Raw genomic sequence first — 54120 nt, 5'->3', positions numbered from 1 at the left:
GAAGTCGCGGGCCATCACTTCAAGACCGAAGGCAAGGTGCTGATCGAGCCGGGCTGGCTCCAGGTCTACGGCCGCGAGACGGGCGGCGACGACGCCAACCTCGTGCCGGTGCAAAAGGACGAGAAGGTCAAGACCGACAAGATCGCGGCGCATCAACTCGTGACCAAGCCGCCTGCGCGCTACAACGAAGCCACGCTGCTCTCGGCCATGGAAGGCGCGGGCAAGCTGGTGGACGACGAGGAGCTGCGCGAGGCCATGGCCGCCAAGGGCCTCGGCACGCCGGCCACGCGCGCGGCGATCATCGAAGGTCTGCTCGGCGAAAAGTATCTCGTGCGCGAAGGCCGCGAGCTGATTCCCACGGCCAAGGCGTTCCAGCTCATGACGCTGTTGCGGGGCCTCGGCGTGGAAGAACTCACCGCGCCGGAGCTTACCGGCGAGTGGGAGTACAAGCTTTCGCAGATGGAGCGCGGCAAGCTGCCGCGCGACGCGTTCATGCAGGAAATCGCCCGCATGACGCAGACCATCGTGAAGCGCGCGAAGGAATACGATTCGGACACCATCCCCGGCGACTACGCGACGCTGACCACGCCGTGTCCGAATTGCGGCGGCCAGGTGAAGGAAAACTACCGCCGCTTCGCGTGCACGAAGTGCGAGTTCTCGATCTCGAAGATTCCGGGTGGTCGCCAGTTCGAAATTCCCGAAGTCGAAGAACTGCTTCAGAACAAGACGATCGGCCCGCTCTCGGGCTTCCGCAGCAAGATGGGCCGGCCGTTCTCGGCCATCCTCAAGCTCTCGTTCGACGACGAAATCAAGAACTACAAGCTCGAGTTCGATTTCGGCCAGGACCAGGGCGCCGAAGATGGCGAAGCGCCCGACTTCTCGCAGCAAGAGGCCGTGGGCGCGTGTCCGAAGTGCAAGGGCCGCGTGTTCGAGCACGGCATGAGCTATGTGTGCGAGCACTCGGTTGCGAATCCGAAGACCTGCGACTTCCGCTCGGGCAAGGTGATCCTCCAGCAGGAGATCACGCGTGACCAAATGGCGAAGCTGCTGGCCGAAGGCCGCACCGATCTGCTGACCAACTTCAAGTCGTCGCGTACGGGTCGCAACTTCAAGGCATTCCTCGTCAAGCAGCCGGACGGCAAGATCGGCTTCGAGTTCGAGAAGAAGGAGCCGAGCGCGAAGACGGCGGCCAAGACGGCAGGGAAAAAGGCGGCGGCGACGGCCGAAGCCTCGGGCGAAGCGGCGAACGACGCGGCCGAATCGGAAGAAACCGCGAAGCCCGCCCGCAAGACCGCGGCGGCGAAGGCCGCACCGGCGCGCAAAACCGCTGCCCGCAAGACGGCGGCACGCAAGACGGGCTCATAAGGCAGTCCTGTGCCAGCCGTCATCGGCTGGGCTGACGCAGGCAAGCAAAAAGGCGCAGCTTCTCACGAAGCTGCGCCTTTTTTATTGGCTAATTATTGGCTAATTCGGGCGTGTATCTCGACTTATAGCGGCGAGATCGCCGAAGTTCGCGTCCGCGCCGCCGAAGCGCGTGCGGCTTTGGGCGCACGCTCGGCGTCCATGCCGTTGCGCTCGCCGTCATGCAGGCTCGCAGAAGCCTGCGCGCCGTCGTAGCCCTCGTTCGCCGCACCGTTGCGACCCGGCGCGGCCGCCGGCAGCGCGAGGCCGTCCTTGACCCACTGCTCGCCGAGCTGGCTGTTGGGCGTCTGGCTGAAGTGCTCGACGAGGTGATCGATGAACGTACGCACCTTGGCCGGCAAGTGGCGGCGGCTCGGGTACGCGACGTTGATCTCCACCTGCGGCAGACGATAGTCGCCAAGCAGGCGCACGAGGCGCCCGCGCGTCATGTCGCGCCCGATCAGATAGCTCGGCAGGATCGCGATGCCCATGCCGAGCAGCGCGAACTGGCGCAGCATCTCGGTGTTGTTCGCCACGATCACATTGGTCGGACGCACGCGAACTTCACCGTCCGGCCCCGTGAAGACGCGCTCGTCGCCCCAGTACTCGGAGGGCAGCGAGAGGCTCGGGTGCTCCATCAACTGCTCGGGGCGCGTGGGCGTGCCGTGCTTTTCGAGGTACGCCGGCGTCGCGCACACGGTCATGCAACCGGTGGTGAGGCGGCGCGTGACGATGCTCGCGCTGCGCATCTGGCGCGCGGTCACGACGCCCAGATCGAAGCCCTCTTCCACGAGATCGACCTGGCGGTCGACCAGCGTGACATCGGGGATCACCTGGGGATAGCGCTGCGTGTACGTTTGCAGCACCGGAGCAAGATTGTGGAGGCCGAACACCACCGGCGCGACGATGCGCAGCGTGCCTACCGGTTCGTGGTTGCGCGCGACGACCATCTGCTCGACATCTTCGAGCTCATCGAGAATCTGGCGGGCGCGCTCGAGATAGACCTGACCCGATTCGGTCAGGGAGAGACTGCGGGTCGTGCGATTGAGCAAACGCGTACCGAGCCGACCTTCGAGGTCGGCGACATGCCGCGTCGCAACCGCATTCGAGATATCCATCGCGGAAGCGGCCCGGGCGAAACTGCCGAGGTCGGCGACTTTGACGAAAACTCGCATCGACTGCAAATGATCCATGAGACAACTCCTGCCTGTTACTACCCGCTGAAAATCAGCGGTGGAAACCGCGAATTCTCCTACGACAGCAGAAATCGTGCAGAAGTTGCCTCCGAAGCCCCTAATTTCTTTACGAATTCTTCGACTGCGCCCCAAAATGCACTAACGGATGGTCAATTGTTTCCTCGATCGAAACAATTTTGCGCATTGCAGCGAAATTTCCCGACAAACGTCGAACAGACGGCGCTCCGCACCGCATCAATTCATTCGACCCCGGAAATAAAAATGGCCGCCAGAAGGCGGCCATCCAGTTAGCAAGCGCTCACATCATGCAATCACAGACGCGCTTCCAGCCTCTCGCGCGCGTCCTTGAGCACCTGCGGCAAACCGTGCGCGAGCTTGTCGAACAGTTCGGCGTGCAGCGCGAGTTCGGCGCGCCAATCGTCGGCGTCCACGGAAATCACCTGCTCGAACTGCGCCTGCGTGAAGTTCAGGCCGCTCCAGTCGAGGTCGCCGTAGCGCGGCGACACGCCGAACGCATGCTCCTCGCCCGTGGCCTGGCCCTCGATGCGGCGCACCATCCATTCGAGCACGCGCATGTTCTCGCCGAAGCCCGGCCACACGAACTTGCCATCCGGCCCCTTGCGGAACCAGTTCACACAGAAAATGCGCGGCAGCGTCGCGCCGAGTTTTGCGAGGCGCTCGCCCGTTGCCAGCCAGTGGCCGAAATAGGCGGCCATGTTGTAGCCGCAGAACGGCAGCATGGCGAACGGGTCGCGGCGCACCACGCCCTGCTGCCCCGCCGCCGCGGCCGTGGTTTCCGAGCCCATGGTGGCGGCCATGTAGACGCCTTCGGTCCAGTCGCGCGCCTCGGTCACGAGCGGCACCGTGGTCGAGCGGCGGCCGCCGAAAATGAAGGCGTCGATGGCCACGCCCTTCGGGTTCTCCCATTCGGGATCGATCGACGGGCATTGCGAAGCCGGGGCCGTGAAACGCGCGTTCGGATGCGCGGCCTTGCGGCCCGTCTCCTTGCCGATGGCGGGCGTCCAGTCGTCGCCCATCCAGTCGATCAGGTGCGCGGGCGCCTCGTCGGTCATGCCTTCCCACCAGACGTCGCCGTCATCGGTGAGCGCGACGTTCGTGAAGATCACGTTCTCCTTGAGCGTCGCCATGGCGTTGAAGTTGGTCTTTTCACCCGTGCCCGGCGCCACGCCGAAATAGCCCGCCTCGGGGTTGATCGCGTAGAGGCGGCCGTCCGCGCCTGGCTTGATCCACGCAATATCGTCGCCGATCGTGGTGATTTCCCAGCCGTTCATCGCCTTGGGCGGAATCAGCATGGCGAAGTTGGTCTTGCCGCACGCCGACGGGAACGCCGCCGCGACGTGGTACTTGCGGCCTTCGGGCGAGCGCACGCCGAGAATCAGCATGTGCTCGGCGAGCCAGCCTTCGTCGCGCCCCATGGTCGAAGCGATGCGCAGCGCGAAGCACTTCTTGCCGAGCAGCGCATTGCCGCCGTAGCCCGAGCCATAGCTCCAGATCTCGCGCGTTTCCGGGAAGTGGACGATGTACTTCGTCTTGTTGCAGGGCCACGGCACGTCTTTCTCGCCCGCCGCCAGCGGCGCGCCGACGGTGTGCACGCAGGGCACGAAGGGACCGTCCTCGCCCAGCACGTCGTACACGGCGCGGCCCATGCGCGTCATGATGCGCATGTTCACGACCACGTACGGGCTGTCCGACAGCTCCACGCCGATATGCGCGATGGGCGAGCCGAGCGGCCCCATCGAGAACGGCACGACGTACATCGTGCGGCCGCGCATCGAGCCGGCAAAGAGACCGTCCAGCGTCGCGCGCATTTCGGCGGGCGCGATCCAGTTGTTGGTCGGGCCGACGTCTTCCTTGCGCGGCGAGCAAATGAAGGTGCGGTCTTCCACGCGTGCGACGTCCGAAGGGTCGGAGCACGCGAGATACGAATTGGGGCGTTTTTGCGGATTGAGGCGGCGCATCGTGCCGGCTTCGACCATTTGCGCACACAGTCGGTCGTATTCTTCCTGGGAGCCGTCGCACCAGACAATGCGATCGGGCTGCGTGTGCGCTGCGATCTTTTGCACCCAGGCGATCAGTTTCCGGTTCCGGACCCAGGCGGGCACCTGAGCGGCGGCCTGGGCTTGGTAGTCGGGATGGTTCATCGAGCTGTCTCCGATTTTAGGGCTGTAAAAAGGGAAGCGGCCCTTTTAGACGCTGCACGCGAGAGGCGCAACTCCTGCGAACCAAAAGTTGATGGCAGATCAACCTGAAAATCGGTCCGCGCAGTTGGCAGGTCGTCAAGGCCCTTTGAGCTGGGGTTCGAAACCGTCTGTAAAGCGGCTTGCATCGCAACCCGACAAGCTGTTAAAAGTTGCAAATTCGCGGCCGACGGCCGCGTCGTATAACCTGCGTGCGTAACCGTGCTCATGCGCAAATGCAATGCCTGCTGCTGCACACGGCGCGCCACGTGAAGGCTCCCCTTATTCATACCAGTCTTCCCGGCGCTGCATAGTGGGATAACCACCAGATGAACATCGAAGTCGCGCTACACAGGGCGCGACGCAATACACGCAAAACAACCCGCTGCCATGAAAATTGCCATCCTTGACGACTACCAGGACGCCGTCCGCAAGCTCGACTGCTTTCAACTGCTCGCCGACCACGAGGTCAAGGTTTTCAACAACACCGTGCGAGGCTTGGGCCAACTCGCCAGCCGCCTCGCCGAAGTCGACGCGCTCGTGCTGATCCGCGAACGCACGCGCATCAACTCGCAACTGCTCGACAAGCTCCCGCATCTGCGCATGATCAGCCAGACCGGCAAGGCCGGTCCGCATATCGACATTCCCGCCTGCACGGAGCGCGGCATTGCCGTGCTCGAAGGCACGGGCTCGCCAGTCGCGCCGGCCGAACTCACGTGGGCGCTCATCATGGCCGCCCAGCGCCGCATTCCGCAGTACGTCGCCAACCTCAAGCAGGGCGCGTGGCAGCAGTCGGGTCTCAAGACTTCGGCAATGCCGCCCAACTTCGGTCTGGGTCAGGTGATGCGCGGGCAGACGCTCGGCATCTGGGGCTATGGGAAGATCGGCCGCCTCGTGGCCGGCTACGGCAAGGCGTTCGGCATGCGCGTGCTGGTGTGGGGCCGCGAGCATTCGCTCGAAGCGGCGCGCGCCGACGGCTACGAAGCCGCCGCAAGCCGCGAGGCGCTGTTCGAGGAAAGCGATGTGCTTTCGCTGCATCTGCGCCTGCACGACGACACGCGCGGGATCGTGAAGCAGGAAGACCTGCTGCGCATGAAGCCCACGTCGCTGCTCGTGAACACGAGCCGCGCGGAACTGCTGGAAGAGAACGCGCTGCTCGGCGCGCTCGCGCACAACCGGCCGGGCATGGTGGCGATCGATGTCTACGAGAGCGAGCCGATCCTGCAAGGCTACAGCCTGCTGCGCATGGAAAACGTGATCTGCACGCCGCACATCGGCTATGTGGAGCGCGAGAGCTACGAGCTTTATTTCGGCGCGGCGTTCCGCAACATCCTCGCCTTCGATGCGGGCGACCACGCGAGCGTCGCGAACCCCGAAGCCCTCCAGGGCGGCCGCCGCCGCTAAGCGCCGGAGGCACAGGGCGCTCGCCGCCCTTTCCTGTTTCTCATGCCCAATCCGGCCGCGCGCTCAAGCGTGCGCGGCCGCTTCCATGACCTCGGGCAAACGCGCGAGAAAACGCTCGCCGTCCACGCGGCCGAGGTTGTAGGCGTGCTGCATCTGCTGCGGGCTCGTGTAGTCCCAGCTCGAGATCGGCACCTTGGCCGAAGGCTGCACGTAGAGACGCTGCTGCACGCCCCCGGCCGCCTGATGGCGCACCACGAACATCTGCGGGCGCGGATAGAGCCGCGTCACCATCACCAGCACGCGGCCGGGCGTCTCGTCGAGCGCGCCGACCGGCACGTTGTCCACCATCCCGCCGTCGAGTACGGGGCGGCCGTCGCGGCGCAGCACGGGCGTGAACGGCGGCGTGCATGACGATTGCAGGATCAGGTCGGCCAGATCCTCCACGCTCGCGCATTCCTGCGCCGTCACGAACTCAGGATGAAACCCGAGCTTGCGCCCGAGCGTGGGGTGCAGCGTCTTGCGGATGTGCTTTTCGATGTTGTACGCGATGAGACCCGCCGCCACGGCGCTGCGCGCGCCGAGCCAACGCGGCACATGCGACACGCCGATGCGGATCTCAGGCGCGTCCTGGAGGCGCGTGAACGGCTCGCCGTAGATGTCGAGCAGCGCCTGCCGGTAGATGCGGTAGTGCGGAAACACCGACTCGCCGCGCAGCAGGTTGCCCCAGTAGGCGTTGCGCTTGTTGTGGCGCAGCGCCTGCTCGTAGTAGCGCATGACCCAGTCGGCGTCGCGCGTGTAGAGCATGCACGCCGTGGCCGCGCCCGCCGAGATGCCGGTAATGACGCGCGGGCGAATGCGCAGCTCGGGCTGGACGATGTCCCAGAACCCCGCCTGCCACCAGCAGCGATTGCCGCCGCCCGCGAAAACCACCTGATCGAACATGCCTTGTGCGTCCTTCGATGCGACCGGAAACGGCCGGAAGCGCCAAGCTTAATCGAGCAGCGCGTAAGTCGAGGTCGCGTGAACCGCCATCCGGCCGTCTTCGTCGTAGAGTTCTATTTCACCGAACACCAGATTGCGGCCCATGCGCAGCACGCGCGCCGTGACAAGCACGTCGCCCTTGCGCACCGCGCGCATGAAGTTGGTGTTGAGCGCAACGGTCGTCATGGGCTTGAAGCCGCCGAGCGCCGCGGAAATCGCGACGATCATGGCCGTGTCGGCCGCCGCCATGAAGACCTGGCCGCAGATCACGCCGCCCGAATGGCGCAACTCGCCGGAAAACGGCAGGCGCAAGGTGGCGCTGTCGTCCGTCACCTCGACCGGTTTCATCGCGAGTGCACGCACCCACGGGGCCAGCACGCGCTCGAGCAGCGCGTCGATTGCCTTGTCGTCCATCGTTTGCCTTTGAGAGTCCGTGCTGTGCGACGATTCCGGCCGACTTCGGCGGGAGGGCGGCGCGCAGTAACTGGCTTGAAACCTGACTTGAGACCTGGTGTGACGCCAGGAGTGGCGACATGATACCGGGACAGTAAGGCCCCGCGGTGAATACGCGAACGCCCGTGCAGAACGGCTTCGCGGGCGCTGTCCAACCTCTTTCAGGAAATTTGCAGAAAGGGCTTGCCAAGTCCCAAAAAGTCCTGCATAATCTTTCTTCTGTTGGGGGCGTTAGCTCAGTTGGTAGAGCAGCGGACTCTTAATCCGTAGGTCGAGTGTTCGAGTCACTCACGCCCCACCACCCAATGCAGACAAAAGGCCCGGTTCTCCGGGCCTTTTGTTTTTCCGCCAAAGCCTTGCTGGATAAGGCTTTGCGCCCGACGCCTCTCGTCTTTCCTCCGCTGTTTTTCGCTTGCTGCGTGATGCCACCTGGCGTCGGCTCCTTGCCGTCGTCCCGGTTTTGGCTCCCTCTTGGCTCCCTGCTGCTCCCCGCATTTCCCCGTGATTCCCCGCGTGGCTCCCTTGGCTCCCCGGTGCGGTACCATTCCATCGGACCAAGCAACCGGATGCACCCGTGGCAAAAAAGAACGAACTCACCCCGTTGGACCTGCTCATTCTCGAACGGCTCGACGACCGCGAGAAGTTGCCCGACTCGGCGTGGATCACACCGCAGCAGGTCGGGCTTCTGATGGGCGGGCGCTCCGTCGAACAACTGGAAGACGATCGCAAGGCTGGCACCGGCCCGAAGTGGGCGAAGCCGTTCGGCGAGCGCGGCGCGGTCCGCTACCGGATGGGCGCGGTGCGCGATTTCATGTTCGGCACGCCCGAGTTCAACAACACGCTCGAAATGCGGATCGCGCTTGGCGCCCCGGCCTTCGCGTCGTTCGGCACGTTCATGGCCGGTGCCGGGCTCGACGACACGTGGCCGTTCCTTGTCCACAAGGGCGTGCCGGTGGATTTCTTCGAGTCGTTGACGTTGGGCGACGCGCTCTCGGACGACGACCGCGCCGTGGTGCTGTCGCTCGACGAGTACCTGTCGCAACGCAAAGCGGCGGCGGTTGAGCGCAAGGTGAACGAAGACCGAACGGCCTTGGACGCCGCAGCGGACGAGGCCGCGCCCGACCTCCCGTCCTTCGTGCGCAAGCGGAGCACGCCATGAAAACGACGGAGGAGCGGCTTGAAGAACTCGCCGGCCCCGGCGTGGTGGTGCTCACAATCCCGCAACTTGTCAAGGCGATCGGCCTGAACGGATCGGGGGCCGTGCAGTCGATCCGCAACCGTGTCGCGGCCGGGACGTTTCCGATCCCGAGCCGGAAGAACGGCAAGGCGCGGATTTTCTCGATCCGGCTGGTGGCGGAATGGCTCGACGGGAACGACGAGCCGGACTCCGATGACGCACCTGCGGTTCGGCGGTACAAGGATGGAGCGTTGGTGTCGGTGAACGGTAGCCCCGTGCGCCAAAAGCGGATGGCGTACGTCGCCGCGGCGTACGCTCGGCTGCTCACCGACGCGCTCGACGACTGGCTGCGCGATCACCAGGCGAGCGTCGCCGCGGCGCTGGGCGACGCGATCGACGAAGCGGTGCCCGACCTGCCGTCGTACGGGCGCAAGCGCAGCACGCCGTAACCACATTCAACACCTTCGAAACGGGAAAACATGACCAAGGGATTGAGCAACGCCGACGTGCTCGCCGAACTGCTGAAGAGCGGGGCGGACGATCTGATGTTGACGACCGATCAGGTGGCGAAACTACTGGGCCGCTCGGTCGCGCAACTGTCCAGCGATCGCCGGGACGGGCGAGGCCCGACGTGGTTGCAGCCGTCCGGGCCGAACGGCGTGGTGCATTACAAACTCGGCGACCTGCGCGCGTTCCTGAACGACGCCGGTTCGTAACGGGCGGTAGCACGCGCCCAGCGCCGCTCGGCGCCCGGTTTGATGTGTTTGATACAAACCATCCATCCCGCACCGATGCGGGTGAGTAGGGCATGAGAAACGGGGCCGCAAGGCCCCGTTGTCGTTTACATGCGGATGCCTCGGCCGCGACGCTGCTGCTGGGCCTCGCGTTGCGCGGCGAGTTCGAGGGCTTTCTTTTCCTGCGCCTGCGCCTCGCGCTGCTGCTTCGCCCGGGCCGCGGCCTCGGCCTGCTTGGCCTGCTCGTCGGCCTTGCGCTGCGCGTCGATCGCCTGCTGGCGTGCGCGCTCGTCGGCTTCCCGCTTCTCGATCATGCCCCGGATCGCGTCCCGGCCGGCCGCTGCGCGCTCGGCCGTGGCCGCCTTGTTCGCCACCGCCTGCTCCTTCGCCCGGGCGCCGGCCTCGACGTACTCGGTGAGGCGCTGGGCCGCCTTGGGCGTGGCGAACACCTCGGCCTGCCCCGCCGGTTTCAGGGCGTTTTCGACTCGGGCCGGCGCGTCGCGCTCGCCCACGAGCGCGAACACGTGCGGGCGCGGGTGCTCGGCCGCGTCTTTCTGCGTCGTCGCGTAAGCGTGGCGGAAGCGCTTCAGGTTGTCCTCGTCGAGCAAGACCGCCTGGCCGTTCTGCCGATCGCGCTCGTTCGGGCTCTCGACGGTGGCGGTGGCGCGCAGCACGCCGTCGGCCCCGCGGGCCACGGCGTTCAGGTGCAGCGTGGCCGCCATCGGTTCCTCCAGCCGCACGGGCAACGCGAGCGACAGGGTCTTGTTGCTGCGCAACACCAGGCGGTCGCCCGCGGCCACGGGCATCTCCACGCTCGCGGTGCTGGCGCGCACACGCACCGCGTGGTCCTCGCCGGTGATCTGCCCAGCCTCGCGCTTGGCCGAGCGGATCGCGTCCGTGATGTTCGACACGTCGCGCGGCGTGCTGCCCACGGCCAGGCGGTCTTGCTCGGGCGCCTCGCTGGCGACGAACGCTTGGGCCAACGCTTTCACGGCGTCGTCGGGTTTTTCGGTGATCTGCAAGGTGGTACTCCGGTTGATCGAACGCGTGGCGTCGTCCGCGCGTGCGGTGAGTTCGTAGCGCTGCTCCAGATGGTCGGCGTAGGCGCGGGCGGTGGCCCGGAACGACTGCGCGGTGCCGTGGACGTGCAAGGTGTCGGCTTTCGCGTTCAGGTCGCGCAACGCCTGCGGGTCGATGAGGTTTCGCGCCGGCTGCCCGCCCGGTTCGGACTCCGGTTCTGCGCTGCTCGCCATGATCTGCACGAACGGCGTCGGGCCGTCCTGCGTTTTCGCGTCGCGTGCGGCTTTCCAGGCGGGCACCGCGTGCGCGTGCTCGATCTGGTCGCCGTTGGTGAGCGTGAAGTCTTGCCCGTTCCAGCGCGCCGTGGCCTTCGGGTTGGCCGGGTCGGTGCCGTCGATCGCGGTGATGGTGAGCCGCGCCGACGGGTCGGTGATGCCGTGGTAAAGCGCCGCACCGCGGCTGCCGAACGTCACCACGTCGCCCGCCGCAAGGTTCAGGTCGGCGGTGGTCGTCGGCGTTTCGGCCGCGTCGCGCTGCCGTTGCACCTCGACGGTGTACGCGTCGCGTTGTTGCTGCTCGTGCGCGGCGAAGTCGTGGGGCACGGCTTCCCAACCGTTGCGCATGACAACCTTGGTTTCGCCGGTCTTGCGGTCGGTGATTTCGACCGGCTGCTCGCCGGTGCGCCGCAGTTCGATGGTGTCGCCCGGCTTGACGCCGCCGCGCTCGATGGCCGGCGCGACATCGACGCCGAACACCTGGTGTTCGTGGCCGTCGCGCGTGCGGACGGTGGCGTACGGCGAACGGCTCGTCGGGTCGGCCGGGTCCACCAGGCCGGTGCCGGTTGCGACGAGCACGCCGCGGAAATACCGGTCGCCGTCCTCGTTTTTCGCCACGCGCGCATCGGGCTCGGGCCGGAACGACGGCGGGTTGAAATCCCCGCCACGGGCCACGGTCAAGGTCACGTCGTTGCCGGTGATCACGCCGTTGGCGCGCAGTTCGGCGCGGATCGCTTCGTTGAGCGCGGGCACGTCGCGAGGATTCACCGCGGCGGTGACGGGCGGCTGCTCCGGGTGCTCGCGCACGCGCTCGGCGTGCCGGGCCGCCATCGCGGCCACCACGTCGGCCCGCCGATCGTGCGCCGTAGCCTCGGCGGTGAGCCCCATGCCGGTGAGTTGTTCGCGAGCGGTTTCGGCGAGCGCCTGGCGTTTCTCGGCGGCCTCGGTCGTGGCCTTTTCGTGCTGGGCCTGCTCGTGCGCGTCGCGGTGCTGCGCCGGCAGGTCGTCGGTCGCGTTGCCTTTCACCGTCAAGGTTTCGAGCGCTTCCGGGAAATGCTTGAACTCGTTTGCGGTCCCGTAAAACCTCACCATTTTTTTCTCGCGCGTGAACTGTACGAGGATCGAGTCGTTCGCGTCGATGGTGTTGGTCATGACGAACACATGGTCCTCGCCTTTGCCTTGGCCGCCGTGGTTGGTGATCGCCCACGCCTGGTCGAACGCGTTCAGGTCGGCGGTGCTCCACGACACGCGCCGGCCGTTTTGCTGCCGCCCGTTCTTGTCCACCTTGATGTCGTCGAGCAGGGTGGCGTGGACCGTGTGGTGGCCGTTGCCTTGGTCCACGATGCGGTCGATGATGGCGTTCGTACCGTTGCTCACGCCCAGCGGGGCAAGCCGGAGCGTGCGTTGGGCTTCGGGCAGACGGGCTTGCAGGTCGGCGAGCGTCAACGTCTTGCCGGTCTTGAAGTCGGTGACGACCTCGCCCCGCTTCGCCTTCCCGATGTTGGCCTCCAGGATTTTCAGCGATTTCTTGGCCGCGGCCAGGTCGTCGTGCTTCTCGAGGAACTGGATGCGTTCGCCCACCGCGAAGTTTTTCGGTACCGCATCGCCCAACGCGTCGGCCTTCGGTACGACCATCAGCGTTACGTCGTCGCCGGTGATCAAGCGTTGTTCGCGGGCCTGCGCCCGGATGGCCGCGTTGAGCCCGCGCACGTCCTCGTTGCTCGTCGCAATGACCATGTGGTCCTTGATGAGTTGTGCCTGGCTCTTGGGCTTGTCGTCCTCGATCGCCTTTTGCTCGACCGCGACGATGCTCTGCCCCCAGTCCTTGGCGATCTGCTTCTGGATCGTCTCGCGTTCCCGGCCGGCGTCGCGGTCCGCCTGCGACACCTCGACCTCCACGATGTGGTCGTGCGCTTTCATGCGCTTGAAGGTTTCCAGGCCGTTGTCGGCCGCGTAGAGTTCTGCGACGGTCTTCCGGTGCTCTTCCGATGCCTGGCGCTGTACGTCCGTCATCTCGACCATGCCCACGGCGGCGATCGAGAGGCGGTAGGAGTCGCCCGCGCTCGGCGACTTCAACTGGCGCGGGTCGCCCGTGGCGATGATCTTGCCGCCTGCGGCGGCGACGTAACGCTCGATCCGCACCCGGTCGAGCGTTCCGACCATGCCGGCCTCGTCGATCAGGACCAGTGATTTGGCGTCGAGTTTCACCGCGCCGGTCTCGAGTTTGGCGAGCAACGATGCGAGCGCCCGTGCGTCCATGCCCTCGACCTCGGACGCCAGTTTGCCGCTCGCGTTCCAGCCGCTGGTCGTGCCGACCACCTCGTAGCCCGCCTCGCGGTACGCATCGACGAACGCTTGCGCGGTGAAGGTCTTACCCGTGCCGGCCCAGCCGACGAGGTTCGCGATGCCGCCGGTCTGCATGGTGGCGTACTCGACGTTGCGCCGCTGCTCCTCGGTCAAACGTGCGATACCGGCCTTGCGGCGGGCCACGCCCAGCGCCTTCTCGGCGAGCGCCACGTCGCCGGGCGTCGCAGCCTTCGCCAGGTCGGCCTCGGCCGTGGCGACGGCGGCCAGACCGGCCTTCAACTCCTCGGGCGTCTTACCGGCCTGGAACTCGGCGGTCTTGCGCCGCTCGTAGGCGTCGAGCGCCTTCTGTACCACTTCGGGCGCGAGGTTGTGCGCGGTGTTGGCGCGCAACTGCAAGTCGATGTCGCGCAGGCTGCGCTCCTCGTTGATCATCCACTGGCTGGTGTACATCACCTGGCCGCGGGTGTTCGCCGGCTTCTGCACGAAGCCGTTGCGCTGCATGAACCCGTCCACCATGCCGTCGAGTTTACGCAGGTCGCCCGCGAACGCCGGGCCGGCCTCGGCCGCGATCAGCCCTACGATGTCGCGCCGGCTCACGTTCGCCTCGGTCTTGTGCAGTTTCATCAGCAAGGCGTGGTCCTCGCGGATCGTCAAGGCTTGCTGCGGGCGTTGCTTCAACTGGTCGTTCGTGGGCAGCAGGCCGCCCTCGTGCAGGGGCGCGAGCGATTGGCGCCACATGGTTTCGAGTTCAGCGAACGTGGGCTCGTCCTTGTCCTTGCGCGTGGCGAGCGCAGCCTGCTGGTTCGACACGCCGGCTTTTTTGGCGTACTCCAGCAGTTCGGTGCGACGGCTGGACTCGGCTTCTTCGGCCTCCCGGGTGATCCCGTCGATCTTGTAGTACACGTTGCCGGTCTCGCGGCCGTTTTGCTTGTGGACCTCGATCTCTTGCCGTACCGCGAACCCGCGCTGCTGCAGTTCGTGCGCCAGCGTGCCCTTGTACACCTGGTCCATGACGTAGCGGTGCTGCGCCAGATCTCGGGTGTTCATGGCGCGGGTCTTGCCGTCCTCACCACGTACGACGTTGAACACCAGCATGTGCTCGTGAACTTGCGGGTCGAGGTTGCGACTCGTGAAGTGCGTGAATCCGGCGGCGAAAAGTTCGGTGCACTTCTGCCGCTCCAGACCGCCCGCGCCGACGCGAACCTCCAGGTTCTCCTTCAAGTATTCCAGGCCCTTATCGACCGCCGCCCGGTGCGCCGCGAGCAGGTCGGCGCGCTCGGCGTCGCCGGCCTGCGCCCACGCGAGCGAAAACGTCTTGTCCGGGCTGAACGTGAGTTCGTAGCCGATCACGTGGTCCTTGCCCGCATTCGCCACCAGCGGCGTGCCGTCCGGCGCGCGGCCGGCCGCGAGTTTGTCCAGCACCGTAAAATCGACCTTGCCCGACAAGCCCAGCGACGCCGGGCCGTCGCCGGCCCAGCGCGTCGGGCTCTCCATCGCCCCGTCCGCGTTGCGGTAATACTCGGTCTGCTTCAGGTACTTCATGATGTTCTGGCCTTTCGGGCCGACACCGGCTTTGTTCAGGGGCGTGAAACCGATCATGGTGCGTTCCGTCGAGGGTGGGCGGCGTTGGTGCCAACTGTCAAACCAGTGTCTCGTACTCCCAGGCACTGTCAAGCCAGCGGGGCGTACCTATATAGGTACGCCCGTGGCGATCACTGGAACAACGGGACGGTGCGTTTCGGCTTGACCGGCTTGCCGTCCGGCCCGGTGGTCGGCGTCGGCGTTTTCGAGTCGTGGTAGAGGTCCACGATCTTCGCGACGGCGAGCACAGCGGAAGCCCCCGGAACATCGAGCGCGTCCGCGATGTGATCGGCCGCCTCTTCCTCCCCGATTTCTTTGATCAGGTCGTCCAGCACGTCCTCGTCGACCTCCTCGGTCTTGCCGTGAGCGGCCTTGGGCTCGCGAACCTTGGGCTGTTGATGGTGCTTGTGTGGGTTGGCCGGTTCGTGTGGGTCGGCCACGTCGATCATGGCGATCACCTTTTTGGGCTGCTGCGGCAACTCGTCGTCCATCGGGTCGGTCACGTCAAACTCCGGCTCCGACTCGTCGCCGCGCTGCTCCGCGTGAGCGTCCGCGGCCGGTGCCGGGGTTGTTTCCAGGTTTTCCGCGTTCGTGACCGCGACGCCCGGTTCAACGACCGGAGCCTTCGCCGGAACGGCTTCGGCCGATGCACCACCGGCGGTCGCGTCCGTTTGCGCCGCCGGCTGCTTCGTCGCAAGCGGAGCGGTCCATGCTGCGGGCACGAAGCCGTCGCGGTTCGCGTACTTCTTCATCGCGCTGGTGTTGAGCGTTGGCCAATCCAGCCTATAGACATGGGGGCCTACGCCGAGCAGCAGCGCGCGGATGGCCGAACCGTTCGGCCACTTCTGCCAACGCTGGCGCACCGCCGCATCCTGCCGCCCGATGAGCGTCGGCGCGGTCAACTGGATCGGGGCCACCACGAGACGGGGTTCCACATGGGCTGCGGTGCTCTTGGTCGGTGCGCCGCCCGGCGCGCTCGACTCCGTCACGGTCGTGATGGTGATGTGGTTCTTGCCCAACCCTTCAGACGTTTTGATCACGCCGTCCGTGCCGCCGCGCATCTTGGTGAAGATGCGCATGGACGGCATGGCAAGCAACGTCTTGGCCCCGTTTTGACCGTAGGTTTCCTCGAGTTGGTTCTCGTCCTGGAACAACAAGATGGGTACCGCACCACGGTCGCGGGCGACCGCGCAGAGTTCCTTGAAGTCGGCGGCCGGCAACGTCGGGAACTCGTCCACGACGAGAAAGAGGTGCCGGCCGTGCTCGTTGCTGTCGAGGTCGTGGACGATCGTGCGGATCAACGTGTCGAACAACACGGTGATCCAGGCTCGCAGGTTGGAGTCCTTGGTACCGTGGACGAAAATCTGGCGAGGCCCGGTGTAATCGTCGCTCACCCATTCCTTGACGCTGAACTTGACCGCCTTCTTGTCGGGCCGGCCCCATGCGCGGGCCAGCGAGAAGATCACCATCGACGCGACGTTCAACGACGCCATGATGTTGTTCACGGTCGTGTTGTCGTCGCCGCCCTGCAGGTTCTGTTTCGCGCTGGCGAACGCCATGTCGTACGCCTGGCGCGCGGCCGGGTCGTGTTTGTCCAGCAAGGCGAGCATGTCGGCCACCGGCAGGCTCAACACGCTGGCGTGCTCAAAAAAGCCCCAGTCGAGGCCGTGGTCGTTGAGCAGCGACTTGGTGCAGCCGATGAAGAGTTGTTTGGCCGCGCGGTCGAAGAACGGATTCTTCTCGTTCTCCCTGATCAGAGCGCCGGCCATCGCGGCGATGGCGACGTCGTCCGCCATGTCGGCGGCGATGTCCCACACCATCGACCGGCTGTCCTCGGGGCTGAGGATGGCCGGGCGGCGGTACAGGCGCGTGAACTCCTTCTTGATGTCGTAGATCAGCGCCTTGTGCCCGCCTTCGGGCGCGAGGTCCGCATACGGGCCTTCGCCAATGATCTGCGACAAGAACGTGTTGAGCACCTGCGTTTTACCGGCGCCTGGTGCACCGCTCACGAGCATCCCGGCGGCGAAGAGGTCTTTCGACACCATCGGCAGGTCCGGGTGGATCTTCATGAACATGGGCGTGTTGCGAACCCGCTGGTAGGCACGCCACGCGGTCGGCCACCGGCCGGTGAGTACGTGCGGCTTCGCGGCGGCCCAAGCGTTCTTGTGGTCGCGAGGTTCGGCCAGGCGTCGGGCAAGGTCCACGATCGCGGCCTTGCCGGTGACGAACCGCGCGCCCTTGGCGTGCTGCGCACGGGACTGCGGACGGAGCAGGTGCAGGTACGTGATGCGCCCCACGACCACGGCGGCGACGATCGGGGTTGCGAGCCGAAACCCGAGCGCCAACGGGTACGCCTGGAGCATGTCGAGCAGGTTGGCCGTCTGCGTGTCGAACCACGAAGGCCAGAGGTGCGGGTTCGACATGGCGTGCAACGCCGTGTTGATGGCGATGGGGATCAAGTGGAACCAGGCCGCGAAGTACGCCCCGACCATCGCGTTCATTTCCGTGCGGTCCCACATCGTGTTGTGGTCGAACGCAACGCCCGCGTACCACACGAGCAAGGTGGCCGCGAAGTACGTTACGACGCACACGAACAGCGACCACCAGACGGCGGGGCCTTGTCGGATGATGCCGCGCGTTGGGCTTAATCCGGCCGGTTCTTTGGAACCGATCGGCAGGAAATAAGGCTCCTCGTCTTCGAGGCTGGCGTCGTAGTGGTTGGTGCTCATGGTCGCGTACTCCGAGGGCAGAGCGCGGTGGCTCCTGTACCCTGAAGCCCGCGTTGCCCGCGGGTGACACGACCGAACGATAGGGTGGTGCGTGGTGAGGCGCGGTGCTACCGAAAAACAAAACGCCGGGTGGTCCGTTGGTGCGGTGGGCTCGACTCACGGCCCGGCGTTGATTTTTCGTGACTTGGATTTTGGCCGATTAGGCGGCCCGCTTGACCGCCTCCAGCGTCTCGTCGTCGATGTGCCCATCGATCGCGTTGCCGTCCTGATCGACGGTCAAGTGGATCGCCTGGAACGCGTTCGCCAGCGCCTTCAGGTGGTCCTCGAACCGCTTGGTCAAGCGGTCGTCCAGCGCGGCGATTTGCTCGTTCATCGCACGGCGCTGCTCCGCGATCATCGCGGCCGTGTCCACGCCGTTCAGGTACGCCGCGAGCGCGCGGCGCGTTTCTTCGCCCAGGCTGCTGCCGTTGGCTTTGGCGAGGTCGGTGAGGCGTTGATGGTCCGAATGCTTCATCCGGATGGTGGTGGTGGGCATGGCCATGTCGTTCTCCCGGCGGTGGTTGGCACCTATTCAGTACTACCAGGTACCCGGACAAACGCAAGGGGGCGCGGCGTGTTTCCGCGAGCACCGCCGATGGGCCGGGTCCACGCCTACGGTCAAAGCCTTGCTGGGACTGGTTTCGGGGCGTTCTCCTGTATTCGGGGGGCCGAATACGCCAAGAGCGGCGCGCAGCAAGGCGAAAGGGCCGCGCAGCGGCCAGGGGAGAACGCACCGTAGGTGCAATGTGTGTGTTGTGCCCTTACCCCGAGAGAAACGAGGGGAAGCGCAAACCCACCACCACCGTTCCTCAAGAACGACAAGCGATGTTTGTCCCGCCGTTGATGTTGGTGTTTGTCTTGCTGTTGACGCTGGTGTTTGTCTTACCCCGCCGTTGATGTTGGGTCGTTCGTGGTGCTGTTTGTCCCGCCTCACCGCTTCACTGTTTGTCCCGTCGTGCTGTGGTGTTGGTCGTGCGTTGTGGATTGCTGTTTGTCCTGCCCCGTCGTCCTGCTGTTTGTCCTGCTCCCCGCCTCGCTGTTTGTCCGACGTTGAATCCCGCTGTTTGTCCTTCGCATTGCCCCGCTGTTTGTCCACTGCCGAACCCTGCCTTTGCCCCGCTGTTTGTCCGATCTTCAGGTGCGCCGTTGGTCCGTCGATGTCGGGCCTGAAACGCCCGTCGTGTGCCGGACAAACACCTTGGCCGTTGCAAGCAGCAAAACGGGCGAGGCGAGGCGAAACGATGGAACGTCGGGCCTGCTGTACCGAACCGTGCCAGCGGATCGAACGTGGGGCCGGTGCGTGAAGTCGTTCGGCGCCGGAACGCGGCGCCGAAAATACATCGGGCGAGCACTTGTGTTTGTCCAACGCTGGAGATATAGGTAAGTACACCCAGGCGTCGCACGTCCCGCGCGCCTCAACCGTTGAGCCCGTGAAACCACGGGCTCTTTTTTTTTGGAGGAACGACGCGATGGCCCGACCTGCTCACGCGAATCCGAGCGCCGCAACGTTGCGGCGCCGGAACAACCGGGCGAAGTGGCGCGACGCTCGCCGCTTCACCGGTTTCAGTTTTGAAGCCGTCATGTACGACCGCATCAAGGCGTCGTGGATGCAGCACCGCGAACGGAACGCCGCCACGGCGGCCGGACGCTCGACGTTCACCGACTGGGTGGCCGCGTCGATGAACGCGTTCGACGAGCGGCCGGACGATGAACGGACCGCGTTCGTGGTGGCGTACATGGAGTCGGAAGCCGCGCGCCGGGCCGACGTGGCGAACGCCAACGTCCCGGCGCCGGTCGAGCCGGTGGACGACACGCCCGCGCCGTACGACTTCAACGCACTGGCCGACATGACGGCCGACGAGGCCACGCCATGACGAACCCGAGCACCGCCCGCTCGCGCGCCTCGCGCGCTCGCCGCACCGGCACCCGACGCTTGGTAGGTACGTCGCTGGTGCGCGCGGTGTACGAAAGCGTGCAGGCGCTGGTGCCGGCGCACGCCGAATGGGTCGCGCAAAGCGCCGGCCTCACCGGGCCGGAGCAAGCGACGGCCGGTGCCAGGGTGAGCGATCACCTCGGTGCCGCACTGCTGGCCTGGCTTGACCTGCCCGACCGTGAACGCCTGGTTTTCCTAAAGACGTACATGCGGATCGCCCGCGCCCCTGCTTGACCAACCTGTTGTTCAACGTTCGAGCCCGTGCCGCGGGCTTTCTTTTTGGGAGACCTTCGATGATCACCGTCCGCACCAAACGACCCACCTACCTCACCACCACGACCTCCGGTGTTTTCGCGTTCTGCATTGCCATCCCCACCGACTTGCGCGCCCCGGGCACGGCCGTGATCGTTCAACGGTCGCTGCGCACCCGCCGTCGGGCGCAAGCCCGCGCGCTGGCGAAGCGGATCGCGTTCGAATGCCTCGTGCTGTTCGACGCGGCCCGCGAGGCCGAGACGGACGGTGTTGGGTTCAAGACCCGGTTGCCGAACGCCATCCGCTCGATCGTCGACGACGTCTTGCGTTCGTCGGTCCCGGCCGTATCGGTCGTGCCGACCGTCGAACACGAGGTCGCTGCGTTCCGGGCTGAAATCGACGCGATGTGGAGTGCTCCGTTGATCGTGCCGCCCACGCCGGAGCCGGAGCACTCGTGCACGCACGTTCTGCTGTTCAACGACGCCAGCGAACCGGCGTACCGCCGCCGGTTTGCGGCGTTCGAGCACGGGCCGGTTCAGCAACACCGCATCCGTCGATGGACCGTGCTGCGTCATGTGCCGTCGCCGGAACATAGCAGCCTGGCGCGGCGTCTCGGCCGCCCGGTCTGGTTCGGTGACTATTTCGACTCGCTGTGATCCCTATGCCCCGGCATCGCCGGGGCGCTCACCGACCAAGGGGGCCTTTGCCATGACGTTCAACCTCTCTCTGTTTTTCGACACGTGGATCGTCCCGCTGTGGGACGTGGTGTCGTTCGTCGGTATGGTGGTCGTCGGCGTCGTGGCGGCTTGTCGCATCGCGCCGTTGATCAAGCATGGTCTTGTACTCGTCGTTCGCCGTGTGCGTTGCGAAAAGCCCTACTGGGCGCCGGGCGAGTTCGACCGGTACTGGGCCAAAGTAACGATTCACGAAATGGCCTGGTCGCTTGCATCGGCCAGGCACAAGGCCGACCAGCGCGCGTCGGTCGTCCGTGCAACGATGGCGTCGCCGACGTTCCGCGCCCCGGCTCAACCGGCCCCGCACGTTGTGCCGGAGCCGGTGCGCCGGATGGGCGATGCGGTGTACGACCTGAATCCCATCGGCGAGCCGGTCGTGTGCCCGCTCGATCGGGAGTACCGCCGCGTCGCGGCGGTACACGGGTTCGACGAATGGCGTGCGGCGGTGCAGGTTGCGCCCAGCAGTACCTACCAGACCGCCCGCGACACGGTGTACGCCAGTTACGCAAGGTTTGTGCATGGGATGGATCAAATCACGCCGGCCGAGTTCTGGAAGCGGATGCGCGCGGCGTACGGTCCGTTCGAGGACACGGTGTACGACACGCAGCGCGGAACCCGGCCCGGTTCGCGCCCGCTGCCGCGGTGGCGCAACCCGGATCGCACCGTGCCGCTCGTCATCGCCGACGAGTTGCCGACGTACGACACCACCGGCCAGCAGTTGCGCGCAGCGATCGCCAGCGTCCAAGCCGCCGAACCGGCCGCGCCCGTGGCCCACGTGCGCAAGCGGCTGTAGCGCTGGTTTGTCCTCCGTTCCGATCGGTGCCCGCCTCACGGCGGGTCGGAACGGTACAGGAGGCCGTCGGTCTCCATCACCCCGGAGAACACACCGTCATGGCCATCCCGCTCACGTTCAAGAAGCCCGCCAAACCGGCGGCCGCCGCGCCGGTCGCTGAACCGGCGGACAAACCGGACGAACGCGTTGCGCTCGCGCGTCGTCTCAACGCCGAACTCAAAGCGTTCAACGCCGCGTTCGGTTCGTCGCTGTCGAACTACATCGCAGCGAGCGATCAGCGCGCCGCGCAGGCGATGCACGAGCGGTCGCCTGAACCGGCCATGTCGCCGGTCGAGGTCGAAGCGTTCGAGGTCGAGTTAGGACGACCGGGCCAAACCAGCCGACCGGATTTCGCCAACCTTGCATCGTCGCTCGACCAGCACCTGCAGGCCGCCTTTCTGGCGGGCGACGAAACGCTCACCGGCCCGGAACGGAAAGCGCTCGCACTGCTCGCGTACCGGATCAACTTGGTGTTCAGCATGGACGGCGCCAGCGGGTCGGCCGGTGCGTGAGCGCCGGTGGGCTTCGCGAAGCGCGCTTGAAAAACATGGGGACGCGAAAGCGTCCCTTTGCTTTCCGCCGCCGGCCTTCGTCGCCGGGCGCGTGGTCATGCCTGGGACCGCCAACTATTTCTTCCGTACGCCCTCGCCATCGCTTGCTTTAGTTTGGGCTCGAGGTAGCCTGGGTCGAGTGCGTTGATGCCAACGCTCAACCTTCCCCGGAGTTCCCATGCCCACGACGTCCGACAACCCCAACACGCAGCGATGGCACGCCTGGTTGAATCGCCACGCGGCGGACCGCACGCGCATTGGTCCGATGACGATGTTGCGCAGCATCGTCGCGAGCGTCGATCGCGAGCGCGCGCACGCGGGCGTTACGCGCACCGCTTACGTCGCTGCAGCCCTCCTCGCAATGGAAAGCCTCACCCCCGGCGAACGCCAGCGGTTTCTTCAACGTTACGCCGAACTGGTCGGGGCATGACATGGCGCTGCGTGTCCGGTTCAGCGTTCGGCCGTGGGAGCGTCGCAAGGAGCGCGCCAAACGGCTGCGGGCCCAAGCCCGCGCTGCGCTGCGTCGGAACGCGATCGCGTTCCGTTGCAGCGTTTCCGCGTCCGCCGCGTCGCTGGTCGTGACCATCGGTGGCGTCGCTACGCTCGCCGTCACGGATCAAGCCTCCACCGCACTGTTGACCTTCGCCGTCGTCGAGTCCTGCCTCGCGGTCGTGTCGATCGTGGCGGCGGTGTACCTGAATCAGCAGTCGCACGAGCGCGCTGCAGACCTCCGGTCCGCCGAGGTGTACCTGGCCGAGATGCGGCGGACGCTCAAAGAGATGGAACGCAAGAGCCTGTACGAAACCGCCGATTAGCCCTCAACCCCTTCCTCGGGAGATTGCATCATGCAAGACATCAACCCTGTTCCGCTGCCGTTCGCGCCCATCGCCGTGGGCTTCATCCTGCTCGGCCTTTTCGCTGGTTTGTCGATGGTCGCTCCGCTCGCCGCCTGGACGAGCAACCCGCGCGTCATGGCCGCTGTTAGCACCGGCCTGTTCGTGCTCGCGATGATCTTGCTGGTGAAGCCGTGCTGGCCGCTTCTGCACAAGCCCACGCCCCCGCAAGCCAAAACCCGAAACGAAACCGAAGGGAGCACGTCATGATCCGCAACCCGCATAACCTGGCTCGCGATCGTGGCGTGGACCCTCGTGGCGTCGCGCTCGCGGTGGCACTGTCGATCGCCGTGGTCCTGCTGGCCGTCGATGTCGTGGTGCTGGCTTGGGGCGGATTGTTGCCCGGCCTGTACGTACTGGCGGTGTTTCCGCTCGTGCTGGGCGCCGCGTCGCTGCTGTCGAGCGACCTGCGGCAAACGAACGAGGAACGGTTGGACCGCTGGCTAGGCCTGTCGTTTCGCGGCGAGCATCGCGTGGCGTGCGCGAAAGCGTACGACGACCTGTGGACGGACGAGGTGGACGCATGAACGACCGCAAATCGAAGCCGAAGAAAGCGAGCCGATCGAAGCATACCAGGCGCCAGACGAACCGCGGGCAACGCTACGCCCGGCAAGAACGGCTGCGGGACGTGCAAACGGGCGAGATCGAGGTGTTGTCATGAGCGACACGAAAGCACGGGCCTCGGCCCAAGCCCTGCGGTTCGCCGCGACGCTGAAGGCGATCGAGGCCAGCGTGCGCCTCGGCTTCATCGACGCGTCCGACGACGGGTCGGCGAGCACGTACACCGCCGACCTCACGATGCTCGTAACGGTCGCGGGCGCCGACCATGCGGTGCGCTACCACCGGAGCGCTGAAGGCGCGCTGTCGATCGGCCTGGCCGACGCGTGCGGACTGCTGCCGCTGTACCGGGCGCTCGCGGCCCTGCACGACGAGCCGGAACCGACGGACGCTTTCCTGCGCAACTGGTACTACGGCCACGTCGAACCGGACGCGATGCCGTCGCCCGCGCACACGTTCGCCGACACGCTGCGCGGCCTGCTCACCACCACGGCCGACGCCGAAATGGTCGCGTTCGATGCGGAGCGCGAGGCGTCGGCGCACCACGTGGTCATGCTGCACGTGAGCGCCGCCCGCTTCGCCGAGTTCGACGCGATGGCCGCGGACCACGGCCTGGGCCGTGAGGGCGCGTTGCGCCGATTGATCGACGCCGCGCTGCGCAACCCGTCGTTGCTCGACGAGCGCGAGACCGATGCGGGACCAGTGGCGCTGGACGGTGTGGATGAGGAGCCGGCACCGCCGGCTGAATCGCCGGTTGACCGGCAGGAGGGAAACGGTACGGCGACGGGTTAAACGCCCGTTTCCAACAGGCCCGCCATCGCGGCGGACGGTTCGACGCCGCAGGCGCGGCACCAGTCGACGTAAAACAGCAGGTCCACGTACCGCTCTCCCCGTTCAAGTTTTGACACGTACGGCTGCTCGACGTGCAGCAACGTCGCGAGGTCAACCTGGGTCAAGCCGGCGGCCTTGCGCAGGGCGCGCAAGTGCTGTTGCACAACGGCATACCGGGCGTGGTGAACGGAAGGAAGCATGTGCGTATGCTCCCTGCAAACCTGCAATAGTCCACTATGGACTATTTTTGGTAACATCCGCCGACAACAACGGTCGTTGGCGGAAAACGCAACACACTACGGGGGTTCCCATCATGCGCAACACGGTTCTAAAAACGCTGGCCGCCGCTGCGGCCGTTTCCTTGGCCCTGGCCGCCTGCGGCGGTGGTGGTGGCGGGGGCGGTGGTTCGTCCGGTTCGGGTTCTGGCACGGGGACGGGCACCGGCACCACGACGACGAGCAACGGCGCGACGTTGCTGGCGCAGTACACCGTCCCGGCCGACATCGCTGCGGCGGTGGTCACGAACTACTCCGGCCCGGCGTTCAACGTGGGTAATAGCGGGATGCAGTCCAACTGCGCGAACGCTGCGCTCGTGAGCACCACGGTCGTCGATGCGCCGGATGTTGTTGTGTTCACCACCACGGCAAGCGTCAAGTCGCAGGAAGTCGCTGCCGATCTGTTTGAGCAAGCGGTGCCGCAAATCCGTGCGGCGCTGGGCCTGTCGACGACGGGCACCGGTTTCGACGGAACGAATAAGATCAGCCTGTGCATCGACCCGAACCTCGGCACGGCCGACGGCGAAACGGGCGGCGGCACGAGCATCACCGGCCAGACGGCGCAGGGGCCGGGAGCGGTGATCGTGCAGATCATGTCGCCGGACTCGCCAAACTTTGACGCGCGTTACCCGGGTGCCACGTCGTACACCGACGGCACAGTGGGCCTGCGTTATTTCGACCTCTTCCGTCACGAAGGAACGCACGCCGCGCTCTACTCGCTCGCCGAGCCGTTCGGCGGGATGGAGGCGTGGTTCCAGGAGGGCATGGCGACCACGGTGGCGCAACTGCCGATGGGCAGCAAGGCCAGCATCTTGGCTGCGGTGCAAGCGACCGATCTGCTCCCAGCGAACGGCACGGCGGCCGGCGACATGGGCACGTCGTACCCAGCGTACGAAGCCACGATCAGCCTATTGACCAGCAGCGCGCCGGGCGGCCTCGGCTTTGGACTCACGAACATCCCGGCCTTCGTCGCGACGTACAAAGCGAAAGCGGCAGCGCTCTGCGAGCAAGCGATCCCGGCTGGGCTGACGCCGAACGCCAACGAAACGGCGGGGATGGCGGCGGGGCAATACAACGTCTGCGCACCGGGGGCACCGGGCATGGTTGCGGCGCCGCTGGAAACGGCATTCGACCAGGCGTTCAGCGCGACGTTCACGAGCAACGGGGCACCGCTGCTGCTGCACACGGCGGACGGGGCCGATAGCCTCGAAGCCACGTTGTATCAACGGCTCTCGGCTTTCCTCCCCTGAATCGCATCGCCTGATTTTTCGACGGCTCCGCAAGGGGCCGTTTTTCAGTTTCAGCACTCAACAAAAAGCGGGGAAACGATGAAACGACGTGCAACGCCCGTCGCCGTGGCGACGATTTTGGCGGGCCTCCTGGCCGGCTGCGCGAACGGTGGCCCGGATATCAACGGATTTGTACAAAAGGCGAACAACGCGGTCGAAAGCGCGGTCAGCAGCGTGACCGGCGGATCGAGCGGTAGTAGTGGTGTGGCCGCCGCAGTCGGCCAGGTCTACACGCCGATCAGCGGCGGCAACACGTTGTCCGGCCTGTTTGCCGGGCAGAACCAGCAGAAGGCGAACTACGGCCAAATCGCTTACCCGCGCGTCGCGCTGGAATACCTGGCGTTCGGGGCCAACGAGCCGTGCTGGAAGGTGCGTGCCACGATCTGGAGAGGCCCCAAGCAATCGCACGATGAGGTGTTCCAGGTCTGCGATGCGCCTATCGTTGTGCGCGATGCGGTGGGTCAATCAGGCCAACTCAACCCGCAGGGCATCATCGACAAGATCGACGGGACCCGCGCACCGATGAACGTGTCGAACACGGGCGATCAGCGCACGCGCGGCCCGCTGCCGCCGCTGCGTCCGATGAGCGTGCAACTGGCAAACACCGGCCCGATGTTCCAGGCCAACCCGCTGCAAGTGAGGCTCGACGCGATCAACGCCCGTATTGCCTACATCGCCGGTTACGTCCCGCTGGGCGACACCAGCACGATGAGCGTGGTGAGCAGCGCGTTCTACGACTACCGGATGTGGATCTGGAAGTTCGATCCGGCTGGCAACCAAAGTTAATAGCGGGGAGAGATCGGGATGAGCAGCATTCAAGAAAAGATCGACCAGGCGATCAAGAATCAAGACATCTATTTCATCGGGGACGCGCTGCCACCCGATTTTTACGCTGGGTTCAAGCAGTGGTTGCCGCTTGCGGAAAGCGGCGACACGAAGGCGATGTTCAACGTCGCGTACTGCTACGTGTACGGCGAGGGTGTGGACCGCAACAACAAGGCAGGCTGGGACTGGTATCGCAAGGCGGCGGAGCGGGACGATCCGCGGGCGCTCCTAGCGCTGTACAACGGTTACAAAGGGTCGAACGCCGACCAGGCGGAGGGCTACTTGCAGCGCGCGCTGGCGACCGGCGACGGCCGGGCGGCTCGGATCGTGAGCGATCGGGAAAAGGCTCTGGCAGAGGCAGCGCGCAAGGCGCAGGCGGAAACCGACCGGCAAGAGCAAGCCAAGCGCGCGGCGCCGGTGGTGGCAGAGTTGAAGGCGCTGCTGGAACGCGGGGACAACGAGAGCGCACGGCGGCGTGCAGAGCAAGCGGTGGCAGACGGCATGACCTGGGCGGGCTCGGTCGTCGCGGCGACATCGTTGCAGATCAATGTGAATCGCACGTCGCGCAAGCACTATACGACCATCAAGGGCGCGAGCATGACCACGAAAGTGGTTGAAGGCGTCTACCAGACCTCGCCGGTCCTCACCGGGCACCGCGAGTACACGTTCGACGGCACGGTGACCAACCCGACGGCGTACGCCGTGTACGTTGATTTCGGCGAGACGACGGGTAGCCGGTTCGTTCCAGCCGGCGGATCGACGCAAATCGGAAAGTCCGGGACGGTGACATCGAAGTGGCCTGTGGACGGCACGCTTGACTTGAATGACCCGAAAAAAACGCGGGTCAAGATGGTGCTCAAACGCCAGAAAGCGGCGCGATCCAGCGGTGGCTGGTCGGCATGGAAAATCGTCGGAGGGCTCGTGATGCTGTACGTGCTCGTGAAGGCTTACCACCTCTGGCAAGCCTGGGAGATTTATCAGCGCTACCATTGAGCGCCTACGCACGCCAGGCTTGTCCACGGCCCTTGCGTGTGTGCAACGGGATCAGCAGGCCAGTGCCCTGCCAGAATCCCGTTGTGCACACGTCGCGCCCAGCCGCGAGGCGGTGGTCAAGCCGTTGAGCACCACAACAAAAAAAGGCCCTGTTTTCAGGGCCTTTTTGCATGGTGGGCCGTCGTGTCACTTCGTCCGAGCGCCCACGTCGACCCGCACGGTCCGGGCCTCCCTCTTCGCCGCGCGCTCCGCGGCCAAGGCCTCCACGTCCGCCCGCTTCACCCACCGACGCCCCGCTTCGTCGTGTTCGACGGGCAACCGGCCGGGCGGTGCTACGCGTCGAGGAAAAGGCGGTCCCGTGAGCGCGTCACGGGTGAACGAGGTGTGTGCGGGTCGGCCTGCTGTGTCGCCAGCGATGGGCGTCAGCGTCGGCGGGGCCTCCGGCCCCAGGTTTTGCGCATGCGCTCACGCGAAAACGATGGTGCGCTTGCGCGCCCCGGCTGCTGCCTTCGGCCCAAGTCGCATCGGCGACCGTGCAGCAAAAAGGCCCTGAAACAGGGCCTTTTTTCGTTGAACGGTTACGCCGGGCGCACGCTGCGGAACTGGGTCAGCATGGCCTCCGTGTCGTCCGCAACCTTGGCGCGTTGGCCCGCTTCGCACGCTTCGGCCAGCATCACGCGGGCGTCGTTTTCGGCCTGGTGCCGCGCTGCCACGCCCTTCATGTACGCCTCGTAAAGCACCGGCCGTTTCACGATGAACGGCCAAGCGGTCGGCCCTTCGTTCTCGTCGTCGCGGTCGTAGTACCGGTTTTTGATATGGGCGTTCGCGCCCCACCGTGCCAGGAGTTCGATCACCTCGGGCCACTCGCAAGCGTCCCCATCGCCGCGCTCGGTCTCGTCGGCGAAAATCTCAACCTGCGTCATGACGGCCTGGAGGATGGTGCGCCCGAACGGCTGCGCGTTCGGGTCCGCGCCCAGCGTGAGCAGCCATACAACGTGCTCCAGGCGACCGCGCAACACGGCTTTGCGCAACGGCTGGCCGCTGTCGTCGTGGCCGTTCGGGTCCGCGCCTTCGTCTAGCAACTTGTGAAACGCGCCGGCCCAGTGCGCGTTGATCGAGCGGCAAAGTTCGCGCTCGAGGCGCCGACCTTCAGCGTTGTCGTGCCGCTTCAAAAGCGGGGCCGGCCGCGATTGTTTGACGGGCTTCATGTCGGCCCAGCGCTGCACCCACGCCTGCACCGCGGGCACGGCAGGCACGTTGTCCGACTCCACGTCGCCGTCGTGCGGCTCGTCCGATCCGCCCAGCGCGTCGAAGAGGTCGCCGAACTCGGGGCCGATCTCGCGCCGCTGCTCGTAAGCCGCGATCGCTTCGTGATCGTCGGCGTCGATGTACACCGGTGCAGGGCCGACGTTCCACGTCATTTCTTCGCGAAGTGCGTCAACCCTCTCCTCTTCGATCCGCCCGAGGTGACGCCGCATGTACGCGCCCTGCTCGTCTTCCCGTTTCTGTTGCACGTCGCTGCGCCAGCCCATCGCGTCCTCGATCACGCTTTCCATGCGCGTGCGATGCCGGTCCCAGCGGATGTTGATCAGCCCGGCGATCATGAACATGGCAACGCTCGTCATCATCGCGGCCGGCACGATGAGCCAGAGCGAGCGTACCGACGCCATGACCTCGCAAACACCGACGAAAAAGCCGACCTCGGCCAGCGCGCCGATCAGCAGCCACGTCGCCGCGCGGCGGCCGTGGCGCATGGCCCGGTCGGTGAAGCGGTCAAGGGCGATGTCCGAGTCGATCGCGTGGTCCTCGTCGTCCTCGTCAACGTCTGCGTGGTTCAGGTCATCGTCCTCGGGTTCGTCGTGCAGGTCGTCGTAATCGTTCAGCGTGCTCATGGCGGTCTCCGGTTTAGTTGGTCGGCGTGCCAACGCATTGAGCGGCGGCCTGGCCGGAGTACGTGGCCCCATCGACCTGTGCGAGCAGTTCGTAGCCGCAGTTGGCGTGCACGCGCCATTGCCGCACCACCGTACCCGAAACGGAACACCGGGCGCTGTCGTAGACCACGCCGGTCGAGCAGTAGCCCATCGCGGACCAGTTCGCCGTGGTGTCGCTGTAGCCCATCCCGCACGAGTCGGTGATCCGCATCCACCAGCCGTAACCGGTCGATGCACTCGCCGCAATGCCTCCGTCGTAGGTTTGGCGGTGCAAAAAGCGGGCGGTACAGCCGTTGTTGCTCGCGTCTTGATAGTACGACTGCATCGACACTTGCGCCTGCGCGGCGGGCGCGGTGATGAACGGGGCACTGGCGTACAGCGCGGCGGTGATGAGGGCGGTGAGGCGTTTCATGGAGGTCTCCGGTGGAGGTTTAGATGTGTTGCGCCAGGCCCTCGACCGCAGCAGCGGCTGGAACCAGGGCGGGGGTGTTGAGGAACATGCCAGCGACGCGGGCTCGGATCGCCACGTCGAGCAGGCGCTGGCGCACCGCGGACCGCTGTGCCGTTTCGAGCGACGTGCGAGCGTTCGTCACGAGGTCGAGCAACCAGCCACGGATTTCGGGGCTGGCGTTGACGTGCACACCCGCGGCTTGCACCGCGTCGAGCGCACGACGTGCGGCCATGGCTTGGTCGATGGTCAAGGGATCGGCGTGCGCTGCGCTGCACGCGAGCAGGACGGCGACGGTGATGAGGGTCTTGGCGATGCGCATGGGGGGCCTCACTTCAAACGCGACATCAGACCGTTGGCGCACGACAGCGCTGCGGACAACCAGATGTCGCGCCCGAGTGTCGCCGTGGCCGCTGCTGCTGCGCGGACTTGATACGTGCTCGCGAGCGCAACCAGGCCAGCGTGGTCGAGTTGCTGCACGCTGACCCAATACGTCGACATGTTCGCGGGCAGGGTCGGACTGTGCGCGAGCAGCGCGTCGACCGATGCGATGCTCACGGCCACGTCCTGACGCGACGCGTCCAGCGCCGACGTGCTCGCGATCGCGGCCTCGGCTTGTTGCAAGAGCAACGAGAGTGCGATGACCTCGGCCGTTTCGGTTTTTTTCGCCGTGTCGCTTTCGGCGTGGGCCAGGCCGCACGCGAGCAGGAGGGTGATGGCGAGGAGGGAGCGGATGGGTCGCATGGCGGTCTCTCGGTCAAGCCTGCGCGAACAGGCGTTTAGAAGCGGCCCGGTTCCCGGCCGCAGCGGAGCGGATGAAGTTCGTGCGGGCGCATTGCAGCAAGCGGTCCACCTCGGCCACGTTCCGGCTGCGGTCCGCGGCCTCTTCGGCGGCCAGTGCAGCGAGGAAAAACGCCTGCGCAGGGTTGTCGTCGAGCCCTTCGAACATGGTGATTGCGGCGAGCGGGTCGTTTTGCAAAGCCCCCATCGCCGTCCAAAGCCGGGGCTCGTAAGCGGTCGAGCGTGCGCGGCTCCAGTCGTCCGCGCCCTCGTGGTCGGGTTCGACGTACGCCCCATCGTTCGTCCAGAACACCGCGATGCGGTACGCCAGCGCGAGGCGAGCAAGCGTGTGGGCGTCGGCGCGCGACGCGTCCGCGGCGAGGTCGCTGAAGATGTGGTCGAGCAGGAGGGCCGAACCGCCGTGACCCATGTTTGCGGCCTTTGCGAGCAACGGGACGGCCACGGCATGGTCGCGCGGCGGGGTGCTGGAGCCACCGAACCACGCGGCGAAGCCTTGGCTGAACGGCTCGTACCACGGTTCGTTTTGATAGGCGTTCGTCATGGCGCTCACTCCGTCGCGAGGCCGCGAACGATGAACGGCCACGAGTGCTCAAGAATCGACGCCGTGTCGTCGAGCGTCGGTTTCGGAGCCATGCGTGCCCGGTCTTGCGTGGCGTGCAGGTCTTTAGCGTCTTGCACGGCCTTGTCCCAAGCCGCGAGCATGTTGCGCACGATCGGATCGACGGCGCGAGCCTTGCGCTGCGCGCGGATCAGGGCGCGGGTTTGCTTGTTGCGTTCCGAAACGAACGGCGCTTTTCGCTTGCCGGTCTTCGTCTTGATTTTGCGCGGTTGACTTTGCATGACAGGCCTCACTGCGTGTCGCCGTTGCGAGCGGCCTGGCGCTCGATTTCAGCGGCTGCGCGGTTGAACGACGACGTTTTCGCAAGAAAAAGCCGCACGCCGACGCCCAATGTCACCGCTGCAACGATGAAGTGGCCGGGGGCCTCGTTGGCCGGACCGCGCATCAGCGTGACGATTTGCGACCCGCTGATGGCGAGCATGACGATGAAAAGGCCCAGTCGCACGTGGCGAACGAGTTGAGCGATCGAGAGAAGCGACGAGATGCGCATGGCAGGCCTCTTAACGTTTGCTCGACGAGAGCAGTTGAACGGGTTCGTCGCCGATGCGGGCGTGGTCGAACGAGAACGACGGAAGCCAGGCGCTCGGCGTGCGGAGCAGTTCGAACGGGTTCGAGCGGGTCGTACGACCGCGCATGACGTTGGCTTTGTAGGTCGCGCTGAACCAGACGGCGGCGGTGAAGGCTGCGACTCCAGCGCGGGCGAGCAGGCCGGCAAAACGACCATCGCAAAGTTCGACGGCGGCGCACGCAATGTTGATCGAGAAACCGAGCGCACCGACGTAAGCGGTGAGCGTCTGGACGAGGTAAGCGCGTGCGGCGGTGCGCTCGGTGATGGTGTGGTCGTGCATGATGGACTCCGGCGAGGGTTGAGCGTTGATGCCAACGCCATGACTTACCGTCTCTCTAGCCGTGGCTTCAGTCAAGGCTGCACGGGCGAAAAAGTGCCGTTTTCCCGGGAAAAACCGTGTTTTTTGAGCGTGGGCGGTAGCGGATCGCCCAGCGCGGAACGCGCCCGGTTTGAAGGTGTTGGTGTGGGCGCGAGCGATGGTTGTACGCGCATCCATGAACGACAAAATGGGGCGCTTGCGCGCCCCTTGGTCGATCCGCCTTCGGCCCGTTACCGCGAGAAGTTGAGCCGACCAGCGAGGATCAAAACGCTCGCAACCATGCCCACGGCCGTAACGACGCAAGCGATAGGAACGGTCGCCTGGGGGTACAGGTGAAGTGCGATCATGGCGATGATGCTGAATGCCGTGAGACTCATCGGCATGGCGATCGACCTGAAAGAGGGCCATTGAGCCAAGATGCAAAAACGCTTCCAAACGGAGTACGACATGATGAAAACTCCTACAGAGGACTACCAGGGAATGGGCCGGCTCTCACCGGCCCTCGGATCACCGTGATCAGACGGTGCCGCTGCCCTCCTTGTCGCCGGTCGAGCCGGCGTTCTTGGCGTCTTTCAGCGAACCGGTTTGCTCAGTGTCGGCGAGCATGTTGCGCAGGGACGAGGCGGCATCGTTTCCCTTGCCGCTTTCGCCTTCGCCCGGTGCTGCGCCGCTGGCTTCGGGCTTCGCGCCGGCGCCACCGCCCACGTCGCTGCCTTGACCGCGGCCGGCGGTGCCGCCGGTCGAGCCGCCGCCCAGCGCGCCCAGCAGCGCGGACGCACCGTCGGCGTTCGCCCGGTTGCGTGCCGCGGCGAGGTTGCCCGACCCGTCGCTGCCGTTGCCGTCCTTCGCCAGCGAGCCCTTCAACGCGTCGCCGCCGGCCTTGTTGCTGCGGTCCCGCTCGCCGTTCAGGTCGTCGCGCTGCAAGTCGTGCGACCGCTCCGTGGTTCGGGCCGCCCTTTCGTCGCGGTTCTTCTTGTTCTCTTCGCCCAGTTTCTTCCCGGCGTTCTGCAGCCCTTGGCCGTTCATGCTGGGCATGACACCGACGAACGCTTTGCCGGCGCCGCCGACGTGGCCCGCGGCTTGGTTCATGCCTTCGGCGAGCATCGGAGCGCCACCGCCGCCGATCCAGCGCAAAATCTGGTCGGGGATCACGTGGATCAGGCTGAAAATCTTCTTGGCGATGACCACCATCAAGCCGCCGTACATCACCGCGAGGGCGATCAGCAACGTCGGACCGGCCCAGCCGCTTACGGTGCCGCTCTCGGTCGCAACGGCCGCGAACGTCGATGTCAACAGGTAGCCGGCCGGCGTCATGAGCGCGATCGAGCAGAGCAGGCCCAGCACCATCAACGTCGGGCGCAAGGTCAAGTCGAGGATCAGCATGTAGCCCGACCCGCCGCGTCCGGCCACACCATCTCCGTCCGGGTGGATATGGGCGCACATCCAGATTTGACTGCCGATCAGCGCTTCGATCAGCAGGATGCAGTAGCCGATCACGCCCATGAGCCACATGACGTAAGGGACCATCGGGAGCAGCGCGAGCGCGATGCCTGCCCCCATCAGCGTGATGAACATCGTGAAAAACACCGGCGTGACGAGCATCCCGACCAGGGTGGCCGCTTCCGCCGCGCCAAACTTCTCCGACACCCAGTTGCCGGCCAGGAAGCCGGTACCGCCGGCCGCGGCAACGCCCGCATCGAACGCGCCCCATGCCGCAACGATGAGTTTGTGGCCCAGTTCGGCGGAGCCGATGACCGGGTTCTGGTTCAGCAACGCGTTCGCGTCGCTGCTAAAAAGATCCAGGTTCTTGTCACGCGTGAACCAGGAAAGCAACTTCCCAAGCACGCTGCTGTCGGCGTTCGCCTGCGCGCCAAGGCCCGTGAGGTTCTGGCCGTTCTTGGGCACGCCCCGTGCGATCAAGTTGCGGGCGATCTTTTCCGCCGTGTCCATGTACAGGGCGTTCGCACTGTCGGCCCGCCGGGCCGTGCCGTCGCTCATCGTCGGCAGGGCGCTCACCGCGTCCGACACGACCTGCCCGGCTTTCGCAATCTTCCAGAACCACGCACCAGCGAAAAGCCAGCCGTCCTGCTGAACGTTCGCCTGCACGGAACTGTTCATCAGTTCCGGCGCGTTCTGGACGGCCGTGTTCACGCCGCTGCTGAACGCTTGCGCAGCGCTCGTCAACGCCGCGTTCACCGCGGCCGGGGTGGGCGGCTTCTCGTTGCCGCCGGCCGCTTGCGCGATCTGCTGGGCCATCGGAGCCACGGAGGCCTGCATCGCCGTCAAGCCGGCCTGCTGCGCACTCTGCACAGTCGAGTTCACCGTACCGACGTTCACAAGGTCGTTGAGCATCTGGCTTTGCGTCGACACGCCGTTGTTGCCCGTAGCCGACAGTTGCAGCCGGACCTCGCCGCAATCCGCGTCGTCGCCCGCATCGCTGTCGCTGTTGTCGCCGGACGTGTTGCCGTACGAGTAACCGAACACGCCCGCGCTCGACGACGTGGGCGCGACGTTGAACGGCGTAACGCCATACGTGTCGCTGGTGATCGTCGATTGGTGGCTCGCTACCGCTGCGGCCGTGGCGTTCGCCACAGCGGTGTTGTACGACTGGACGCAGACGTTGGCGATCAGCATTTTCTCGGCCAGCGCTTGCGCGGCGAGGGTGGTGTCGGGCGCGATGAACGTTGCGGAGGCGACCGGCTGCTGCGTGTACGCCGACCAGACAGCGTTGGCCGCGCCCATGCCTTGAGCCGCAAGCCAGAGGATAACGGCCTGAATCACACTGTACCCGTTGAGCACCGGCAGCATCAGCGCGGTACCAAAGGCCAGGCGGATGGGGAGCCACATCGAGGACCACTTCTTGCCGAGCATTTCCCCGTCGTGCGCCGTGGCCATCGTGCCTGCGACGATGGTGTAGGCCGCCAAAACGCCCGCAACCGTCGTGACGACGCTGTTGAACACGGCGATGGCGCCCGAGAGGCCGGAGCCTCCCGAGCCGTTGATGTCGCCGAACATGCCGTCGATGATCAGTTTTTTCGACAGGTCGTTGTCGGCGAGCGTGAAGAGCGCACTGCCGTCCGCGTTGCCGGCCCACGCCGCGAGCGGCATGAGCATGAGCAGCAACGCGAGCGCAGCGCGTGAGCGGGTGCGAGGGCGCATGGTGTGACTCCGGGTTGTTAAAGAGCGAAGGCACCACGGCGATCCGTTGGCACCAACACCAGGCTACCTCGAGCACGGACTAAAGCAAGCCGGTACAGGGGCGTACCGCAAAAATAGTTGGGGATGCCAGGCGCCCAGCGCCCGGTGCAAAGCAAAACGGGCGGCGCAAGGCCACCCGTTCAGGAGGTACGAACCATCCGGCCGGGATCACGGGCCGGTGGCACCGGTCACGGCGGAAATCAGCGCGAGCATGGCGATGAAAAACAGCGGACCCATCGCGATCCAGCACCAGAAGCCCGACCAGCGTGCGTTGCTCGACTTCGTGTCCCATACCCACGACTCCTCGGCGTTGGCGTGAGCCGGACGGTCGAACGCCATGACATACAGTTGCTTGCGCAGTTGACGGAGTTTGCGCAGGCACGCCCAAATACCGGCGGCCGACAGCAGAAGTACGGACAGAGCGACGGGGTGCATGACGAACTCCTTTCGTGGTGTTGGGTGCGTTGGCATCAACGCGGTATCTGCAGTACTACCAGGTTCTATAAAAAACTCAAGTTCTCACGTGCTGCGCTTTGGTGGTGCCGTGGGGCGCGGGGAACGGCGCGACTTGCTTTGCTGCTGCGGGTTGCTGGAGCCTGGTCATCGCTTGCCCTCGTTCCGTTGTGAGTTGTGCGCTTCGGAGCCTGCCGTGACGCATGACAACGCCATGCCGGCCGGCCCGGCCAGGGTTCGGAGAAAGCCGCAGCCGCGCAGCGGACCGGGTGCCGACGAAAGCAACGCGTGCCCTTGCCGGGGACTCGGACGGTGGGCGTATGCGTCGGGAAACGGCGGGATCGAGCGCACGACGTGGTGCGAACGATGCGACCAGGTGCCGGCGCGGGAACACGCGGCAGGACGCGCGGCGTTGCGCGGCCGTGGTGTGGTGTGTTTGATTTGTATCGTTTGTATTTCTCTAGGTACGGTACTCGAACCGTACCCGTTGACATCGGGCTGGGTGTACGAGAACGTGGGATGTATCGGATGTATCAAACAAACGATACATCCCACCCACCACGATCTAGAGGAGTACAGACCATGCCGATGTTGACCGTCGATGTTTGGAGCCCGAAGGGCGGCTCGGGCAAGAGCACCTTGTCGTTGAACCTGGCGGCGTTCTTCGCCGCTGAAGACACGAACCGCAAAGTACTGCTCGTGGACGCGGACGCCCAGCAGTCTTCGAGGGCCTGGGAAGCGCGCTGCAAGGGCTTCGGCCTCGTGCCCGCTTTCGATGTGGCCGCGTCCGATGCGCGGGCTGATCGCTATGATGTCGTGATCGTGGATCACGCGCCCTACGCGCCCAGCGTCGCAGCGTCGACGCTGAAAGGCGACGTGATCGTGATGCCTGTGCTTCCGTCGTTTTTCGACGCGGCCTCGACGTTCCGTGGCCTGAGCGAACTGCAAGAGAAAGGCCGGCGTGTCTTGCTGGTGCCGAACCGCGTGGAAACGAACTACGCCAGCGACGTGAGTTTCCTAGCGGATCACCTCGGCAAGCCCTACCTGAAACGCCGCAAGGCGGCATATCAGCAGACGATCCAGCGCGGCCTCACCTGTTTCGACCACAAGTCCGGTCTTCGTGGGCTGGAGGCCGCGCGATCGGAAATCAAACGCGTGGTAGCAAGCCTGGTCGATTTGGCCGCCGCTTAACCCTTCAACGTTGGAGACTTGAACATGGAAACGACGAACTCGCTGGCCCGCCTGGCGGCCAAGAAATCGGACAGCCTCATGGCCGCCGCCGCGGATGTGGCGCACGTGGCCTTTCAACCGGCGGAGCGCCCGTTCTTCAACTTGCGCACGAGCGATCGCCCCGTGGGCGATCCCGTGGTGAAGTGCAAAGCCGCGATCGGTGGGCGGGATGCCGCCGCCACGCAGGTCCGCATTCCGCACGCGCTGCGCGAGCGGATCGAGAAGTACGCCCGGGGGCCGGCGACGGTCGTGCTGGTGGCGCTGGCCGATGCGATGCTCGATCAGTTGCTGGCCGAAGGCAAAACGCTGCACGTCGAGAACGAGAAGTGATCGGCGCCGATCGAGCGGAACGCAAAAAAAGCCCCTGAAAAGGGGCTTTTCTGTTGGTGCGGTTTGTTTGATGTGTTTGGTTTGTATCAAACAAACCAAACATCAATCGCGGGGCGCTATGGCCCCGCCCGCCGTTAAATCCCGTTGGCGTTGGTCACGGTCCAGTCTTTGTGATCGAACTGGAACTCTGAAAAATCCCCGTTCAGGCGACAATCGTTGACCCATCGGCTGCTGTCCAGGTACGCGTGCAGGTGTTCCGGTACCTCGTGCAGGTACAACTCGTTGAACATTTCCTCGCCCACGTCCTCCATCGCGCCCTCTTGCAGCATCACGTCGTCGATCTTGTCGAGCGCGTCCGCGAGCGAATAGCCGGCCTCGCCAACGAGGTAAAACAAGGCCGCCTGCTCGCGCTCGTCGAGGTCCACCACGTCGTTGAACCACGTTTCGAGGCTCGCCTGGCTGATGCCCATCGCCGCGAACAACTGGGCCTCGCCGTCGGTCCCATCCACCAGTTGCAACTCCACCTCTTCCACCGGTGCGCCCCAGCGGTCCGTGAGCCCGTCCATCTTCGCGGTGTAGTCCTCCAGGCTCGTGAAGTAGAAGCCCGGGCCGGCGTCGAGGTTGTAGGGCATGGCGTGGTACGTGGTTTCGGTCGTCATCTGCAGTTGGGGGAGCCCGCCTTGAAGGCCGTTGACGTTGCTGTTCGTGTGGTTCTGGCTGGTCGCGTTCATGGTCGTGCTCCTTGTTCGGTGAAGGTCTGCTGTCGGTATCGCCCGGCGCATAACGAAGCCGTCCCGACACAAGGGCAAGGGGCACGACAAAGCCGCAGCCGCGAAGCGGACCGGGTGCCGGCGTGCGCGCAGCGAACCCTTGCCCTGCCCGTGGCGGGAGGGCTTATGCGTCGGCCGGTTGGCGATCCCGGCGGCTTTTCAACGACCAAGGGGCGAACGCGATCGGCCGCGGGAGAACCGCACGGCCTTTCGGCTTTTCGAGGTGTTGCGTTTCGCCGTACAGGTGTTACCGTGGGTCATCGGCGGCGTGGTGGTCGACGATGTGTGTCTCCGCAAGGGCAAAGGCCGGTCGATGTTGACCGGCCTTTGTTCGTTCGTGCTCCCAGGGAGTCGGCCCGCCTCCACGCCGTAGGCTGCGCGGGTGGAGTGCCCGCTTTTTCCGGCCGGGTTTCGCGTGAGCGCGAGGGCAAAAAAATGGGACGCTTGCGCGTCCCGTCGATCCGCTGCCGCCCATGGCCTGCGGCGTTAGAGCCGTGCGCGTCGGCGTGCGGGTGCGGCCTCGATGAACGGTTCGGCCTCGGCCATGGCGTCGTCGGCGAGCGCACCGAGCGCGTGTTTTTCGCGCCGGACCTGCGCGACGCTGGCCGCGTCGTCGGCGATCACCGCGACGCAGCCCGGACGGTCGGGCGCCGCAAGGTTGCGGCCCAGCGCGACGCGCAACGTCGCCATGAACTCGGGCATGGACACGGCCTCGTCCTCGTGGGTGCACGGTGTGGTGCGGCGAAACTCGGCGAACAAGCCCTTGCCGCTCGTCATCGCGCCGGGCACGTAGCGCGGGCGAGCGTTGCCGATCCAGCGGGCGACCCGGGCCTTGCGCGCAGCGCGCTCGATTCGTTTGCGCCGCGCGTCGGACTCGACGGGTTGCGCGGGCCGGCGCTTGTCGTCGGGCAAGCGTGCCGGCTCGTCGAGTCGGAAAATGTCCTCGTGCTTGTCCGGCACGATCAGCGACGGCGGGAGCACGACGGGCTCGTGCGGGTTGTGGGTGGTGATGTTGCAAGGGCGGAAGGCCATGGTGGTGTCTCCGATGGTGGGTTACAGACGTTTTCGGCGGGGCGAGGCGGTTTCGACCTCGATCTCGGCCGCGGCCTGGCGAAGTTCGCGGGCTTCGGCGCGGACGTGCGCTTGATCCCGCAGCATGTCGTACAGCACCTCTTGGTCGTGGAACGACACGTCGGACAGCAGTGCGTCGAGCACGTGCGCCTCGCCGCGCTGGGCGACCGGCCGGTAAGTGCCGGCGTCATCGACCTCGGCCCAGTCGATCCAGCGGTCCTGCGGTGAGCCGGTGCCCGGCTGCACGCGGTACGCGCACAACCGGCCGGAACGTTCGACGGTCACGGCGGCGTTGCGGGCCAGCATCAGGAACGGCACCGCGAGGTCTTTCATCACGGCGTCGAGCGCCATCTGGTACGCGGACTGCCCCATCGTCTCGATGCCGAACAAATCGAAGCAACGGGCGAACGCCGCGCGCAACGGCGTGTCGGCCGCCGGACGCCAGGCGTTGCCGTCGTAGCCCATCAGCCAATGGGAGCAAGCGCCGATGGCGAGTTGCCGGCCTGCTGCGATTTCCTGCTCGACCGCCGCGCGCAAGCGCAGATGCGGCCAGTTCCACACCGAGCGCTCGGCCGCGGTCGGCGGGGCCGGGTCGAAGTCCGGCAGCAGGTCGAAGTCGTCGCCGGTCTGGTACGACGCCACGTTGTCGGCGAGCACGGCCATGTGGTGCGGCCGGCCTTGCCAGACCGTTGCGAGGTTGCGGCCCAGCGCTTTGCGTAACGCCGCCGCAAACTCGTTCGTCTGCACGGCCTCGCCCATGGCGCCGACATGCTGGCAGAACGCGTTGTACAGGCCAAAGGCGTCCGTGACGGCGCCCGGCACGTGGCGCACATGGGCCTCGTCGATCCAGTGGGCGACCAGTGCTTGGCGCTCGCGTTTGAGAAGTGCGGTCATGGGATGGTCTCCGTTTATGGGAGCCGGCGGCCCCCTTCGTACCGCCAAACCCACCGGACAACGGTGGGCACTGGCGAACGCTGCGGTCGGGGACGATCAGAGCGAGGCGGGTGCGTTGCGGAACGCGGTGTAGCCGGCGACGAAGGCGCGGGTGAAACTCATCAGGCCGCATGCCTTCGACTCGAGCCTCGTCTCGCTGATACCAGGCTCGTCGTTGCGCAGCCAGGTCTTGCAACGGTCCTTGAGGATTCGCATGTCGGGCGCGACGGAGCCGTAGCGGATTTCCTCGTCGATGAACCGTGCAAACTGGCTCGGTGCGTTCGAGCGCACGGGTTGCTGCGGACGGGCGGCGACGGTGGGCGTCGTGGTCTCGAAGTCGCTCGTGTTCGAGAAGGACATCGTTTGGTCGAGGGCGAGGTCGAAGGCGTCGAAGGTCATGGTGTTGTCTCCTTGGGTGGATGGACCGGTGCGGTCCGGGTTTGCCGCGGGCGCGGCGGTCGAGAAAGGGTTCAGGCGGCGAAGCGCAGCAGAGCGTTGTCGATGCGCTTCAACGCCCAATCGGCGGCGACGTAAGCCAGCGGGACCATGCCGAACACGCACACGAGCGTGGTCGCCATCAGGGCCATGGCGAGGCAAGGGCTACCGGTGCGATCGCCGAGCGTGACGGCGGTGACGAGCATGACGAAGCCCAGCGCGAGCGCACCGACGGTGGTTGCGATGCGCAGGAACAGGTCGAAAACGGGGAAGGCGTGGAAAACGGTGGTGGTGAGGGCGTTGCGTGCGGTGGTCATAGTGTTCTCCGATCGGGCAGGCCGGGATGGCCTGGCAGGTACCCCGAAACCCGCCTTACCGGCGGGCACGGGTGGAGCGTTGAGACGGGTCGCTTACGCGAAGCGGTAGCCGCCGGCCTTCTCTTTTTTACCGTTCTGATGCCGCAGGACGTTCGGCGCGATGACCTCGGCGAGGTTGAGCGCGCGGCGGATGGCGACTCCTTCGCCGCGGAACGCCCGCGGGTCGTACTCGATCGCTGCGAACTGGTCGAACTGCGCTTCGGTGATTTCCGACACTGTGAACTTCTTGCTCGCCGGGTTGTTCGTGACCATCAGGAACATCAGATTGGCGGGGTCGTGCGGCGCGTCTTCAACGTAAATCTGCGCGTGACCGGTCACGTCGACCTGAACGGCCTTTGCGGACCAGCCGCCCAGCGCACACGAAAAGCCGGGAGCCGTCGCGACGGCCGAAGCCTTTTCGTAAATCGACATCAGGTCGGGTTGGGTGGTGATGCTCTTTGCCATGATGAACTCCGCTCGGTGGTCAACGCCGGGGTGGCGCTGGTACCGCCAAACCCACCTTCCGGTGGGCGCTGGTGGAGCGTAGGCGGCAGGCTTACCGCACGTCGATCCATTCGCCGTTGTCGGCGTCGCGGCGCTGCTCGACCTCGACGACGTAGCCGTTGGCGTCGATATCGTCTTGCGTGAACATCGTTTCGCCGATGCGACCTTCTGCGTTGCGGATGGCTTCGATGAGCGTGGGGCCGCGGCCATACACAACGGTGTTGTGGCCGATGAAGCGGAACTCGATGCGTTCATCGTTCGTTGCGCGCGAGGTGTTGTTGAAGGTGGTCATGGCAGTCTCCAAAAAGAAAAGCCCCGGAGGTTTAGTCCGGGGCTTCGGGCATGGCCGCGGTGCGCGGCCCTGTGGTGAACGTTGAGCGCGGTGCGGTGCGCTGGTGTACGTTCAATAAACCAGGTACTCCCAGGCATGTCAAGCACCTGTTAAACATTTTTTTTTGAGGTTCGGTGAGCACTGCAGAGCGTTGCCCATCGTTACCCCTTGGCCTTGGCTATCACGTCGGCAAGCACGTCGCTGAACGTGTCGTACTCTCGTTGCTGCTCGGCCGTGGGCTGCACGAACTGCACCGGCGCGGACGGTTGACGCGGCGGCGGTGCGATCGGGGAACCGCGTTCCGGGTTGATGCCATCGACCACGATGGGCGCGCACAACGTGCGCAGGCCGTTCACGCGCAAACGCTCGTCGGGACCGATCGGCACGCCGTGCTTGGCTTCGAACAACTTGCGGACTCGTGTCCAGAACGCTTGCTCCTTGGCCGGGTGCTTGTTGCCTGCCGCGGAACTAGCGCGCACGTACTCTTGGTAGACGGCGTTCTTGTTCGTCAAAATGCCCTTCGCCGCCGGCACCATCTCGGCCTCGCAGAACCATTCGTATACCGGGTCGTTGGTCTTCTTGATGTTGTGCATCAGGGCCTTGACGGTCTCGGGCGCTTCGGCCGGCGTGAGCAGGCGACCGCGGCGCACGACGCGCTGGGCACCGGCGAGCAACCAGGAAAAGACGTGGAACCGTTCGGCCGGGTTGTTCAAGATCAGGCTCTCGAAGTCGAGCACAACGTCCTTATTGTCGAACCGGCCAGTAAACGGGATCGGGTAGCCCCGGCGCTCGAAGCCGTCGGTGTGGTCGGTACCTTGCAACGGCCGGTTCAGGCTCACGACGATGGAGCAGGACGGCACGAAGCGTTTGGGTTTCCCGTACTTCAGGTCCACGAGTTGCGGATCGCGCGACGCCCACTCTTTCAACAGGTCGGGATCGCATTCCGTGGCTTCATTGATGGTCACGAGCGTGGCCCCGATCAGCGCCGCCGGCTTGAAGTTGTGCTTGAAGTCGGCGAACCGGAACGGCACGGCCTTGTGGTGGAACGACGCCAGCACCGCTTGGGCCGTGGACTTCCCGTTGCCACCGTCGCCGTACAGGTAGTAGATGCGCTGGAAGTTGCGGTTGGTGACAAGCGTTGCGCCCATCCCGTCTTGGAAATACGCCTGCGCCTCGCGGTCGGGAATCGCCTTGTCGAGGAAACTTTGCCAGAGGCAATCGTCCGGCAACGGCGGCGGCTCGAACGTACCGCCCGATTGCACCAGCGCCTTCGGCATCTTGATCTGCACCGCCGACCGGGTCTTGAACTCGGGGCTGGGCTTGTGCACCGCGATGTTGCCCGCGTTGTCCATCAGCAGCACGCTGTTGTCGGTCTGGATCATGACCGGATCGGCCTTCTTCTCGGCGGCCGGCGCCTCATCGGCGTCCGGGTCTTTGTCCAGGTAGTTCACGAAGTCACCGGTGGCCGCCGTGAGCGAATGGCCGTTTTGCGGCAACGCCATCGTGGCGCGCAGCGCGTTCACCATCTTCTCGGCCTTCTCGTTGCTGTAATGCTTCGGGTCGTTGTGGCGCAACCAATCCTTGGCCCGCTCGACCATCACTGCGTCGGGCACCACGGCCCAGTACACCTTGTTGTAGCGGTAGAACACCTCGTCATCCGTCCCGCCGACGCGCAACCAGCGGTCTGGCATCTGGTCGTCGGTGAATCGCATCTCCGGCGTGGCGTCGTCGCCCTCGCGCGCTGCGACCTTGCGGCCCTTGCCTTTGGAGCGACCTTTGCCTTTGCTGATGCCATCGATGGCCGAGTCCGGGTTGGCCGCTTCGATCGCCGCGGCCTTCGCGGCCGCGAACGGAAGCACGCTGGTGTCGCGGATACGTGCGACCATGCTTTCAGGAAGCGCGGGGCGAGGACGGTTTTTCGGAACGGACGACATGATCGACTCCTATATTGACGGGGCCGTTCAGTCTCGTTACGCTGGGACTGAACGTGGTGCTTTAGCGGGTGCGGCGTTCTTCTCTTCAAACCGCGCTTGCCGGCGCGGTTTTCCTTTTTCAGGCGGCGATGCTTTCCTCGCCCACGTCCTCGAACATCCCGATGCGAAAACGCTTCGGGTTTGCCACGTAGGAGCGCATGAACGACCGCAAAACATCGGGGGCGTCCAGGCCGTTCGCGGCGACGGCCGCATTGAAGTTGTCGCGCAGCGCGCTGTTCATGCGGAGCCCCAGCATGATGTCCTTGGGAACTTTGGGGGCCTTGGTTTGCGGCGTGCTCATGGGGTGGTCCTCCGGCGGGTAAACGAAAAACGCCCCGGCTTTTGAGGCCGAGGCGTCGGTCAAGGCTTGCCGCAGCAAGCCACTAGGTCGAACGTTGGGCGCGATGAACTGCGCCGACTGCGTACCCCATTAAAGCAGGTACCGCCGGCTTGTCAAATGCCTGCTAAACACGTCGGCGTGCCCGACGCAGAAGGCGCCGCAGCGGCCAAACCATGTCGCCAGCAACGGGCGCAAGCGGATCGCCAGGCGCGGAACGCGCCCAAGTTTGGGGTTCGCGGAGCGTCGAGGCACGTGTCCAGACCTGCGATCGGCCAGACCGTAGGTGTGGACAAAGGTATGGACAGGCCGAAAGCCTTGCTGGGCAAGGCTTTGAAGGGATTTCCGCAAAACTCTGGCTCAAGGTATGGACAAGGTATGGACAGGCTGAAAGCCTTGCTGGGTACGGGTTTGCCGGATTTTGTCCATACCTGAAGGATGAATCGGGTATGAAAGTCGTACGGTGCATGTTGTCCGGTGCTGGTACGGTGCTGCGCATGTTGTTCGTACAGAAGTTTTTGCCTTTTGGGCGCTCTAGGTATGGACAGCCCGCAAACCCTTACCCAGTAAGGCTTTGCGGTGTCCACCCCTGAAAATCACCTCTTCAGGTATGGACAGCATTCGCCGTTTCCCGGAAAGCCTTGCTGGGCAAGGCTTTCCGCCCGCTCGCTTCCGTACTGCCTTGGGCCGTTTCTTCAGGTATGGACAGGCTGGAAGCCTTGCCCAGCATAGGTTTCCGGGGCGTTGTCCATACCTTGGGCCGGGTTCGGCCAGATCGAGCCGTTTTGAGCGTTTTTCGAGGTCTCCGCCGTGCGTTTTTCTCCGCATCGGGCACGTGCGACCGGCCCGCTCCGCGAACCCCAAACTTGGGCGCGTTCCGCGCCGGGCGAGCCGCTTGCGCCCGTTGCCGGTGGCACCTGACTTTGCGAAGACGCGACGCGCATACCACGATTTCCCTGACTTTTACAATATTTCCTTTTGCACTGCGCCAGAATGGCGCCATGATGGCGCCTATGATGAAAACCGCTAAAGACTCGCGCGCCGCGACGGAGCGCATCACCGTGCGCCTGCCCGACGACATGCTTGCCGAGATCGACGCCGAGTGTTCTCGGCGCGTCGGCAACGTGTCGCGCAACACTTGGATACTCGAAGCCGTCCAGGAAAAGTTGTCGCGTGCGGGCGGCGGTGCAAACAAACAAGCAGATGCCGCGAGGGGAAACTAATGGGTCGCTTCTACGAGTTCTTCGCCGGTGGGGGGATGGCCCGCGCCGGCCTTGGCGAGGAGTGGCAATGCCTCTTCGCCAACGACTTCGATCACAAGAAGGGCATCACGTATCGCCAGAACTGGGGCGACGGCGAACTGCTGACCGGCGATGTGCGCCAGGTCAAGCCGGAAAACCTTCCCGACCGCGCCAATCTCATCTGGGGTTCGTTTCCGTGCCAAGACCTGTCGCTGGCCGGGGCCGGGGCCGGCCTCAAAGGCGATCGCTCGGGCACGTTCTGGCCGTTTTTCGATGTCGTAAAGGGCTTGATCGCGGACAACCGCGCGCCTGACATCATCGCGTTGGAAAACGTTGTCGGTACCCTGCATTCGCATGAAGGCAAGGACTTCGCGGCGATCTGTACGGCGCTTGACCGCGCAGGCTATCGGTTCGGTGCGATGGTGATCGACGCTGCGCTGTTCGTCCCGCAGTCGCGCCCTCGCCTGTTCGTCATCGGCATCCGCAAAGATTTGCCCATTCCCGATGCGATCGTGCGGCAGGAGGCGTCGCCGCTGATTCATCCGAAGGCTTTGTTGACGGCGCTGGACAAACTGACGGCCAAGGCACGGCAAAACTGGGTCTGGTGGCACCTGCCCACGCCGGATCGTCGTGAAGAGGTGTTCGCCGACCTGATCGAGGAAAGCCCTACCGGGGTCAAGTGGCACACGACGGCGGAAACGCAACGGCTGCTGGCGATGATGAGCGACGTGAATCTCGCCAAGGTCGAGAAAGCAAAGAAGGCGTCGAAGTCCACCGGACGGCGCATGGTCGGCGCGATCTACCGGCGCACGCGCCGCGACGAGGAAGGCAACAAGGTCCAACGCGCCGAGGTTCGTTTTGACGACGTGGCGGGCTGCCTGCGCACGCCGTCCGGCGGATCGAGCCGGCAGTTGATCATGGTGATCGACGGCAGCAAGGTACGCACGCGGCTCATCTCCAGCCGCGAAACGGCGCGCTTGATGGGCTTGCCGGATGAGTACGAGTTGCCCGAGAACTACAACGAGGCGTACCACCTGACCGGCGACGGCGTGGCGGTCCCCGTTGTTCGCCACATTGCCGCGAACATCTTTGAGCCCATCCTGGCCGTACATCCGACGGGTGCGAGGGCGGCGGCATGAGCATTGTCCCGTGCGAGCAAAATGGCGCACTGCGCAAGTTGATCGAAGAGTACGCGGAGAACCTGAAGACCGAAGCGCACAAAATCGGCACCCATGGGCTCACCGAAGTCGAGTTCTACAACAGCGGTGTGTTCCGGGGAGCCATCGAGCGCGTCCGTGGGCAGTTTTCTGCGTCGATGCGCGAGAAACGCGAGTTCGTCCAACATATCCTCAACCACATGCAGGACAACGGCCACATCGTGGACTGGGAGTCGGCGGGTGAGGCGAACCGCCACGATTACATCGTGCGGCTCAACTCCGGACGAACATCAGCGATCGAGTTGAAGGGTTGCCTCGACGGAAACAACACGAACATTTTTGAGCGGCCACCCCACGCCGAAGAGTTCGTGATTTGGAGTGTTTGCACGAACCCCGGCGCGGACCCGCGTCACAACGCCTGGTCCGGCATTCACACGCGGTTGAGCGCTGAAATCATTTCTCGCGGACAACGCGTCGATGGCGTGGTGCTGTGGGACATGGTGTGTGGCACCGTCGGCCGACCTTGCCCGAAAGTCAAAGACGATGCAGAGCGACTGACCGAAGCGGGGCCGTTCGCGGTGCCGCCGCCCTGCATTTACGTGCTACCGGCAACCATCCCGACTCCGCGAAACAACCCGCATCCCAAAGCACAACGGCTCGATGACGTGCAACTTCTCAAAGCGTTCCATGAATGCTTTAAAGGGCGTGACGAGGAAGTGAACTACGTCGATTTCGAGGTCGGCTACCACGGTACGGACACCGTCCGCAAAACGCGGGTAACACGCAATGGCGAAGTCCAGCGCGAATCGGAAGCCACGGCGATCCGCCGCGCCTGACGAAACACCTGAAGCCCTGCGGTCCCGCACCATGCGGGCCGTGAAATCGAAGGACACCGGTCCCGAGATGATCGTCCGCCGGTTCCTGCACGCCGCTGGCCTGCGGTATCGCCTTCACGACACCGGCTTGCCGGGAAAGCCCGATCTGGTGTTCCCAGGCCGCCGTGTCGCTCTGTTTGTGCACGGCTGTTTCTGGCACCAGCACCCGAACTGTCCGGCAGCCGCCCGCCCGAAATCGAGTTCCGACTACTGGACCCAGAAACTCGACGGCAACGTGGCCCGCGACGCTCGTCACCACGACGCCCTGAAAGCTGCGGGCTGGACCGTCTTGGTCATCTGGGAGTGCGAGACTCGAAACCCGGAGGCGCTTAACACGCTGTTGAAGCGCCTCCGGGCCTAACACACGATCACGGGCGCTTGGCCCCACTCGGTGGCAACGCTGCAAGATGCGCCGCGCTGCGGCGGAAGTTGCGAACTGCTCGCCAGTCGCCGGGCGAAAATGGCACGGTCATCTTGCGGCCGTTCGGTGCTATGACCTTCGCGTGCTTGCTCTTGCCTGGCGTCTGGTACGTCCAGCCGCGCTCCCGAACGAGGTGGGCGATGGCCGCGTTGAAATCCTTGTCGCTGCTGTAATGCTTGCTCACGTGCTTCTCCGGTTGTCGATGGTGGAACGCTCGTCCGGATGGACGAACGGCCCCGACGAACCGGGCTTGTTGCTGGGCTTGCCTCCCAGCGTGTCGCGTGTGTGTGGTGTTGCGGATACTTCTGTTGCTTCGTGAGCCCGGCGTCAAGTTTCGAGCGCTGAACGCTTAGTCGGCGGCCAGCGTCACGTAAAGCGCGAATCCCGCATCGAACGGCAGAAGGTTCAACACCATCGCCTCGGGATGTTGCTGCTGCACCCGTTGAGCCGTCGATGCCACGTCGCATCCGGCCGCGGGCCTCGTCGTGTAGAACGTGCTTTTGCCGCCGTTGCGCACGTCACCGGGCACGCACCAGACCACGTTTTTGAGCATGGCCTTGCGCACGCGGGCCTCACGGTCCGAGCGCATGACGATCGACTCGATCGCCAAGCCGTCTTCGTAGTACGTGCCACCGTCCGGTACCACGGCGACGTACCACGCCTGGAGCGCGGCCTTTTCGGCGGCGTTGATCCAGTCCACGCGCATTTCCCCGCCGTCGCCGTAATCGGCGAACGTGGCGATCGTCGCGCCGTTGCGAAACAACGTGCCCGAGTACGCCCAGCCTTGGCGCCCCTCGCTCATCCGGCCGGTTTTCGCCGTGTAGTGGTCGCTGGTGCTGAACGTCGTTGCTGCTGCCTGGCTGGTCTTGCTCTTCATCGTGCTTCTCCGGTTGGTTGGACTGCGTTTGCTGCTGGTTAAGGAAATGCCCCGACCAACTCGGGCCTTCGATGGGCTTGCCTCCCATCGGGTCGCGGAGAAAAAGCGCCGTGGCGCGGTGCTGCGGTTCAGTTGATCGCCATGCCGGCCGCTTCGGCGATCGACCAAAACATCGCGTTTCGCTCGCGCAGTTCTGCCCATCCGTCGTCGCCCCAACTGGCGAACATGTCGGCGTGCTTCAACTGCTCGACCGTGACGTGGAACTCGTCGGCGACGTTGCGCCGCTCGGCTTCGCACGCCACTTGGTACTCCGGCTGGTCCTCGGGCTCCGGCGTGTCGAACGCGTCGAGCCGGTCGGCGTTCTCGTCGCGCCAGTCGTCGCACCACTGGTCCATCGTCGCGGCGTACGTGTCGTGGGCTTCGATCAAGGTGTCGATGTAGCCAAGCGGCAGGCCCGCGAGGACGGTGAGCGCGGCGTTCAATGCGTCTTGCTCGTCCGGGTCGCGGAGGTAATACGGGTTGATGTGGAAGTAGGACATGTGTTTTCTCCGGTGGGTAGGTGGATCAGTTCAGGGCGGCGGAGCGTTTGGCGTTGCGCTCGCGCACCGCGTCGAACTGGGCCTGGTCGGTTTCATCGACGAGGCCCAGTTCGACGCGGCGTTGCTCGACGAGCGCCCAGCCTTCGTGGTTGTTCAGCAGAACAACCGCGTGCTCGAGCAGGTCCGTGCTCACGCCAAAAGCCTCGGCGACCTCGCCCATCAAGCGGTCGCAGGCCGGTTGCCAGTCGTCCGACTCTTGCGCGAGGTCCACGCCTTCGTCGTGGGCTTCGTCCCATTCTTCTTCCTCGTCCTCCCTGTCAAAGCGAGCGTCCGCGTAGTCGGTGGCCCAGTCCTGCAGCCATTCGTCGGTGGCATCGTCGAACGCCTTTTCGGCGTGGTACAGGCGCCGGCGCGTGTCGTTGTCCAGCCCGGCGATGATGTCGAGGGCTTCCTGCTGGCCGGGGTAGGTTTTGGTGGTGCTCATGGTGTAGTTGTCCTAAATGATGTGGTGGGTGGTGGTATGTATCAAACAAACCATCTGTATCAGTGCATGGCGGGGCCGGCCGGCGCGACCTTGACCTTGCGATCGTCCGACATCAGGTCGTAGATGCGGCCCATGATGGCCGGCTCGTTCATGGCCCGGTCGCTGGCAAGGCGGGCACGGCCGTAATCGAGTACGTCGCCGGTGTAGCGGTTCACGATGGCAAGGATCACGGTGCCGTCCGGGCGACGCTCGACCGCGGCCTGCATCGACTCGGCGTCGATGCCTTGGCGGTCCGACTCGCGTTCGAGCAGGCGGATCACCTCGCGGTGCTCGTTGCCGCGTGCGAAATCCAGCGGGGTAAGTTTTGCGTCTTGCTCGCGATCGAACGTCACGGCGTTCAGGGGTGCGTCGGCTTCGAGCAGCAGACGGCAAAGATGGGCTTGCCCGCGTTGGGCAGCGATGTGAAGGGCGGAAAGGCCGGTGTACGGGCCGGAGTTGAAGGCTACGTGAACCAGCGGAACCGGCGATGAAGCGCGCAAGAGGCTTTTGACGGTGGCGATCTCACGGTCAAAGATGGCGTTCAGCAACCGGCTGTGCGTGGTAAAGACGGCGGATCGCTCGTCGCTGGTGAGGCTGGCGAGGATTTCGTCGATCGACTGGGTGTTGTTGTTGAAGTCTTGCATGGCACGCTCTTGTGATCACCGCGGGATTTGCGGTAAACGGACGATACCGGTGCCAGGCGGGCCTCGTACAGCCGAGGGGTTGCAGCGTGTTGCGACGTGTTGGATCGGCCGGAAAGCCTTGCCAGGCGGGCATCGACGGTCGACAAGCCCCGCGGTGAGGGCAGCCGGGGGTTCGTGCCCGGCGCGCTAGCGCCCCGGGGTTGGGGTTGTGCGAGGCAGGGTCCGGCCTTCCCTTGCTTTCAGGCGCCGGCTTCCAGCAGCGTGCGCAGTTGTTCGAGCACGGCCGGGTCGATGTCGCGGCCTTTCAACGCGTCGAGCAAGGCGTCCGCGTTGCCCGGCTTGCTGGACTCCATCAGCCCGGCGGCCTCAAACACCCGGCGCTCGTGCGCGAGGTAGATCGGGCGGAGCATGTTCAACTTGCTCTTGATGCCGATGTACGTCTGCGTGATGTCCGCCTTCTGGTCGGCGTGGTTGAGCGCGATTTTCACCAGGCCGAAGTTCTGCGTCCCGTTGATCATGACCGTTTCGGCCACGCTTCCCGCGAAGGATCGCCGCAGGTCGTGCATTCGGATTTTTAGGCCCGAACCGTCTTCCCCGATGTCGAGCGCGCCTTGCGGCTCGACGAGGTGCAGGCCGCGGCGTTCGGATGGGAACACCCATTCCGGGAACTCGATCGTTTCGCCCTTTGCCGCGCGCCGAACATCCCGCCCCCGGGGCGTTTCGTTGTGTGCTTTCAAGTCGCGCAGCAGTTGTGCGCACGTGTCGGTGAGCGGGAACGCGTGCGTCGAGCCGTTTTTCGTGTCCCGGAACTGCACGAACTTACGGTCGAAATCCACGTCGCTCCACCGGAGCGCGGCGGACTCCGACCGACGTGCGCCCCACGCCAGCGAAAGCAGGATGTAATCCGCCATGACGCGCTTGGTCCACGGACGCCGGCCAGTCGGCGTCGTCCGCATTTTGGCGATCGTGCGCAGCCAGTCTTGGCTTTGCGTCTCCTCGGTGTCGAGCGCCGTCGTTCGGCGCTTGCCCGCCGGCAGTTTGTGCGTTTTCAGGTACTCGTCGAACGGGTTCAGCGGCGGCTCTTCCACCGACGACATGCGCGACCACGCGGCCCGCGTGTAGCGCCAGCATTTCAGAGCGGTGGTACCGCTGATGGTAGTCGTCAACTGATCCATCATGGCTTTGAGGTCGGCCGCGGTCACGTCGTGCACGGGCATGTGCCAGATGCTCGTCCGACCGACCCATTGCGCCACGTCCCGCCGATCGCGCAGCGTGCCCGGCGCGTCGGTCGCGGCCTGGCGCTCCGCGTCGCGCTTGACCACGAACTCGAACGTGAGTTTGTCCCGGTCATACCGGGCCGCCGTGGCCTTCCGGTTGTCCTTGACGATGTGGTTCGGGTCGATGCCTTCAGCCATCTTCGCCAGCGCGTCGGCGGCTTTCTTCTGCGCCGCTTTCAGCGCCGTGGCCGGAAAGTCACCGCAGGGGAACCGGCACGGCTTGCCGGCCAGTTTTCGCTCCGCGTAAAACACCCGGCTCTTCGCGGTGATGCGCAACGAAAAGCCTTTCATGGTCGCGTCGCGCACGAAGTAGTCCGTCATCCCGCCCGGCACCGGGGCGGTGATGACTTGGCCGGTGGACGATACGCCGACCGGACGCTGCTCGAACGGCAAGCGGGCGATCTGGAGCAACGTCTTGTCGTTGAACGGGATTTTTTCGATGCTGGGCGCCGGGTTGGCGTCGTTTTGGGCGGTCATGGGTCATTCCAGACGGGCGTGGGCTCGGGTGAATCATACCGGCTTTTGGCTCCCCATTGGCTCCCCGCCGATCCTGAAAAAACCCGCAAAACCCCGTGATTTGCCTGTTTTTTGAGCAGGCCTGCTCGATGGTTACCGTGCTTGATAAATCGCATAATCTCATGTATTTGCTAGAGTTTTCAACGACAACCCACCGATTTTTAGACGATTCGGGTACGCCCTCTTAATCCGTAGGTCGAGTGTTCGAGTCACTCACGCCCCACCAGCAAATTCAGTCAAAAAGCCCGATCCTTGCGATCGGGCTTTTTGCATTTCTCGCCGCTTTCCTGAGCGGCCCGCCGACGTTATTTCGTACGCCGCGTGTGACGCGAAGCCTGCTTCGGGCGCGGCAGCCAGCGGCCGAGCGCCTCAAAGCCGTCGAGTTGGCGCAGCAGCGTGTCGACAGTCGAAAGCTGAACGTGAGTCAGGTGGTTTTGCTTGAGGAGCGTATGCAGGCGTTTGCGCCAGTACGCGACGCCCATCACCGGCACCTCGAAATCGCCGGCCAGCGAAGGCGGCATCACGCGCGCGATATGCGCGATTTCCTGTTCGACGAATGTCATGGCTTACCCCGTTGGTCCCGCCGTGTTTCTTATCGTATGAAGTACTGTAGAACGCCGCGTGGGGAACGCCAGCCTACCCGTATGGATAGGTAACCAATAGTCGGACTAATCGGGGACCGAGCCGATGGTCGCGCAACCGCAAGCGCCGCTCGCGCCGCGGTGCTCGCCCACTCCGTGCGTCGGCCGGTTGTGGGTTTGCGCTACCTGCTCGCCTCTTTCACGACTGCACCTGCTGGACGCCGCCCGACATTACGGCATCCGAATGATTTGACTCCGAATCGCCTGGCGCGCTTTTCAGACTCTTCCTATAGGGTTTTTCCGACTGGATGTTGATCATAGTCAGGTCAACTACTGCCCTGAAGAGGTGAATCATGATGCACGGTCATCCCGTCGACCGGCTGGTGGCGGGCGCGATCGTCGGTGCGCTCGTTACGGCGATTCTGGTCCTGCTGCTGGTCTGGCTGGATATCCCGCCCGAGAAGCAAGTGGGCCTGGCGGTCCGGCTCGCGGTGCCGGTGCTGATTTCGGCGTGCGCGCTGCTGATCCGCCCCTTGTTGTTCAAGACGGTGCTGCGCGAGCGTCGCGATCCCCTGATGCTGGAGGAGGATCTGAACCAGTTGCTCGTGGGCCGCGCGCTCGGCGTGGTCGGCGGCTTCTTCTTCGGCGTCACGCTCGCGACCCAGCTCCTCTGATCCGTTGAACCTTTGATCGTCTATCCGCCGGTGCTCAAAGGAACGGCTTGCCGTCCACCTGCTCATAGACGACGTTGCCATCGTCGTCCTGGAACTGCTCCAGATAATTGCGGGCGCCGCAAAGCGGGCATCGGAACAAGGGCCCCTGCCCTTCGTTCTTGATGACCACTTCGCTCTGTTCCCACGGGGTGCCGCACGACTGGTTGCGGCAAACAAATGTACTCGACATGCAGACTCTCCTGACTGTTACGGGTGCAAAGCCTACCTCATGTGCGGCCTGCGCGCCGCAAATCTCCGTTCATAGCGCGAATCGCCCTCACAAGCTGTTCACTTCTTGAGCAGTCGAACCGCTTCCTTTGCTCCGGCCTGACGCAGTCGTCGCGCTCCACCCACTGCGCTCATGGCGGGCATACGCGGGGTGCTCGCTCGCCAACGCGCCGCCACGGGTCCACCCGCCGTCACGCCGCCGCGCTGGCATGTTTCTCGCGTTAGCGTGCCCCGGTAGCGCGGCCACGCCACACGGCGCGCCCATCCATATCGAGATCGAGAACACAGAGGAGCACGGAGATGAATCACGCGGACATGCAATTTCTGACCACTGAATTCCCGTACAAGAAGCAGTATGGCAACTTCATCGGCGGCGAGTGGGTGGCGCCGCTGGGCGGCGAGTATTTCGACGACATCTCGCCCATCACGGGCCATGCGTTCACGTCCATTCCGCGCTCGC

General features: G+C 65.0%; 62 protein-coding genes and 1 tRNA gene (2 of these 63 running past the window's edge). 28 read left to right on the top strand and 35 right to left on the bottom strand.

Annotated features, from left to right (window positions below; genetic code table 11):
• Positions 1-1365 carry the 3' portion of a DNA topoisomerase III gene (locus tag C7401_RS04195; protein WP_112170083.1) on the top strand. 1287 nt of this gene lie to the left of the window's left edge, so 1365 of the gene's 2652 nt are visible here — the last part of the coding sequence; its start codon lies beyond the left edge, outside the window; it ends in the stop codon at positions 1363-1365.
• Between the two features lie 122 nt (positions 1366-1487).
• On the opposite strand, the gene gvmR is transcribed toward C7401_RS04195, so the two are convergent.
• Positions 1488-2594 carry a transcriptional regulator GvmR gene (gene gvmR, locus C7401_RS04190; protein WP_112170082.1) on the bottom strand — a complete coding sequence of 369 codons (1107 nt, stop codon included), beginning with the start codon at positions 2592-2594 and terminating at the stop codon, positions 1488-1490.
• A 314-nt stretch (positions 2595-2908) separates the two neighbouring features.
• Entirely contained in the window at positions 2909-4759 is a 1851-nt protein-coding gene (locus C7401_RS04185) for a phosphoenolpyruvate carboxykinase (GTP) (protein WP_112170081.1), read from the bottom strand.
• 426 nt (positions 4760-5185) lie between these two features.
• On the opposite strand from C7401_RS04185, the gene C7401_RS04180 reads away from it, so the two are divergent.
• A complete protein-coding gene (locus C7401_RS04180; RefSeq protein ID WP_112170080.1) occupies positions 5186-6199 on the top strand; it encodes a D-2-hydroxyacid dehydrogenase family protein in 1014 nt (337 codons plus the stop codon).
• A 63-nt stretch (positions 6200-6262) separates the two neighbouring features.
• On the opposite strand, the gene C7401_RS04175 is transcribed toward C7401_RS04180, so the two are convergent.
• On the bottom strand, positions 6263-7141 hold the full coding sequence (locus C7401_RS04175; RefSeq protein WP_112170079.1) for a patatin-like phospholipase family protein: 879 nt from the start codon (positions 7139-7141) through the stop codon (positions 6263-6265).
• A 48-nt stretch (positions 7142-7189) separates the two neighbouring features.
• Positions 7190-7594 carry a PaaI family thioesterase gene (locus C7401_RS04170; protein ID WP_112170078.1) on the bottom strand — a complete coding sequence of 135 codons (405 nt, stop codon included), beginning with the start codon at positions 7592-7594 and terminating at the stop codon, positions 7190-7192.
• A gap of 264 nt (positions 7595-7858) precedes the next feature.
• On the opposite strand from C7401_RS04170, the gene C7401_RS04165 reads away from it, so the two are divergent.
• From C7401_RS04165 to C7401_RS04150, 4 genes are all read left to right on the top strand, one after another.
• A tRNA-Lys gene (locus C7401_RS04165) sits at positions 7859-7934 on the top strand.
• A gap of 273 nt (positions 7935-8207) precedes the next feature.
• The gene (locus C7401_RS04160; RefSeq protein WP_146757879.1) at positions 8208-8792 is read left to right on the top strand and encodes a hypothetical protein; all 585 of its coding nucleotides are present in this window, start codon (positions 8208-8210) and stop codon (positions 8790-8792) included.
• The gene (locus C7401_RS04155) at positions 8789-9259 is read left to right on the top strand and encodes a hypothetical protein (protein WP_112170076.1); all 471 of its coding nucleotides are present in this window, start codon (positions 8789-8791) and stop codon (positions 9257-9259) included. Before C7401_RS04160 ends, C7401_RS04155 begins: the two co-directional genes overlap by 4 nt.
• Positions 9260-9289: 30 nt before the next feature.
• Positions 9290-9526 carry a helix-turn-helix domain-containing protein gene (locus tag C7401_RS04150; RefSeq protein WP_112170075.1) on the top strand — a complete coding sequence of 79 codons (237 nt, stop codon included), beginning with the start codon at positions 9290-9292 and terminating at the stop codon, positions 9524-9526.
• Positions 9527-9651: 125 nt separating this feature from the next.
• Here the strand turns inward: C7401_RS04150 and mobF are convergent, their stop codons facing one another.
• From mobF to C7401_RS04135, 3 genes are all read right to left on the bottom strand, one after another.
• The gene (gene mobF / locus C7401_RS04145; protein WP_112170074.1) at positions 9652-14745 is read right to left on the bottom strand and encodes a MobF family relaxase; all 5094 of its coding nucleotides are present in this window, start codon (positions 14743-14745) and stop codon (positions 9652-9654) included.
• A 113-nt stretch (positions 14746-14858) separates the two neighbouring features.
• Entirely contained in the window at positions 14859-17456 is a 2598-nt protein-coding gene (locus tag C7401_RS04140) for a type IV secretion system DNA-binding domain-containing protein (protein ID WP_112170073.1), read from the bottom strand.
• Positions 17457-17655: 199 nt separating this feature from the next.
• Entirely contained in the window at positions 17656-17997 is a 342-nt protein-coding gene (locus C7401_RS04135) for a YlcI/YnfO family protein (RefSeq protein ID WP_112170072.1), read from the bottom strand.
• 967 nt (positions 17998-18964) lie between these two features.
• On the opposite strand from C7401_RS04135, the gene C7401_RS04130 reads away from it, so the two are divergent.
• The 11 genes from C7401_RS04130 (at position 18965) to C7401_RS04085 (ending at position 24040) form a co-directional block, all read left to right on the top strand.
• A complete protein-coding gene (locus tag C7401_RS04130; RefSeq protein WP_112170071.1) occupies positions 18965-19369 on the top strand; it encodes a hypothetical protein in 405 nt (134 codons plus the stop codon).
• Positions 19366-19662: a hypothetical protein gene (locus tag C7401_RS04125; protein WP_112170070.1), complete on the top strand. Its 297-nt coding sequence runs from the start codon at positions 19366-19368 to the stop codon at positions 19660-19662. Before C7401_RS04130 ends, C7401_RS04125 begins: the two co-directional genes overlap by 4 nt.
• Positions 19663-19721: 59 nt before the next feature.
• Complete coding sequence (locus C7401_RS04120; protein ID WP_112170069.1) at positions 19722-20336, top strand: DUF6538 domain-containing protein; 615 nt, start codon at positions 19722-19724, stop codon at positions 20334-20336.
• Positions 20337-20388: 52 nt separating this feature from the next.
• Complete coding sequence (locus C7401_RS04115; protein ID WP_112170068.1) at positions 20389-21207, top strand: hypothetical protein; 819 nt, start codon at positions 20389-20391, stop codon at positions 21205-21207.
• A 98-nt stretch (positions 21208-21305) separates the two neighbouring features.
• A complete protein-coding gene (locus tag C7401_RS04110) occupies positions 21306-21758 on the top strand; it encodes a hypothetical protein (protein ID WP_112170067.1) in 453 nt (150 codons plus the stop codon).
• Between the two features lie 217 nt (positions 21759-21975).
• Positions 21976-22227 (top strand): hypothetical protein, encoded by a 252-nt coding sequence (locus C7401_RS04105; protein ID WP_112170066.1) that lies wholly within the window; start codon positions 21976-21978, stop codon positions 22225-22227.
• Position 22228: 1 nt separating this feature from the next.
• Positions 22229-22612 (top strand): hypothetical protein, encoded by a 384-nt coding sequence (locus C7401_RS04100; RefSeq protein WP_112170065.1) that lies wholly within the window; start codon positions 22229-22231, stop codon positions 22610-22612.
• 30 nt (positions 22613-22642) lie between these two features.
• Positions 22643-22900: a hypothetical protein gene (locus C7401_RS04095; protein WP_112170064.1), complete on the top strand. Its 258-nt coding sequence runs from the start codon at positions 22643-22645 to the stop codon at positions 22898-22900.
• Entirely contained in the window at positions 22897-23217 is a 321-nt protein-coding gene (locus C7401_RS04090; protein WP_112170063.1) for a hypothetical protein, read from the top strand. Before C7401_RS04095 ends, C7401_RS04090 begins: the two co-directional genes overlap by 4 nt.
• Positions 23214-23351 (top strand): hypothetical protein, encoded by a 138-nt coding sequence (locus tag C7401_RS44835; protein WP_181565487.1) that lies wholly within the window; start codon positions 23214-23216, stop codon positions 23349-23351. The genes C7401_RS04090 and C7401_RS44835 overlap by 4 nt, the downstream gene beginning before the upstream one ends.
• Entirely contained in the window at positions 23348-24040 is a 693-nt protein-coding gene (locus C7401_RS04085) for a hypothetical protein (protein ID WP_112170062.1), read from the top strand. Before C7401_RS44835 ends, C7401_RS04085 begins: the two co-directional genes overlap by 4 nt.
• Here the strand turns inward: C7401_RS04085 and C7401_RS04080 are convergent.
• Positions 24037-24279 (bottom strand): helix-turn-helix domain-containing protein, encoded by a 243-nt coding sequence (locus tag C7401_RS04080; RefSeq protein WP_112170061.1) that lies wholly within the window; start codon positions 24277-24279, stop codon positions 24037-24039. The genes C7401_RS04085 and C7401_RS04080 overlap by 4 nt on opposite strands.
• A 113-nt stretch (positions 24280-24392) precedes the next feature.
• Between C7401_RS04080 and C7401_RS44830 the strand changes: the two genes are divergently transcribed.
• The 3 genes from C7401_RS44830 to C7401_RS04060 all read left to right on the top strand — a co-directional run bounded on the left by C7401_RS44830 (position 24393) and on the right by C7401_RS04060 (position 27461).
• Positions 24393-25604, top strand: a complete 1212-nt coding sequence (locus C7401_RS44830) for a hypothetical protein (protein ID WP_258396853.1) — start codon at positions 24393-24395, stop codon at positions 25602-25604.
• Between the two features lie 78 nt (positions 25605-25682).
• On the top strand, positions 25683-26429 hold the full coding sequence (locus C7401_RS04065) for a hypothetical protein (protein ID WP_112170059.1): 747 nt from the start codon (positions 25683-25685) through the stop codon (positions 26427-26429).
• A gap of 18 nt (positions 26430-26447) precedes the next feature.
• Complete coding sequence (locus C7401_RS04060; protein ID WP_112170058.1) at positions 26448-27461, top strand: tetratricopeptide repeat protein; 1014 nt, start codon at positions 26448-26450, stop codon at positions 27459-27461.
• Between the two features lie 578 nt (positions 27462-28039).
• On the opposite strand, the gene C7401_RS04055 is transcribed toward C7401_RS04060, so the two are convergent.
• The 10 genes from C7401_RS04055 to C7401_RS04005 form a co-directional block, all read right to left on the bottom strand.
• A complete protein-coding gene (locus tag C7401_RS04055; protein WP_112170057.1) occupies positions 28040-29353 on the bottom strand; it encodes an ankyrin repeat domain-containing protein in 1314 nt (437 codons plus the stop codon).
• A 13-nt stretch (positions 29354-29366) separates the two neighbouring features.
• Positions 29367-29804: a hypothetical protein gene (locus C7401_RS04050; RefSeq protein ID WP_112170056.1), complete on the bottom strand. Its 438-nt coding sequence runs from the start codon at positions 29802-29804 to the stop codon at positions 29367-29369.
• A gap of 19 nt (positions 29805-29823) precedes the next feature.
• Positions 29824-30162: a hypothetical protein gene (locus C7401_RS04045; RefSeq protein ID WP_112170055.1), complete on the bottom strand. Its 339-nt coding sequence runs from the start codon at positions 30160-30162 to the stop codon at positions 29824-29826.
• A gap of 8 nt (positions 30163-30170) precedes the next feature.
• Complete coding sequence (locus C7401_RS04040) at positions 30171-30584, bottom strand: hypothetical protein (protein WP_112170054.1); 414 nt, start codon at positions 30582-30584, stop codon at positions 30171-30173.
• A 13-nt stretch (positions 30585-30597) separates the two neighbouring features.
• Complete coding sequence (locus C7401_RS04035; protein WP_112170053.1) at positions 30598-31182, bottom strand: hypothetical protein; 585 nt, start codon at positions 31180-31182, stop codon at positions 30598-30600.
• Positions 31183-31187: 5 nt separating this feature from the next.
• Positions 31188-31481 carry a hypothetical protein gene (locus C7401_RS04030; protein WP_112170052.1) on the bottom strand — a complete coding sequence of 98 codons (294 nt, stop codon included), beginning with the start codon at positions 31479-31481 and terminating at the stop codon, positions 31188-31190.
• A gap of 8 nt (positions 31482-31489) precedes the next feature.
• Positions 31490-31750 carry a hypothetical protein gene (locus C7401_RS04025; protein WP_112170051.1) on the bottom strand — a complete coding sequence of 87 codons (261 nt, stop codon included), beginning with the start codon at positions 31748-31750 and terminating at the stop codon, positions 31490-31492.
• Between the two features lie 10 nt (positions 31751-31760).
• Positions 31761-32555: a hypothetical protein gene (locus C7401_RS44245; protein ID WP_146757877.1), complete on the bottom strand. Its 795-nt coding sequence runs from the start codon at positions 32553-32555 to the stop codon at positions 31761-31763.
• 108 nt (positions 32556-32663) lie between these two features.
• Positions 32664-35306 carry a DotA/TraY family protein gene (locus tag C7401_RS04010; protein ID WP_112170048.1) on the bottom strand — a complete coding sequence of 881 codons (2643 nt, stop codon included), beginning with the start codon at positions 35304-35306 and terminating at the stop codon, positions 32664-32666.
• A gap of 207 nt (positions 35307-35513) precedes the next feature.
• On the bottom strand, positions 35514-35780 hold the full coding sequence (locus tag C7401_RS04005) for a hypothetical protein (RefSeq protein ID WP_112170047.1): 267 nt from the start codon (positions 35778-35780) through the stop codon (positions 35514-35516).
• A gap of 600 nt (positions 35781-36380) precedes the next feature.
• On the opposite strand from C7401_RS04005, the gene C7401_RS04000 reads away from it, so the two are divergent.
• Together C7401_RS04000 and C7401_RS03995 are read left to right on the top strand one after the other, a co-directional pair.
• The gene (locus C7401_RS04000; protein WP_181565486.1) at positions 36381-36989 is read left to right on the top strand and encodes a nucleotide-binding protein; all 609 of its coding nucleotides are present in this window, start codon (positions 36381-36383) and stop codon (positions 36987-36989) included.
• Between the two features lie 24 nt (positions 36990-37013).
• The gene (locus tag C7401_RS03995; RefSeq protein WP_112170045.1) at positions 37014-37358 is read left to right on the top strand and encodes a hypothetical protein; all 345 of its coding nucleotides are present in this window, start codon (positions 37014-37016) and stop codon (positions 37356-37358) included.
• 134 nt (positions 37359-37492) lie between these two features.
• On the opposite strand, the gene C7401_RS03990 is transcribed toward C7401_RS03995, so the two are convergent.
• The 9 genes from C7401_RS03990 to C7401_RS03950 all read right to left on the bottom strand — a co-directional run bounded on the left by C7401_RS03990 (position 37493) and on the right by C7401_RS03950 (position 44032).
• Complete coding sequence (locus C7401_RS03990) at positions 37493-38089, bottom strand: hypothetical protein (protein ID WP_112170044.1); 597 nt, start codon at positions 38087-38089, stop codon at positions 37493-37495.
• Between the two features lie 525 nt (positions 38090-38614).
• Positions 38615-39160: a hypothetical protein gene (locus C7401_RS03985; protein ID WP_112170043.1), complete on the bottom strand. Its 546-nt coding sequence runs from the start codon at positions 39158-39160 to the stop codon at positions 38615-38617.
• Positions 39161-39181: 21 nt separating this feature from the next.
• Positions 39182-40093 (bottom strand): hypothetical protein, encoded by a 912-nt coding sequence (locus C7401_RS03980; RefSeq protein WP_112170042.1) that lies wholly within the window; start codon positions 40091-40093, stop codon positions 39182-39184.
• A 96-nt stretch (positions 40094-40189) separates the two neighbouring features.
• Entirely contained in the window at positions 40190-40531 is a 342-nt protein-coding gene (locus C7401_RS03975; RefSeq protein WP_112170041.1) for a hypothetical protein, read from the bottom strand.
• Between the two features lie 71 nt (positions 40532-40602).
• Complete coding sequence (locus C7401_RS03970; protein ID WP_112170040.1) at positions 40603-40884, bottom strand: hypothetical protein; 282 nt, start codon at positions 40882-40884, stop codon at positions 40603-40605.
• A 93-nt stretch (positions 40885-40977) separates the two neighbouring features.
• Positions 40978-41388, bottom strand: coding sequence for a hypothetical protein (locus C7401_RS03965; protein ID WP_112170039.1), 411 nt, complete (start codon positions 41386-41388; stop codon positions 40978-40980).
• A gap of 91 nt (positions 41389-41479) precedes the next feature.
• Positions 41480-41719 carry a hypothetical protein gene (locus C7401_RS03960; RefSeq protein ID WP_112170038.1) on the bottom strand — a complete coding sequence of 80 codons (240 nt, stop codon included), beginning with the start codon at positions 41717-41719 and terminating at the stop codon, positions 41480-41482.
• 200 nt (positions 41720-41919) lie between these two features.
• Positions 41920-43692: a DUF5906 domain-containing protein gene (locus tag C7401_RS03955; RefSeq protein WP_146757875.1), complete on the bottom strand. Its 1773-nt coding sequence runs from the start codon at positions 43690-43692 to the stop codon at positions 41920-41922.
• 118 nt (positions 43693-43810) lie between these two features.
• On the bottom strand, positions 43811-44032 hold the full coding sequence (locus tag C7401_RS03950) for a hypothetical protein (RefSeq protein WP_112170036.1): 222 nt from the start codon (positions 44030-44032) through the stop codon (positions 43811-43813).
• A gap of 1049 nt (positions 44033-45081) precedes the next feature.
• Between C7401_RS03950 and C7401_RS03945 the strand changes: the two genes are divergently transcribed.
• Genes C7401_RS03945 through C7401_RS03930 form a run of 4 tightly spaced genes read left to right on the top strand, consistent with a single transcriptional unit; the run spans position 45082 to position 47702 of the window.
• Complete coding sequence (locus C7401_RS03945; RefSeq protein WP_258396846.1) at positions 45082-45291, top strand: ribbon-helix-helix domain-containing protein; 210 nt, start codon at positions 45082-45084, stop codon at positions 45289-45291.
• A complete protein-coding gene (locus C7401_RS03940) occupies positions 45291-46448 on the top strand; it encodes a DNA cytosine methyltransferase (RefSeq protein WP_112170035.1) in 1158 nt (385 codons plus the stop codon). Before C7401_RS03945 ends, C7401_RS03940 begins: the two co-directional genes overlap by 1 nt.
• Complete coding sequence (locus C7401_RS03935) at positions 46445-47302, top strand: hypothetical protein (RefSeq protein WP_112170034.1); 858 nt, start codon at positions 46445-46447, stop codon at positions 47300-47302. Before C7401_RS03940 ends, C7401_RS03935 begins: the two co-directional genes overlap by 4 nt.
• Positions 47253-47702, top strand: coding sequence for a very short patch repair endonuclease (locus C7401_RS03930; RefSeq protein WP_112170033.1), 450 nt, complete (start codon positions 47253-47255; stop codon positions 47700-47702). The genes C7401_RS03935 and C7401_RS03930 overlap by 50 nt, the downstream gene beginning before the upstream one ends.
• A 7-nt stretch (positions 47703-47709) precedes the next feature.
• Here C7401_RS03930 and C7401_RS03925 read toward each other — a convergent pair whose 3' ends face one another.
• The 7 genes from C7401_RS03925 to C7401_RS03895 form a co-directional block, all read right to left on the bottom strand.
• Entirely contained in the window at positions 47710-47946 is a 237-nt protein-coding gene (locus tag C7401_RS03925) for a hypothetical protein (protein ID WP_112170032.1), read from the bottom strand.
• 165 nt (positions 47947-48111) lie between these two features.
• Complete coding sequence (locus C7401_RS03920) at positions 48112-48639, bottom strand: hypothetical protein (RefSeq protein ID WP_112170031.1); 528 nt, start codon at positions 48637-48639, stop codon at positions 48112-48114.
• Positions 48640-48767: 128 nt separating this feature from the next.
• Positions 48768-49178: a hypothetical protein gene (locus C7401_RS03915; protein ID WP_112170030.1), complete on the bottom strand. Its 411-nt coding sequence runs from the start codon at positions 49176-49178 to the stop codon at positions 48768-48770.
• A gap of 25 nt (positions 49179-49203) precedes the next feature.
• Positions 49204-49662, bottom strand: a complete 459-nt coding sequence (locus C7401_RS03910) for a hypothetical protein (RefSeq protein ID WP_112170029.1) — start codon at positions 49660-49662, stop codon at positions 49204-49206.
• Between the two features lie 59 nt (positions 49663-49721).
• Entirely contained in the window at positions 49722-50345 is a 624-nt protein-coding gene (locus C7401_RS03905) for an ankyrin repeat domain-containing protein (protein WP_112170028.1), read from the bottom strand.
• Positions 50346-50584: 239 nt separating this feature from the next.
• Positions 50585-52099: a tyrosine-type recombinase/integrase gene (locus C7401_RS03900; RefSeq protein ID WP_112170027.1), complete on the bottom strand. Its 1515-nt coding sequence runs from the start codon at positions 52097-52099 to the stop codon at positions 50585-50587.
• A 344-nt stretch (positions 52100-52443) separates the two neighbouring features.
• On the bottom strand, positions 52444-52701 hold the full coding sequence (locus C7401_RS03895; RefSeq protein WP_112170026.1) for a hypothetical protein: 258 nt from the start codon (positions 52699-52701) through the stop codon (positions 52444-52446).
• A gap of 371 nt (positions 52702-53072) precedes the next feature.
• Here C7401_RS03895 and C7401_RS03890 point away from each other — a divergent pair, with 371 nt between their 5' ends.
• Positions 53073-53393, top strand: a complete 321-nt coding sequence (locus tag C7401_RS03890) for a hypothetical protein (RefSeq protein WP_224044986.1) — start codon at positions 53073-53075, stop codon at positions 53391-53393.
• Positions 53394-53427: 34 nt separating this feature from the next.
• Here the strand turns inward: C7401_RS03890 and C7401_RS03885 are convergent, their stop codons facing one another.
• Positions 53428-53622, bottom strand: a complete 195-nt coding sequence (locus C7401_RS03885; RefSeq protein WP_112170025.1) for a hypothetical protein — start codon at positions 53620-53622, stop codon at positions 53428-53430.
• 338 nt (positions 53623-53960) lie between these two features.
• Between C7401_RS03885 and adh the strand changes: the two genes are divergently transcribed.
• Positions 53961-54120 carry the start of an aldehyde dehydrogenase gene (gene adh / locus C7401_RS03880; RefSeq protein ID WP_112170024.1) on the top strand. It continues 1361 nt past the right edge of the window, so 160 of the gene's 1521 nt are visible here — the first part of the coding sequence; it begins with the start codon at positions 53961-53963; the stop codon falls past the right edge of the window.

The sequence above is a fragment of the Paraburkholderia unamae genome (genome assembly GCF_003268775.1).
GTDB lineage: Bacteria > Pseudomonadota > Gammaproteobacteria > Burkholderiales > Burkholderiaceae > Paraburkholderia > Paraburkholderia unamae.
The sequence above is the reverse complement of the archived record's forward strand: the minus strand, read 5'-3'. Positions and strand labels throughout refer to the sequence as shown.

Bases quoted from the DNA above. Each gene is read 5' to 3' on its own strand.
- C7401_RS03950 (WP_112170036.1), bottom strand. From the start codon at position 44,032: ATGAGCACGCCGCAAACCAAGGCCCCCAAAGTTCCCAAGGACATCATG.
- C7401_RS03985 (WP_112170043.1), bottom strand. From the start codon at position 39,160: ATGGCCTTCCGCCCTTGCAACATCACCACCCACAACCCGCACGAGCCC.
- C7401_RS03940 (WP_112170035.1), top strand. From the start codon at position 45,291: ATGGGTCGCTTCTACGAGTTCTTCGCCGGTGGGGGGATGGCCCGCGCC.
- C7401_RS03920 (WP_112170031.1), bottom strand. From the start codon at position 48,639: ATGAAGAGCAAGACCAGCCAGGCAGCAGCAACGACGTTCAGCACCAGC.
- gvmR (WP_112170082.1), bottom strand. From the start codon at position 2,594: ATGGATCATTTGCAGTCGATGCGAGTTTTCGTCAAAGTCGCCGACCTC.
- C7401_RS04050 (WP_112170056.1), bottom strand. From the start codon at position 29,804: ATGAAACGCCTCACCGCCCTCATCACCGCCGCGCTGTACGCCAGTGCC.
- C7401_RS44835 (WP_181565487.1), top strand. From the start codon at position 23,214: ATGAACGACCGCAAATCGAAGCCGAAGAAAGCGAGCCGATCGAAGCAT.
- C7401_RS04080 (WP_112170061.1), bottom strand. From the start codon at position 24,279: ATGCTTCCTTCCGTTCACCACGCCCGGTATGCCGTTGTGCAACAGCAC.
- C7401_RS04035 (WP_112170053.1), bottom strand. From the start codon at position 31,182: ATGACGAACGCCTATCAAAACGAACCGTGGTACGAGCCGTTCAGCCAA.
- C7401_RS04150 (WP_112170075.1), top strand. From the start codon at position 9,290: ATGACCAAGGGATTGAGCAACGCCGACGTGCTCGCCGAACTGCTGAAG.
- C7401_RS04125 (WP_112170070.1), top strand. From the start codon at position 19,366: ATGACGAACCCGAGCACCGCCCGCTCGCGCGCCTCGCGCGCTCGCCGC.
- C7401_RS03910 (WP_112170029.1), bottom strand. From the start codon at position 49,662: ATGAGCACCACCAAAACCTACCCCGGCCAGCAGGAAGCCCTCGACATC.
- C7401_RS03995 (WP_112170045.1), top strand. From the start codon at position 37,014: ATGGAAACGACGAACTCGCTGGCCCGCCTGGCGGCCAAGAAATCGGAC.
- C7401_RS03935 (WP_112170034.1), top strand. From the start codon at position 46,445: ATGAGCATTGTCCCGTGCGAGCAAAATGGCGCACTGCGCAAGTTGATC.
- C7401_RS03990 (WP_112170044.1), bottom strand. From the start codon at position 38,089: ATGAACGCGACCAGCCAGAACCACACGAACAGCAACGTCAACGGCCTT.
- C7401_RS04110 (WP_112170067.1), top strand. From the start codon at position 21,306: ATGGCCATCCCGCTCACGTTCAAGAAGCCCGCCAAACCGGCGGCCGCC.
- C7401_RS04170 (WP_112170078.1), bottom strand. From the start codon at position 7,594: ATGGACGACAAGGCAATCGACGCGCTGCTCGAGCGCGTGCTGGCCCCG.
- C7401_RS04010 (WP_112170048.1), bottom strand. From the start codon at position 35,306: ATGCGCCCTCGCACCCGCTCACGCGCTGCGCTCGCGTTGCTGCTCATG.
- C7401_RS04155 (WP_112170076.1), top strand. From the start codon at position 8,789: ATGAAAACGACGGAGGAGCGGCTTGAAGAACTCGCCGGCCCCGGCGTG.
- C7401_RS04140 (WP_112170073.1), bottom strand. From the start codon at position 17,456: ATGAGCACCAACCACTACGACGCCAGCCTCGAAGACGAGGAGCCTTAT.
- C7401_RS03885 (WP_112170025.1), bottom strand. From the start codon at position 53,622: ATGTCGAGTACATTTGTTTGCCGCAACCAGTCGTGCGGCACCCCGTGG.
- C7401_RS04065 (WP_112170059.1), top strand. From the start codon at position 25,683: ATGAAACGACGTGCAACGCCCGTCGCCGTGGCGACGATTTTGGCGGGC.
- C7401_RS04100 (WP_112170065.1), top strand. From the start codon at position 22,229: ATGGCGCTGCGTGTCCGGTTCAGCGTTCGGCCGTGGGAGCGTCGCAAG.
- C7401_RS04040 (WP_112170054.1), bottom strand. From the start codon at position 30,584: ATGCGACCCATCCGCTCCCTCCTCGCCATCACCCTCCTGCTCGCGTGC.
- C7401_RS04135 (WP_112170072.1), bottom strand. From the start codon at position 17,997: ATGGCCATGCCCACCACCACCATCCGGATGAAGCATTCGGACCATCAA.
- C7401_RS04005 (WP_112170047.1), bottom strand. From the start codon at position 35,780: ATGCACCCCGTCGCTCTGTCCGTACTTCTGCTGTCGGCCGCCGGTATT.
- C7401_RS04120 (WP_112170069.1), top strand. From the start codon at position 19,722: ATGATCACCGTCCGCACCAAACGACCCACCTACCTCACCACCACGACC.
- C7401_RS03965 (WP_112170039.1), bottom strand. From the start codon at position 41,388: ATGGCAAAGAGCATCACCACCCAACCCGACCTGATGTCGATTTACGAA.
- C7401_RS44245 (WP_146757877.1), bottom strand. From the start codon at position 32,555: ATGGCCCTCTTTCAGGTCGATCGCCATGCCGATGAGTCTCACGGCATT.
- C7401_RS03960 (WP_112170038.1), bottom strand. From the start codon at position 41,719: ATGACCACCTTCAACAACACCTCGCGCGCAACGAACGATGAACGCATC.
- C7401_RS04175 (WP_112170079.1), bottom strand. From the start codon at position 7,141: ATGTTCGATCAGGTGGTTTTCGCGGGCGGCGGCAATCGCTGCTGGTGG.
- C7401_RS03915 (WP_112170030.1), bottom strand. From the start codon at position 49,178: ATGTCCTACTTCCACATCAACCCGTATTACCTCCGCGACCCGGACGAG.
- C7401_RS04180 (WP_112170080.1), top strand. From the start codon at position 5,186: ATGAAAATTGCCATCCTTGACGACTACCAGGACGCCGTCCGCAAGCTC.
- C7401_RS04000 (WP_181565486.1), top strand. From the start codon at position 36,381: ATGCCGATGTTGACCGTCGATGTTTGGAGCCCGAAGGGCGGCTCGGGC.
- C7401_RS04105 (WP_112170066.1), top strand. From the start codon at position 21,976: ATGCCCACGACGTCCGACAACCCCAACACGCAGCGATGGCACGCCTGG.
- C7401_RS04085 (WP_112170062.1), top strand. From the start codon at position 23,348: ATGAGCGACACGAAAGCACGGGCCTCGGCCCAAGCCCTGCGGTTCGCC.
- mobF (WP_112170074.1), bottom strand. From the start codon at position 14,745: ATGATCGGTTTCACGCCCCTGAACAAAGCCGGTGTCGGCCCGAAAGGC.
- C7401_RS04130 (WP_112170071.1), top strand. From the start codon at position 18,965: ATGGCCCGACCTGCTCACGCGAATCCGAGCGCCGCAACGTTGCGGCGC.
- C7401_RS03930 (WP_112170033.1), top strand. From the start codon at position 47,253: ATGGCGAAGTCCAGCGCGAATCGGAAGCCACGGCGATCCGCCGCGCCT.
- C7401_RS04095 (WP_112170064.1), top strand. From the start codon at position 22,643: ATGCAAGACATCAACCCTGTTCCGCTGCCGTTCGCGCCCATCGCCGTG.
- C7401_RS03955 (WP_146757875.1), bottom strand. From the start codon at position 43,692: ATGTCGTCCGTTCCGAAAAACCGTCCTCGCCCCGCGCTTCCTGAAAGC.
- C7401_RS44830 (WP_258396853.1), top strand. From the start codon at position 24,393: ATGCGCAACACGGTTCTAAAAACGCTGGCCGCCGCTGCGGCCGTTTCC.
- C7401_RS04185 (WP_112170081.1), bottom strand. From the start codon at position 4,759: ATGAACCATCCCGACTACCAAGCCCAGGCCGCCGCTCAGGTGCCCGCC.
- C7401_RS04045 (WP_112170055.1), bottom strand. From the start codon at position 30,162: ATGCGCATCGCCAAGACCCTCATCACCGTCGCCGTCCTGCTCGCGTGC.
- C7401_RS03975 (WP_112170041.1), bottom strand. From the start codon at position 40,531: ATGACCTTCGACGCCTTCGACCTCGCCCTCGACCAAACGATGTCCTTC.
- C7401_RS03890 (WP_224044986.1), top strand. From the start codon at position 53,073: ATGATGCACGGTCATCCCGTCGACCGGCTGGTGGCGGGCGCGATCGTC.
- C7401_RS04115 (WP_112170068.1), top strand. From the start codon at position 20,389: ATGACGTTCAACCTCTCTCTGTTTTTCGACACGTGGATCGTCCCGCTG.
- C7401_RS03980 (WP_112170042.1), bottom strand. From the start codon at position 40,093: ATGACCGCACTTCTCAAACGCGAGCGCCAAGCACTGGTCGCCCACTGG.
- C7401_RS04025 (WP_112170051.1), bottom strand. From the start codon at position 31,750: ATGCGCATCTCGTCGCTTCTCTCGATCGCTCAACTCGTTCGCCACGTG.
- C7401_RS04060 (WP_112170058.1), top strand. From the start codon at position 26,448: ATGAGCAGCATTCAAGAAAAGATCGACCAGGCGATCAAGAATCAAGAC.
- C7401_RS03900 (WP_112170027.1), bottom strand. From the start codon at position 52,099: ATGACCGCCCAAAACGACGCCAACCCGGCGCCCAGCATCGAAAAAATC.
- C7401_RS04030 (WP_112170052.1), bottom strand. From the start codon at position 31,481: ATGCAAAGTCAACCGCGCAAAATCAAGACGAAGACCGGCAAGCGAAAA.
- C7401_RS04090 (WP_112170063.1), top strand. From the start codon at position 22,897: ATGATCCGCAACCCGCATAACCTGGCTCGCGATCGTGGCGTGGACCCT.
- C7401_RS03970 (WP_112170040.1), bottom strand. From the start codon at position 40,884: ATGACCACCGCACGCAACGCCCTCACCACCACCGTTTTCCACGCCTTC.
- C7401_RS03905 (WP_112170028.1), bottom strand. From the start codon at position 50,345: ATGCAAGACTTCAACAACAACACCCAGTCGATCGACGAAATCCTCGCC.
- C7401_RS03895 (WP_112170026.1), bottom strand. From the start codon at position 52,701: ATGACATTCGTCGAACAGGAAATCGCGCATATCGCGCGCGTGATGCCG.
- C7401_RS04055 (WP_112170057.1), bottom strand. From the start codon at position 29,353: ATGAGCACGCTGAACGATTACGACGACCTGCACGACGAACCCGAGGAC.
- C7401_RS03945 (WP_258396846.1), top strand. From the start codon at position 45,082: ATGATGAAAACCGCTAAAGACTCGCGCGCCGCGACGGAGCGCATCACC.